This is a genomic window from Micromonospora citrea (assembly GCF_049629545.1).
In the GTDB taxonomy this organism is placed as follows: Bacteria; Actinomycetota; Actinomycetes; order Mycobacteriales; family Micromonosporaceae; genus Micromonospora; species Micromonospora citrea_A.
Map to the genome: position 1 here is coordinate 1 of NZ_JBNADX010000038.1, position 42,469 is coordinate 42,469.

Below are 42,469 nucleotides of genomic sequence, written 5' to 3' on the forward strand. Positions count from 1 at the left end.
GGCGGGGGCGGGGGGGGTGGTCAGGCGGCGGGGGCCTTGCCGAGGGCGACCTCGGCCTGCTCCTCCGGCGTGGCGTCCGGTGGGGCGTCGTTCGTCGAGCGCAGCGGGATCTCCCGGATGAACCAGGCCAGCACCGGCACCGCGACGGTGAAGAACACCGCCCAACCGAAGACGTGCGAGACGGCGTCGGCAAGGCCGCCCAGCACCGTCTCCCGTAGCTGTGGCGGCAACTGCCGCAGCTTCTCCAGGTCCATGCTCTGACCCTCGCCCGTGCCGCCCCCGCCGAACGCGCTGCCGGCCGGGGAGTCGGCGAGCCGGTTGGCGAAGATCGCGCCGAAGAGCGAGACGCCGAACGAGCCGCCGATGGAGCGGAAGAACGTGGCCGCGCCGCTGGCCGCGCCGAGGTCCTTCTGCGCGACGCTGTTCTGCGCGATCAACATCGTGGTCTGCATGAGGAAGCCCATGCCGACGCCGAGCACGACCATGTAGAGCGAGGACTCGGTCTTGCTGGTGTCCAGGTCGAGCCGGGTCAGCAGCGCCATGCCGGCGGCCATCACCACGCCGCCGACGATCGGGTACGCCCGGTACCGGCCGGTCCTCGTGATCGCCCGGCCGACGACCAGCGAGACCACCAGCATGCCGAACATCAGCGGGAGCAGCAGCAGGCCGCTGTTGGTGGCCGATGCCCCCTGCACGGTCTGCTGGTAGAGCGGCAGGAAGTTCATCGCGCCGAACATGGCGAACCCGAGCAGGAAGCCGATCACCGAGATCAGCGCGAAGTTGCGGTTGGCGAAGAGGCCGAGCGGCAGGATCGGCTCGGGGGCGCGCCGCTCGACGAGACCGAACGCGGCCAGCGCGACGACGGCCAGCACGGCCAGGCCGAGGATCTGCGGCGAGGTCCAGTCGTAGGAGTTGCCGCCCCAGGTGGTGACCAGCACGATCGCGGTGATGCCGACGGAGAGCAGGGCGGCGCCCAGCCAGTCGATCCGGTGCTCGGTGCGGTACCTCGGCAGGTGCATGGTGGTGGCCAGCACCAGCAGCGCGACCCCGCCGAGCGGCAGGTTGACGTAGAAGGCCCAGCGCCAGGAGAGGTTGTCGGTGATGAAGCCGCCGACCAGCGGCCCGGCCACCATGGCGATGGCCATGATGCCGGCGATCATGCCCTGGTAGCGGCCCCGCTCCCGGGGCGGCACGAGGTCGCCGATGATCGCCATGACGCCGACCATCAGGCCACCGGCGCCGAGGCCCTGCACCGCGCGGAACCCGATCAGCTGGATCATGCCGTTGTCGGCCCCGCCGAGCAGGTCCGAGCCGGACATGCCGCAGAGCGCGGAGCCGATCAGGAAGAGGACCACCGAGGTCAGGAAGACCGCCTTGCGGCCGTACAGGTCGCCGAGCTTGCCCCAGATCGGGGTGGAGACGGTGGTGCCGAGGATGTACGCGGTGACGATCCAGGTGAAGTGGTCCGCCCCGCCGAACTCCAGCGCGATCCGCGGCAGCGCGGTGCTGACGATCATGTTGTCGAGCATCGCGAGCATCATCGCGATCATCAGACCGAACAGCACGACCCGGACGTTCGGCCGCACCGCCGCCTGGCTTTCCTGACCCATCGGTAAGCTCCCCCGCGAGACGTGACCCGCTTACTTGCCGGCCGGCTAGTCACCTTACTAGCCGCACGGTAAGTTGGGTACCGAGTAACGGTCAACGAGACAGGTGGTCCGGGTGAGGGAGAGCACAGGCGGCACGCGCCAGCGCATCCAGGCCGTCGCGCTGGAGCTCTTCACCGAGCAGGGGTACGAGAAGACCTCGCTGCGCGAGATCGCCGAGCGGCTGGGCGTGACCAAGGCCGCGCTCTACTACCACTTCAAGAGCAAGGACGAGATCGTCAACAGCTTCGTCGAGGACCGGCTGCGCCGGATGGACGAGCTGATCGCCTGGGCGCGGGCGCAGCCCACCTCCCGGGACACCCGGCACACGCTGATCGCCCGGTACGCCGAGACGATGTTCGCCACCGAGCAGCCCTCGGTGATGCGCTTCTTCGAGCAGAACCAGACCGTGCTGAAGAGCCTGACCGCCGGCCAGCAGATGCGGGAGCGGATGTTCCAGCTCGCCAACGAGCTGTGCCGGGGCGACGACTCCCCCGCCGCCCAACTGCGCGCGACGCTGTCGCTCTTCGCCGTGCACAGCAGCTGGTTCGCGGTACGCGCGCCGAACATCACCGACGACGAACGCAAGAGGATCGCCCTCGACGTCGCCGACGAACTGCTCGCCGGGATCGGCGACCGCCCCGGCGGCGGCGCGACTCAGGGCTGAGCGGGCAGCGCCAGGCGCAGGCCCAGCAACTGGACCCCGGGCACCGGCGACCAGTCCTTCTCCGGTGTCCGGACGAAGCCCATCCGCCGGTAGAGCCGGTGCGCGGCCACGGCGAAGCCGTCCCGGACGCAGATCACCACCGCCGTGCAGCCCAGGGCGCCGGCCCGGTCGACGCACGCCCGGACCAGGGCCGCACCGGTGCCGAGGCCCTGGGCGGCCGGGTCCACGGCCAGCATCCGGAACTCGGCCTCGCCGGGGCCGGACAGCTCGGCGTACGGGGTGCCGGACAGCACGAAGGTCACCGATCCGAGTACCGCCCCGCTCGCCCGGTCCACGGCCACCAGCACCTCGCCGGCGACCGCCCGGGCGGACACGTCGGCGAGCACCTCGGCGTACCCGTGTTCCCCCTTGAGCTGCCCGTCCGCCTCGTACGCGGCGACCGTCAGCCGGGCGACCGCGGCGAAATCAGCCGGAGTCGCCGGGCGGACCGTCGGGCCGGTCAATCGATCACGGCGATCAGGTCGCCGTCCTGCACGACGTCGCCCTCGTTGACGGCGAGCTGCTTGACCACGCCGTCGGACTCGGCGACGACCGGGATCTCCATCTTCATCGACTCGAGGATCACCAGCGTGTCCCCCTCGGACACGGTGTCGCCCGCCGACGCGACGACCTTCCAGACGTTGGCCACCATCTCGGCGCGGATCTCCTCGGCCATGTTCCGGCCCTCCCTCTCGCGAATACCTGCCGACGTATCCAATCATGCGGGCGCACCGCGCGGGTGGGGAGCGGCATCCGTGCGCTCTCGCGTCGGACGGCTCGGGCGGCCGCCGAGCGCGGGGGCGGCCACCGGGCGCTGGGGCGGCCACCGGGCGCTCGAGTCGGTGCCAGGGCGAGAAGCGGGCAGAGCTGCGGTCCCTGCGGGCGCGGGCGGATTCGGCGGAAGGGCGGTCCCGACGCGCCGCCCCGGCGGACGATGGCGGGGCCCGGCCGCACTAGCATCAGCGGGTCGGACCCGGGCGCCGGGACGACCGGTGCGTGCGCCGGCGTCGGGGTCGCCGCGGCAGGGATCCGACCATCACGAGGAGGTCAGCATGGCGAAGAAGGCCCGCAAGAAGAAGGCCCGGAAGAAGAGCGGCGCGAACCACGGCAAGCGCCCCAACTCCTGACACCGCCCGGCGGGACCGCCCGCCGGCGCAGGATCGGACGCCAGTGGCCCGGGTCGGATCGACCCGGGCCACTGGTGTGTCCGTGTTCAGTCGGCGAGTTCGCGCGACTCGCTGGCCTCGAAGACGACCAGTTCGGTGAGGCGTACCCGCAGCCGCTCGCGCAGCTGGTCGGGGGCGGTCTCGTTGCCGCAGCAGCGGGCCACGAGCGCCTTCACCTCCTGCTCGATGCCGTACTCGCGCAGGCAGGGCCCGCACTCGTCGAGGTGGTGGCGGATCAGGTCCCGCCGCTCCTCGGCGCACTCCAGGTCGAGGTAGAGGTAGACCTCCGCCAGCACCTCGCGGCAGTCCGTCTCGTGCGGCTCTCCACAGCTCACGTCACACCTCCCGGCCGGCGGCGGCGGTCGAACCCTTCGACGACGGCGCGGAGGTGAAGCCCCGCTCCGCGGCGTACCGTTCGAGCAGCTTGCGCAGATTACGTCGACCGCGGTGCAGCCGCGACATCACCGTGCCGATCGGCGTGCCCATGATGTCGGCGACCTCCTTGTAGGAGAAGCCCTCGACGTCGGTCAGGTAGACCGCCAGCCGGAACTCCTCCGGCAACTGCTGGAGGGCCTCCTTGACGTCGCTGTCCGGCAGCCGGTCCAGCGCCTCGGTCTCGGCCGAGCGCAGACCGCTGGAGGTGTGCGACTCGGCCTCGGCGAGCTGCCAGTCGGTGATCTCCTCGGTGGGCGCCTGGATGGGCTGGCGCTGCCGCTTGCGGTAGGAGTTGATGTAGGTGTTGGTCAGGATCCGGTACAGCCAGGCCTTCAGGTTCGTGCCCTGCTCGAACTGGTGGAAGGCCGCGTACGCCTTCAGGTACGTCTCCTGGACCAGGTCCTCGGCATCCGCCGGGTTGCGGGTCATCCGCAGCCCGGCAGCGTAGAGCTGATCGACGAAGGGCATCGCGTCCCGCTCGAAGCGGGCCCTGCGCTCGTCCGTCTTCTCGGTGGTCAACCGCACATCCCCTCGCGTCGGATGCTTTCCCGCCGAGGATACGCGTACGGACCTGCCCGCAGATTCAGTTCCGGCGGGTGTGCCCGTGCTCACCGCTGCCGCGCCGCCCACCGTCGCGGGCCATGCCGGGGCGTCGAGCAGCTGCCTGAGCTGCCGCGCCTCCCGTTCGTCCCGTTCCCGGCTCCGTGTCTCGGTCGGCACCGGTCACCCCTCTCACCAGATGTCGTCTCCGGTGGTGGTAACGCCCGGTCCGGGGCCGGACATTCCGCCGGTCACCCCCGTTCCTGGTCCCGGCCTCGGCGGAGACCGACGCTGGACGCCTCGGCGGAGGCCGACGCTGGGACCAGGAAGGGCCTGGGAGGGACGGTGTGGTCGCCCGAACCGGGCGGCCGACACCATCCGATGCAACGACGATTCACCGCAACCGGAAACGGTCCCGGCCATGGTCAAGATCACACCGGTGGGCACCGCCGGTCGCCGCACGCCGGCCCGCGCCGCCGCCTCCGGAGCAGGCGACCCGGTAGCGGCCTCGGACGGCGACGGCCGTCAGGCCGTGGCCCAGCCACGACCGCGCAGCCAGCCGAGCACCGCGTCGGCCACGCCGGCCGGATCGCCGCGCAGGTCGTGGCGCTCACCGGGGCGGACCGCCACCTCCACCGGGCCCTGGGCGGCGGGCAGGCCGAACGGGTCCCGGTCGCCGTTGACCACGAGGGTGGGCAGTCCGGTGGTCAGCTCCGCCGCCCGTGACCGCTCGGGCCGGCCGGGCGGGTGCAGCGGGAAGGCCAGGGCCACCACCCCGGCGGCACCCACCGCCCTCGCGCCGCGGCAGGCCACCCGCGCGCCGCTGGACCGCCCACCCACCAGCAGGGGTACGCCGGGGAACCGCTCGCGTAGCACGGTCAGCACCGCCGCCCACGCCTCGTCGAGGTGCCCCGCCGGAGCCGGCGCGCGCCGGCCGGCCACCCGGTACGGCTGGGTCACCCGCGCGACCGCCACCCCCGCCCCGACCACGGCGTCGCGGACGGCGACCAGGTCCGGGGCGTCGACGTCGCCGCCCGCGCCGTGCCCGAGCACCAGCAGGGCGACCGGTGGACCGGCCGGCAGGTCGGTCCGCACCCGTGCGGGTCCGCGTGGGGTGTCGAGCTCCTCGTGCTGCGGCATCCGACCATTCTGCGGCCCTCGGCCGCCGCACCCCGGCCGGAACCCGCACCGGCCCACGTCACCCGACGTCCCGGGCGGCCCGGGCGGGCGGTCAGCTCAGCGGGACCAGGGTGAGCAGGCGATCGCGCACCGGCGGGCCGGCGTCGTCGGCCGCGTCCGGATCCGGCTGGACCTCGCTGCGCCAGGCGACGAGCATGGCGCGCCGCTCGCGCGGCGTGGTGCCGCCCCACACCCCGTGGCAGTCACCCACCTCCAACGCCCAGGCCAGGCAGGAACCCTGCACGTCGCAACTGCGGCAGAGCGCGACGGCGGCGTCGGCCGGTTCGTTGGGCGCCGGAAAGAAGGTCTCCGGGTCCACGCTCTGGCAGGTTCCTCTGGTCCGCCAGGCTTCGTCCTGTCGCCGTTCCCGCAGTGCCCGCAGCAGTCGCGGATCTCGTCGTGCGGCGGCCACCTCGTGCGGTCGGGGCATACGCGCCCGGGTCATCACACCCACCTCCCCCGTGGGACCGGCAAGATCGACGGGCGTCGTTCGCACCGCGCGAGGACGCTCCCAGTGCCGGCGCTCGGTTGTATCGCACCCGTGGAGGCGGGGACAAGGGGCTGTACACAAAGATGGCTGAAGATCCGACCGACGTTTCGCCCGGAACTCTGGCAATTGGTACGCGACAATGTCGCGTGAACGACAATCAGAACAGCGTGATTTCCTCCCCGGCCCGCTCGTCATCGGGCAGCGACACCCGTTCGATCAGTCCGGGCCCGTCGTTGCGGACGTCGCCCACCGCCCGCCCGACCGGTCGGATCTCCAACCCACCGAGCCACTGCGCCGGGGGTGGGACGAGCAGCACCGCCGGGTCGTCGGCCGGGGCGAGCCAGTCGTCCCAGCGCTCCCGGGGCAGCAGCAACGGCATCCGGTCGTGCACCTCGGCCAGCTCACCCACGGCGGCGGTGGTCAGCACGCTGAAGGTCAGCAGCGACTCCCAGCGCGACCAGATGCCGGCGAAGGCCAGCACCGAGCCGTCCCGCGGGGTCATGTAGTAGGGCTGCTTGCCACCGTCGGGGCGGCGGACCCACTCGTACCAGCCGTCGGCGGGGACGAGACAGCGTCGGCGGGCGAACGGGGCGGCGTACGCCCGGCTGGTGGCCACCGTCTCGACCCGCGCGTTGATCATGCGGGCGGCGCCGGCCGCCGAGCGGGACCAGTGCGGCACCAGCCCCCACCGACCCACCGACAGCACCCGGCCGGCGTCGGCGTCCACCCGGACCAGGGGCACCGGATCGGTCGGGGCGACGTTGTGGTCCGGCCCCAGCCCGCCGCCGGTGTCGTCGTACGACTCGAACAGCGCGCTCAGGTCGCCCGCGCTCCGGGTCGTCGCGTACCTCCCGCACATGGCGCACACGCTAACGCCCCACGCGCCGGCCGGCTGTCCCGCCAACCGGGAGCAGCGCCGCCGCCCGGGTCCCACGGGCCGACGGACTTGGCAGAATGTGACCGTGGGGAATCTGACCGCGACCCGGCCGCCGCAGCCGTGGACCGCACCGACCGCCAGCGACCCGGTGTCGGCGACGCTGCGCCTGCCCGGGTCCAAGTCGATGACCGCCCGGGCGCTGGTGCTCAGCGCGCTGGCCACCGGCCCGTCGACCCTGCACGGGCCGCTGCGCGCGCGGGACACCGAACTCATGGCGGGCGGGCTGCGCGCCATGGGCGCCCACGTGTCGGTCTCCGACGACGAACGCTGGCTGCTCCGACCGCACCCGCTCGTCGGCCCGGCCCACGTCGACGTCGGGCTGGCCGGCACGGTGATGCGCTTCGGGCCGCCGGTCGCGGGCCTGGCCGAGGGGCGGGTCACCTTCGACGGCGACCCGCAGGCCCGGGTGCGTCCGCTGGGCCCGCTGATCGGCGCGCTGCGCACCCTCGGCGTCCGCGTCGACGCCCCCGCTACCGGCAGCCTGCCGTTGGTGGTGCAGGGCACCGGCCGGGTCACCGGCGGCGAGGTGGTGATCGACGCCTCGGCCTCCAGCCAGCTCGTCTCCGGGCTGCTGCTCGCCGGAGCCCGGTTCGACCGGGGCGTGGTGGTCCGCCACGAGGGTCCGCCGGTCCCCTCCGCCCCGCACCTGCGGATGACCGTGCAGATGCTGCGCGCGGCCGGGGCGGCGGTCGACGACGGCACGCCGGACGTCTGGGTGGTCGAGCCCGGCCCGCTGACCGGCCGTGGCTGGGAGATCGAACCGGACCTCTCCGGCGCGGTGCCGTTCTTCGCCGCCGCGCTGGTCACCGGCGGCGAGGTGACCCTGCAGGGTTGGCCGCGCAGCAGCGCCCAGCCGGTCGAGCAGCTCCGCTCGCTGCTCCAGCGGATGGGGGGCGAGGTCACCCTGGGCACCGCCGGGCTGACCGTGCGGGGCACCGGCACGGTGCACGGCCTGGTGGCCGACCTCTCCGACGTCAGCGAGCTGACCCCGGCGCTGACCGCGCTGGCCATGCTGGCCGACTCCCCCTCCCGGTTCACCGGCATCGCGCACATCCGCGGTCACGAGACCGACCGGATCGCCGCGCTGGCCCGCGAGTTCGCCGCGCTCGGCGCGGACCTCACCGAGAGCGACGACGGGCTGGAGATCCGGCCCCGCCCGCTGCGCGGCGGGACCTTCCGCACGTACGCCGACCACCGGATGGCGCACGCCGCGGCGGTGGCCGGGCTCGCCGTCCCCGGCATCGAGGTGGACGACGTGACGTGCACCTCGAAGACCATGCCCGAGTTTCCGGCACTATGGTCGGCGATGGTGACCGGCAAGAGCTGAGGCGGAGACAGGAGGCGGTCCTGGCGACCAGACGGCGGGAGTACGACGAGGACGACGTACGGGTCCGGCCCGGGAAGTCCTCGCGTCCACGCACCCGGACCCGGCCCCGGCACGCCGACGCGGTCGACGGCTTCGTCATCGCCGTCGACCGGGGCCGCTACACCTGCGTGCTGTCCGAGGCGGCCCCCGACGCCCCCGTCGTCACCGCCATGCGGGCGCGGGAGCTGGGCCGCAAGTCGGTGGTGGTGGGCGACCGGGTGGGCCTGGTCGGGGACACCTCCGGGGCGGCCGGCGCGCTGGCCCGGATCGTCCGGATCGCCGAGCGCCGCTCGGTGCTGCGGCGCACCGCCGACGACGACGAGACCACCGCCGAGGGGCGGCTGGAACGGGTCGTGGTCGCCAACGCCGACCAGTTGGTGATCGTCAGCGCGCTGGCCGACCCGCCGCCGCGCACCGGGTTCATCGACCGCTGCCTGGTGGCCGCGTACGACGCCGGCATCGAGCCGCTGCTCTGCCTGACCAAGGCGGATCTGGCCGGGCCGGACCAGGTCGTCGGCTACTACGCCGAGCTGGAGCTGCCGTACGTGCTGATCCGGCCGGACTCCGACCTCGACGCGCTGCGGTCGCTGCTCGCCGGCCGGGTCTCGGTCATGGTGGGCCACTCCGGGGTGGGCAAGTCGACGCTGGTCAACCGGCTGGTGCCGGACGCGGCGCGGGCGGTCGGCACGGTCAGCGCGATCGGCCGGGGCCGGCACACCTCCACCAGCGCGGTGGCCCTGCCGCTGCCGGCTGCCCCGGGGGTCGCGCCGGGTGCGGTCGCGGGCTGGATCGTCGACACCCCGGGGGTGCGCAGCTTCGGCCTGGCCCACGTCTCGGCGGAGAGCCTGCTGCACGGCTTCCCCGATCTGGTCGAGGCGACGGTGGACTGCCCGCCGAACTGCCCGCACACGCCCGACGAGGCCGACTGCGCGCTGGACGCCTGGGTGGCCGCCGGGAAGGCGGACCCGCGCCGGCTGGCGTCGTACCGCCGGCTGCTGGCCTCCCGGTCCGGCGAGGGCGACGCGCGGGAGCCGGAGCGCAACCCGGGCGATCCGCTCGCCGGGTCGTGACCGGGCCCGCGCGACCCGGCCGGCGGGTCCGGCCCGGGCCGCCGCTACCGTTCCTCCCATGACCGGGTACGCCGACGACATCGCCCTCGCCCACCGGCTCGCCGACGCCGCCGACGCCATCTCGGCGGCCCGGTTCCGGGCGCTCGACCTGCGGGTGGAGGCCAAGCCGGACCTGACCCCCGTCTCGGACGCGGACACCGCGGTCGAGCGGGCGATCCGCGCGCTGCTGGCCGAGCACCGTCCCGGCGACGGCCTGCTCGGCGAGGAGTACGGCGAGCAGCCCGCCACCGGGCCGGACGGGCGGCGCTGGGTGGTCGACCCGATCGACGGGACCAAGAACTTCGTCCGGGGCGTACCGGTCTGGGCGACCCTGATCGCGCTGTTGGAGGGCGACCGGCCGGTGGTCGGCCTGGTCTCCGCCCCGGCGCTGGGCCGGCGCTGGTGGGGCGTGGCCGGCGAGGGCGCGTACGCCGGCCCGGACGCCGCCTCCGGCACGCCGATCCGGGTCTCCGCCGTGCGGGACCTCGCCGACGCCAGCTTCTGCTACTCGTCGCTGACCGGCTGGGAGGAGGCGGGCCGGCTGGACGCCGTGCTCCAGCTCATGCGCGACACCTGGCGCAGCCGGGCGTACGGCGACTTCTACGGTTACATGCTGCTCGCCGAGGGCGCACTGGACGTCATGGTGGAACCGGAGCTGTCACTCTGGGACGTCGCCGCGCTGGTCCCGATCGTCACCGGGGCCGGGGGCGCCATGACCACCCTCGACGGCCGTCCCTCCCCTGGTGGGAGCAGCTCCGACGAGGTCAGCGCGATCGCCACGAACGGTCACCTGCACCCGGACGTCCTCGCCCGGCTGGCTCGGCCGACCGCGCGCTGACCCCGGGGCACCCTCTATCCTCGCCAGGTGGTGTCCTCCGGTTGGTGCTTCCTCGCGGCCATGATCGTCGCGTACGGCTTCGCCAACATGCTGCAGTCGGTGGCCGCGGCGCGCACGACGGTGCACCACACCTTCGATCCGGGGCTGCTGCTGCGGCTGGCCGGGCACCGCACCTACCTGATCGGGCTGCTCTGCCAGGTGACCGGTTTCGTGCTGGCCTTCCTGGCCCGCCGGGACCTGCCGCTGTTCCTGGTGCAGGCGAGCGTCGCCGCCGGTCTCGGGGTCACCGCCGTGCTGGGGGTGGTGGTGCTGAAGTGGCGGCTGCCGGCCGCCGAGGTGGCGCTGCTGGTGCTCCTCTTCGGCGGGATCACCGCGCTGGTGCTCTCCGCCCAGCCGGCCCCGTCCAAGGGGCTCGGCACCGCCGGTCTGATCGCCCTGGCGGCCGCGCTCGGCGGCATCGCCGTGCTCGGCTTCTTCGCGGTACGCCTGCACGGCTCACCGGGTTCGGTGGCGCTCGGTTCGCTGGCCGGGCTGGCCTTCTCCGCCGCGGCGGTCGCCGCCCGGCCGCTGGCGTCGGCCTCCTCGCCCGAGGCGTTCGTCCGCGACCCGCTGCTCTACCTGCTGATCGCGCACTCGCTCGTGGGGCAGCTGCTGCTCGGGCTGGCCATGCAGCGCGGCTCCACCACCGCCGCCGTCGCCGCGATGGACGCCGCCGGCGCGGTGCCGGCCGCGATCATCGGCCTGCTGCTGCTCAACGACAAGATCTGGCCGGGCCGGGAGTGGCTGGCCGCCGTCGGCTTCCTGGTCACCCTCGCCGCCGTGATCGGCCTGACCCGGTACGCCGAGCCGCAGCACCATCACGCCGTGGCGGGCGAGCGGGAACGGGCGTTGGTCGGGGCCGCCCGGGGCCGGACGGTCCCCCCGAGCTGAGCGCCGCTCAGGCCTCGACCGGCTTGCGCTTGCCCACCACCCGCTCGTAGAGGCGTTCCAGGGCGCTCGCGGTGCGTTCCCAGGTGTAGCTGCACCGGACCCGGTCGACCGCCGCGTGCCCGTACGCGAACCGCCCCGCGTTGTCGGCGAGCAGCCGGCGCAGCGTCACCCCGAGGGTCCGGACGTCGCCCGGCGGGACCAGCCGACCGGTCACCTCGTCGACCACCGCGTCGGCGATGCCGCCCATCGCGTAGCCGACCACCGGCACGCCGCAGGCCATCGCCTCCAGCGACACCCGACCGGCGGACGAGTAGTGCGCGGTGCAGGCCACCACGTCGGCGGAGCGGTACCAGGTCGGCATCTGCTCGTGCGGGACCGCGCCGACCAGCGTGACCTGGTCGCCCACCCCGGTCCGCTCGGCCAGCTCGCGCAGCCGGCGGGCCTCGGTGTGGGTGGCGAGCTGCTCGGGCGGCGGCCCGCCCGCGATGACCAGCTCGGCGTCGCCGACCAGCCGCATCGCCCGGATCAGGTCCTCCTGGCCGTGCCCGGGGGTCAGCCCGCCGACGGAGAGGATCCGGGCCCGCTGGTCGCGCGGGGCGGCTTCGCCGTCGGGGTGGAACCGCGTGATGTCCACGCCGGCCGGCACCATCGCCACCGAGGTGCGTTGCAGACCCATCCGGGTCAGCTCGTCGACCTCGTCGTTGCACTGGGCGACCGCGATGTCCACGGCCCGGGTCAGCGCCCGCTCCAGCGGGATCCGCGCACCGGGGCCGTCGTAGCCCTGGCCGAGGTGGCGCAGTTGTTCGACGCCGAGGGAGTGGAAGGTCTGCACGACCGGGATGTCGGTCTCGCGTACGGCGTGGGCGGCGGCCAGGCCGCCGATCCAGTAGTGCCCGTGCACCACGTCCGGGGTCCACTCCCCGGCCCAGCGGTCGGCCAGCCAGCGGCCGAACTCCGCCACGTACGCGACGAGCTCGGCGGTGGGGGTAGGTCGGGGCGGCCCCACGGGCACCCGCTCGACGCGGTAGCCGTCCAGCTCGACGCTCTCCGGCAGGGCCGGGTCGGCGCGGCGCTCGTAGACCCGTACGTCGTGGCCGCGCCCGGCCAGCTCGGCGGCGACCCGCGCGATGTGCTCGTGGGTGCCGACGGCAGAGCCGTCCGCATGCCGGGTGGGGCCGGCGTGCGCGAAGACGAGGCCGACGCGCATGGTGCACCTCCATGCGTACTGCGAGGGATGGGTCCTCCGGTCAGAGGGTCCCATTAACCCGGGCCCGACGAGCCGAAACCTGGCAGATCGGGACCAGCCAACGTGAGTTGGACGAGCCGGGCCGGCCACCGGTCGGGGCGTCCGGCCGCCGACGGTGATGCCGTTGCCGCACCGGGCCTGCCACCCACCGACCGGACCCGCCCGGCACCCCGCTCCCCCTGATCCCTTTCCGCCACTCAGGATCGGCGGGGTGTGGGCCGCATGACCCGGCCCGGTCGGGGGTACCGACGAAGAATGCCGCTGACCTGCACTCTCGCCGACGCCACCGTGGTGATCACCGGCGCCTCCAGCGGAATCGGCACCGCCACGGCCTACGCGCTCGCCCGCCGGGGCGCCGACGTCGTGCTCGCCGCCCGTACCGAGCCCGCCCTCGAGGAGGTCGCCCGCCGCTGCCGGGAACTGGGCGGCCGGGCGCTGGTCGTACCCACGGACGTCACGGACCCGGTGGCGGTGGAGGAGCTCGCCGTCCGGGCGGCGTCCGAGTTCGGCCGGATCGACGCCTGGATCAACAACGCGGCGGTCAGCGCGGTCGGGCTCTTCGACGAGATCCCGGTGGCGGAGTTCCGCCGGGTGGTCGAGGTCAACCTGCTCGGGACCACGTACGGCATCCGGGCCGCGCTGCCGTGGCTGAGCGCGTCCGGCGGCGGGGTGCTGGTCAACAACGCCTCGGTGCTGGCCGAGGTGGCGATGCCCTACCAGTCGGCGTACAACGCCACCAAGCACGGCATCCGAGGTCTGGCCGACACCGTCCGGCAGGAGCTGCGGGTGACCGGGCGGGGCAACATCTCGATCTGCACGGTGCTGCCGGCGACCATCGACACGCCGTTCTTCCGGCACGCCGGCAACCACACCGGCCGGGAGCTGGTCCCGCCGCCGCCGGTCTACCCGCCGGAGGTCGTGGCGGAGACGATCGTCCGGCTGCTGCGCCGGCCCCGGCGCGAGGCGTACGCGGGCGGCGCGGCGCGGCTGGTCGGACTCCAGTGGCGGCTCGCGCCGGCGCTGGCCGAGCGGGTGCTGGGCTGGTACGTCCACCGTACCCAGTTCGGCCCCGCGCGGGCCGTGGAGAGCAGCGGGAACGTCTTCCGCCCGGACGCGGAGGCGGTCCGCGACGGCGGCTGGGAGGGCCGGCGCCGGCAGCTGGTCCGGATGACCACGGCGTTCGGTCTGGCCGCCGCCGGCACCGCCGTCGGCACGGTGGCCGCGATGGCCCGGCGATCCCGGTCGGGCCGGCGGTGAGCCGCCGGGACCGGCCGGGTGCGCGTCCGGCCGTCGGCGTGCACAATGGGACGATCATGCCGACGGACGCGCGTTGCCTGGTGGAGTCGGACGAGTCGTCCGCAGTCGTGCGGTTGAGTGGCCTGCTGGAGCCGACCGCCGCCGACCGGGTGCGTGACGCCCTCCTGGCCCGGCTGAGCGCCCGGCCCGGCCCGATCGTCGTGGACGTGGCCCGGCTCCGTTCGACGGGCGACACGGCCGTCCGGTTGCTCGCCGAGGTACGCCGTACGGTCACCGACTGGCCGGCCGCCGACCTGCTCGTGCTCGACCCGAGCGGGGCTGCCACCGAGAACTCCGGCGACCTGCCGGTCTGCGCCAGCCTCGACGAGGCCACCGCCGCGTTGGCCCGTACCCCGATGGCGGCCCTGCTCACCGTGGACCTCTCCCCCGTCGTGGGGGCGGCCCGGCGGGCCCGGGAGCTGGTGGCCGACGGTTGCGCCCGGTGGGGTGTTCCCGAGCTGACCGAACCGGCGGCCATCGCGGTGACCGAGATGGTCAACAACGTGGTGGCGCACGCGGGCACCCCGATGACGGTCCTGGTCGCGCCACGGGACAGCGCCCTGCACGTCGCGGTCCGCGACCACTCGCGGCGGCAGCCCGCGTACGCCGGGTTGGCGCCGATCACCTCGACCGGGGGACGCGGTCTGCTGCTGATCGACACGGTGGCCCGGCGGTGGGGCAGCACCGCGGTGCCGGACGGCAAGGTCGTCTGGTGCGTCCTGTACGCGGAGGACGAGGCCGGGCACCGGGGCTGACTTCTCCCCTTTCGTCCCGATTGCGGGTCCCGGGGCCGGTTACCCGGGGGGTGGCAGTGGGTACGGATCAGCCATGCGCGACGACGAGTACCCGACCCCCGTGTCCGACCCCGAGGCGCAGGGCCTGCCCGACACCGCCGACGACGACTCGACCGCCAACGACGACGTCCTCACCGGCCGGGAGGCGGACGGCCCCGAGCCGGCCCAGCTGCCCGGTGACCGGACGCCGGTCGCGGTGGACCAGTTCGGCACCACCGCCGACGAGCAGCTCGACGGCGAGTCACTGGACTACAAGCTCCACCGGGAGCAGTACGAGCGCGCCCCCGACGACCCGCTGGCCGCCCCGGTCGACCCGGACATCGCCGCCGAGGCGGACAGCGACGAGGCCGCCGCCCAGGCCCAGCTCGACGCCGACGTGATCGACCCGGGTCCCACCTCCGACCCGCACTCCCCGGTCTCCGTCTACGACCACGGCCAGCTCGGCACCGTCGCCGACCACCAGGTCGGCCGGCTGGTCGAGCCGGACGAGGGGGCGCACACCGACCAGGAGACCGACAACATCGCCTACGACGCGGGCGCGGCCGGTGGCGGCGCGAGCGCGGAGGAGCTGGCGATCCACGAGACCCGGCCGCCCGAGTCGCGCTGACCCGTCAGCCGTCCAGGCCGCGCTCGATCGCGTAGCGGGTCAGCTCCACCCGGTTGTGCAGCTGGAGCTTGCCCAGCGTGTTCTGGACGTGGTTCTGCACCGTGCGGTGCGACAGGCCCAGCCGCTCGGCGATCTGCTTGTACGACAGCCCCTTGGCCACCAGACGCAGCACCTCGGTCTCCCGATCGGTGAGCCGGGGTGCCGCGTCGTGCCGGCCGTCCGCCACCGACTGCGCGGGCGTGGCGGCGAGCCGGCGGTACTCGCCGAGGACCAGTCCCGCCAGGCCGGGCGTGAAGACCGGCTCCCCCGCGGCGGTGCGGCGCACCGCGTCGAGGAACTCCGCCGGGGCGGCGGACTTCAGCAGGTAGCCGGTGGCGCCGGCCTTCACCGCGTCCAGCACGCTCTGCTGCTCGCCGCTGGCGGAGAGCATCAGCACCCGCACCTCGGGCAGCGCCGCGCGCAGCCCGTGGATGACCTCCACCCCGGAGATGTCGGGCAGCTGGAGGTCGAGCACCACCACGTCCGGCCGGGCGGCCGCCGCCACCCGGACCGCCTGCCGTCCCTCGCCGCTGGTGGCGACCACCTGGTGGCCGGCCTCGGTGAGGTCCCGGGCCACCCCCTCCCGCCACATCGGGTGGTCGTCGACGACCATCACCCGGACCATGCTCATCCGCCCTTCCTGGGTACGACCATCTCGATCTCGGTGCCCTCACCGGGGGCGGAGACGATCCGCACCGTACCGCCGAGGTCGGTGATCCGGCCCCGGACGGACTGGGCCAGTCCGAGGCGACCCTGCCGGGCGGCCTCGACGATCCGACCTTCGGGAATGCCCGGGCCGGCGTCGCGCACCGAGACGGTCACCGTCGCCCCCTCGTCCTCCACCAGCACCCAGGCGCGGCCGTCGGCGTGCCGCTCGACGTTGTCCAGCGCCGCCGCGGTCGCCGCCGCCACCTCCCGGGCCACCGGGGCGGGCAGCGGGACCGGGGTCGCCGGGACGGAGACCGAGACGGCCGCCGAGGCGTACCCGCCGAGCAGGGCGCACAGGTCCACCGTGCCGACCTGCGGGTCGGCGGCGGGCGCGGGGGCCGCCCCGGCGATCAACGCGCGCAGCGCCGCCTCCTGCTCGCCGGCGAGCCGCGCCAGCTCGCCGGCCTCCCCGTCGAGGTGCGCGCCGCGCCGCTGCACCAGCGCCAGCACCTGGAGCACCGAGTCGTGGATGCCACGGGCCAGCCGCTCCCGCTCCCGGGTCGCCGCCTCCAGCTCCACCGCGCGCTGCAACCGTTCCTCGGCGGTCACCGCCAGCCGGGCCACGTGCCCGACGATCACCCCGGCGAGCAGCAGCAGGATCAGTCCGGTGATCGAGGGGGTGCCGAACCCTCGGGCGGCCAGGTCCGCCACGCCGAGCAGCAGCGCGGCCACCGCGCCGCGCCGCCGGCCACCGGAGATGGCCCAGGCCAGCACCGGCCCGCCCTCCCAGACCACGGCCAGGGTCGGGGTGCCGGTGGCCAGCGCCGCCCGGCCGACCACCCACGGGGTCACCGCGAGCACGGCCAGCGCCACCGTCAGGTCGGCCAGGAGCAGCGGCCAGCCCCGGTTCGCCGGGCGCGCGTAGCCGACCGTGGCCGCCACGGACCAGGCCAGCATGGCCAGCAGGACGGCGCCGGCGGCCACCGGGTGCGCGAACCGGTCGGCGTCGCGGAGCACCAGCACGCAGACGTACGCCAGGGAGGCGAAACGGAAGACGGCGAGGGACCGCCAGAGCGGATCCGCGAATCCACCCGGCGGCGTCGACATGGGCGACACGATGCCACAGTCGTCCCCGCCCCCGGCGGGCCGTCCGTCACGCGGGGCAGAAGCCTGACGTACGGTGGAAATGTCGCGAAAATCTCCGAGACCCGCGGTCGGGACAGGGCCATGACGAACGCAGATCCGCCCACACCGCGTACGGTTGTGCCCATCGAATCTTCCCTCCTCGTCGTCGAGGCCTTCGACCAGGCGCAGGTGACCGAGCTACGACACTCGGTCACCTCCTGTGCGCACGCCGCGGGGCTCGACGGGCAGCACCTCGACGACTTCGTGCTGGCGGTCAACGAGTTGATCACCAACGCGGTCCGGCACGGCGGCGGCCAGGGCTCGCTGCGGCTGTGGTGGCGCTCCGACGAGCTGGTCTGCGAGGTCGCCGACCACGGGCGCGGCATCAGCGCGCAGCGCCTCGGCGACCGGTCCCGGCCGGCGGCGGACACCGCGGGTGGGTGGGGCCTCTGGCTGGCCCGCGAACTGAGCGACACGATGGAGGTCGAGACCGGCGCGGCCGGCACCACGGTACGGATCAGCACCGCCGTGACGGCCGACCGGCGGGCCAGGGCGGAGTGACCGCCCCGGCACCCCGGCGCGTCAGCCGAAGAGCGCGCTGACCGACTCCCCGTTGTGGATCCGGCGCATCGCCTCGGCCAGCGCGGGCGCCACCGAGAGGACCTCCAGCTTCGGCACCCGCTTCTGCGCCGGGATCGGCACCGTGTTGGTGCAGACGATCTCCAGCACGCCGTCCTGCTCGCTGAGTCGTTCCAGCGCCCCGCTGGAGAACAGGCCGTGGGTGCAGGCGAGCCGGATCGAGCGCACCTTGCGTTCCCGCAGGTGGGCCATCAGCTCGATCACCGTGCTGCCCTTGGCGATCTCGTCGTCCAGGACGATCACGTCCCGTTCGGCGACGTCGCCGATCACCGTGCTGATCTTGACCCGGTCGTCGCTGAACCGCTGCTTCGCCCCGGCCGCGACCGGGGTGCCGAGCATCCGGGCGAAGGCCGCCGCCTCCTTGGCGTTGCCCAGGTCCGGCGAGACCACGACGGCGTTGCTCAGGTCGTAGCGGCGGAAGTGCGCGGCCAGTTCCCCCAGCGCGTGCAGGTGGTCGACCGGGACGCTGAAGAAGCCGTGCACCTGCGGCGAGTGCAGGGTCAGCGCGAGCACCCGGTGCGCGCCGGCGGAGGTGAGCAGGTCGGCGACGAGCCGGCCGCCGATGGAGATGCGCGGGGCGTCCTTCTTGTCCGACCGGGCGTACGCGTAGTGCGGCAGCACCACGGTGATCCGGCCGGCCGACGCGCCCCGGGCAGCGTCGATCATGAGCAGCAGCTCGACCAGGTTCTCCTGCACCGGCGGCACCAGGGGCTGGATCAGGAAGACGTCCCGCTCCCGGCAGTTCGCCTGCAACTGCACTTCCAGGCAGTCGTTGGCGAACCGGGAGACCCGCACGGGGTGCAACGGGACGTCGAGGTGGGCACAGATCTCGGCGGCGAGTTCCGGATGGGCGGTTCCACTGAACACGGCGATGTCACGCACGTCTCGACATCGTACGGCCGGCACAGCGGTTCTCCCGCGCGACCTTCGGCGGTACGGTGCCCCGATGACCGGAGAGTACGTCGCCGCCATCGATCAGGGCACCACCTCGTCACGGTGCATCGTCTTCGGCTCCGCGGGGGAGATCGTCTCCGTCGCCCAGCGGGAGCACCGGCAGATCTTCCCCCGGCCGGGCTGGGTGGAGCACGACGCCGAGGAGATCTGGACCAACGTCGAGCAGGTGGTGCGGGACGCGCTGGAGGACGCCGGGACCGGCCCGGAGGGGCTGGCCGCCGTGGGCATCACCAACCAGCGGGAGACCACCGTCGTCTGGGACCGGGCCACCGGCCGCCCGGTGGCCAACGCGATCGTCTGGCAGGACACCCGCACCGGCCCGCTGCTGCGCGAGCTGGCCCACTCGTACGGGGAGCAGCGGCTGCGCGAGCGGACCGGGCTGACCCTGGCCACCTATTTCGCCGGCCCGAAGCTGCGCTGGCTGCTCGACAACGTCGACGGGCTGCGCGAGCGCGCCGAGCGGGGTGAGGTGCTCTTCGGCACCATGGACAGCTGGCTGATCTGGAAGCTGACCGGGCGGCACGTCACCGACGTGACCAACGCCAGCCGGACCATGCTGATGGACCTGGAGACCCTGGACTGGGATCCGGAGCTGCTGGAGGCGATGCGGGTGCCGGCGGCGATGCTGCCGGAGATCCGCTCCTCGGCCGAGGTGTACGGCACCGCCGACGGGCTGCTGCCCGGGGTGCCGGTGGCCAGCGCCCTCGGCGACCAGCAGGCCGCCCTGTTCGGCCAGACCTGCTTCCAGCCGGGCGAGGCGAAGTGCACCTACGGCACCGGCAGCTTCCTGCTGCTCAACACCGGGGCCAGCCCGGTCCCCTCCTCGCACGGCCTGCTCACCACGGTCGCCTACCGGATCGACGGGCACCCGGCCGCGTACGCCCTGGAGGGGGCGATCGCGGTGACCGGGTCGCTGGTGCAGTGGCTGCGCGACAACCTGGGGGTGATCTCCTCCGCCCCGGAGGTGGAGGAGTTGGCCCGTACGGTCGACGACAACGGCGGCTGCTACGTCGTGCCGGCCTTCTCCGGGCTCTTCGCGCCGCACTGGCGCAGCGACGCCCGGGGCGTGATCGCCGGGCTGACCGGCTACATCACCAAGGGGCACCTGGCCCGGGCGGTGCTGGAGGCGTCGGCCTGGCAGACCCGCGAGGTGGTCGACGCGATGAACGCCGACTCGGACGTGGCGCTGCGCCGGCTGCGGGTGGACGGCGGGATGACCGCCAACGGCCTGCTGATGCAGTTCCTCGCCGACGTTCTCGACGTGCCGGTGGTCCGCTCCCGGATCACCGAGACCACCTGCCTCGGCGCGGCGTACGCGGCCGGGCTGGCGGTCGGGTTCTGGCCGGACCTGGCCACGCTGCGCGCCCAGTGGCGCTCCGACGCCCAGTGGGAGTCGACCATGGCGCCGGAGCACCGGGAGCGGGAGCTGCGCCAGTGGCGCAAGGCCGTGCAGCGCACCCTCGACTGGGTGGACTGATCAGGCCCAGCGGTTGCCGGTGAGCTTCTCGTAGACGTCGACGTAGCGGGCCCGGGTCGCCTCGACCACCTCGGCGGGGACCTCGGGCGCCGGGCCCTGCTTGTCCCAGCCGCTGCCGGTGGCCCAGTCCCGCACGTACTGCTTGTCGTAGGAGAACTGGGCGCGGCCCGGCTGGTACGACTCGGCCGGCCAGAACCGGGACGAGTCGGAGGTGAGCAGCTCGTCGCCGATCGTCAGGGTCCCGTCGGCCGCCCAACCAAATTCGATCTTGGTGTCGGCGACCAGGATGCCCCGGTCGGCGGCGAGTTCCGCGCCACGGCGGTAGACGTCGATGGTGATCTGCCGCAGCCGCTCGGCGGTCTCCCCGCCGACCTTGTCCACCACCTCGGCGAAGGTGATCGGCTCGTCGTGCTCCCCCACCGGCGCCTTGGTCGACGGGGTGAAGATCGGCTCGGGCAGGATGGACGCCTCGACCAGGCCGCGCGGCAGCTCGACCCCGGAGACCGTGCCGGTGGCCTGGTACTCCTTGAGGCCACCGCCGGTCAGGTAGCCGCGCGCCACGCACTCCACCGGCACCATGTCCAGCCGGCGGCAGCGGATCGCCCGGCCGGCGAACTCGGCGGGCACGTCGGTGGCCGAGACGACGTGGTTCGGCACCAGGTCGGCCAGCTGCGTGAACCACCAGAGCGACAGGGCGGTGAGCAGCTTCCCCTTGTCCGGGATGGGCGTCGGCAGCACCACGTCGTAGATCGAGATGCGGTCGGAGGCGACCAGGATCAGGTCGTCGCCGTCGGCGTAGACGTCCCGGACCTTGCCCGAGTGCAGAAGTTCCACGCGCCCTAGTACACCACGCGGCCCGGGGACGCCTGGTGCGGCCACCGGGCGTCCCGCCGTGCGGCGCGCGGGGCGGCTGCGGGCGCCGAGGTCGCCCTCCGGGCCGGGCGACGTTGACACCCGGGCGCGGAGCCTGCGTGAATGGTCCGACCTCGTCCACCCCGCCCAGGAGCGCACCGTGTCCGCTGTCCGCCCATCGCTGTCCCGGCCCGGCGCCGACCCGGCCCGGCGGCGGCTGCTCGGCGCGCTGCTCGCGGTGCCGGCGCTCGCCACCGGCGGGCTCACCGGCTGCCGCGCCGAGGTGGTCGACGCGGTGGACGACGGCCCGATCGAGCTGTCGGTCTTCTGGTACGGCACGGCCCGGCGGGCCCAGGCCACCGAGCGGGCGCTGCGGCTCTACTCGGACCGCAACCCCCGGGTCACCTTCCGGGTGACCTGGCAGGGCGCGGCCGGCTACTACGACCGGATCGCCACCCAGGCCGCCGGCGGCAACGTGCCGGACCTGTTCCAGCTCGACGACACCATGCTGACCGAGTACGCGCAACGCGGCATCGCCCTCGACCTCGGCCCGTACGTCGCCGACGGTCGGCTCGACCTGCGTGGCCTGCCGCCCGGGCTGACCGCCTCCGGCACGGTGGACGGTCGAACCGTCGGCGTCCCGGCCGCGCAGACCCACCCCGCCGTGGTCTACAACCGGGATCTGCTGCGCCGGCTCGGGATGCCCGTTCCGACGATCATGCCCTGGGCCGAGTACCTCGACTGGGCCGCCCGGGTGACCCGGGCCAGTGGCGGCCGGGTCGCCGGCACCATGGACCCCTCCGGCGACCAACGTGCCCTCTGGCTGTGGCTACGCGGACAGGGTGGCAAGTTCTACCAGGGTCGGCAGCTCGGCTTCGACCCGACGGCACTGGTGGACTGGTTCGAGCTCTGGCAGCGCGCCCGGCTGGACCGGGCCACCCCGGCCGCCGTCCTGGTCGACCGCGCCGACTCCGGCGACCCGGCGCGGCAGCTCGTGGTGACCGGGCACACGGCCGCCTCGTTCGCCTGGTCCCACCAGCTCCCCGAGTTGCAGCGCCACACCGACGACGAGCTGGGGCTGGCCGGCTTCCCCGGCCCGGCGGCCGCCCAGTGGGACCAGGCCTCGATGTACTGGGCCGCCTTCCAGGGCACCCGGCACCCGGCCGTGGTGGCGGACGTCCTCAACTTCCTCACCACCAACGTCGAGGTCGGCCGGATCCTCGGCATCGAACGAGGGCTCCCGGCCGGCATCGCCGTACGGGAGGCCGTCACCGGGGCCCTCGACGACCCGGCCGCCAAACGCGTCGCCGCCCTCGGCGCGACGCTGCGCGACCTGGTCGGCCCCGCCCCGGCGCCACCCCCCAAGGGGCACGGCCGGGTGCGTACGCTGCTCGCCGCCTCGGCCCGGACCATCCGGTCCGGCGACGCCGGGGTACGCGCGACCACGTCGAAGTTCATGGCACAGGCGCAGGCGGCGCTGGCCGCTTGAGGTCGGCCGGCGCCGCCTGCGCCGAGGGGTCGTGCCGCGGACCGCCCGGTCAGCGCGGCGGGCCGTTGCGGCGGCCCCGCATCATCTTCAGCACCAGCAGGACGATCACCACGACCACCGCGAGGCAGCAGAGCAGGCCGAGGAAGCCGAAGCCACCACCCCGGGACCTCCGCCGCGCGGCCTCCACCACCAGCTCGCCGGTGCCCGTGGAGGCCCAGGCCGCAACCGGTACGAAGACCGAGAGCACGACCGCACCGAGGACCGCGCTCAGCCGGCCCCACCACCTGTTCAGAGAAGACATGCCCTCATCTTGACCGAGGTGGGCAACCGGGGCACGCCGGACGGGCGGGGACGTAACCGACCGGGCCGGTGGAGGACGCCACGCGAAAGGCCCCGGAGCAGGGCTCCGGGGCCTTTCGTCACGAGTAGCGGGGACAGGATTTGAACCTGCGACCTCTGGGTTATGAGCCCAGCGAGCTACCGAGCTGCTCCACCCCGCGTCGGCTCCATAAGCTTAGCGCACCTCCGGCACGGAGATCAGCCGGGTCCCCGGATCACTCCGGCACCCCCTCCGCCCAGCCACGACGCCCCTTCCCGGACGCCGCCCCCGCCCGCCGCCCTTTGCGGCGTGTCGCGATTTCCCGGCCGGACGACACCGCGACACGCCGCAAAGGGTGGCGGCAGGGCGGACAAAGCGAACGGCCCGAGGATCAGATCCTCGGGCCGTTCGTCGTGGTAGCGGGGACAGGATTTGAACCTGCGACCTCTGGGTTATGAGCCCAGCGAGCTACCGAGCTGCTCCACCCCGCGTCGGCCCGCTAACCGTAGCCTACGGACCCCCGGGCCCGCAAAACGGGCCCGGGCCCGCTCAGTCCAACCAGGTCCGGATCGCCTTCACCGCCCGGCTACTGTCCCCGTCCACCTGCGACCTCGGGCTGGAACTGCCCTCCCAACCCTGCTCCCAGAGCACCGTCACCACGTCGCCGATCCGGATCGCGCGGATCAGTCGTACCTCCTCGTCACCGGTCGGCTCGTCGTTGGCGTCCAGGAAGGGCTTGCGCATCTCGAACAACACCGACTCGTCGCCGTACCCACCGTCGGGGAGCAGCTTCTGCCGGGACGTCACCGAGCCGATCTTCTGCTCGGGGCAGTTCCGCACGGCGGCGCGCACCTCGCGCAGCGCGTCGTCGGCGCGGCCGGACCGGTAGATGGTGATGCTGTGCCGGTAGAGCCCGTCCGGGACGTAGCCCTCCGGGGTGGTGGCGAGTTTGAACGGCACCGACCGCACCCGCTGCCGGACGATGCCGGAGTCGCCCGGCCCCGCCCCGCAGAGCCCCGGCAGCACCGGCCCGTCGCTGAACCCGGCGCCCGCGCCGGTGTCGTTCGCCGCCGCCAGGCCGAAGAAGGCCGAGTCCGGGATCGAGGTCGGCGTCCGGGCGGACGACCCGCCGCCGATCGACGGCGCCGTCGACGGGGTCGTGCGCGACGGCAGGGCGCTCGGGGTGGGCGACACCGACGCGGCGGGCGTCGGGTCGGCCGACGTCGGCGACACCGACGGCGGGACCGGAGGGCCGGCGGGCGGGCCGATCGGGGTGCCGGGGCCGGCGGTGAGGACCAGCCGGGTGCCCACCGCCGTCCCGCCGACCAGCGCCGCCAGAGCCAGTACGCCCACGGCCGCCCGGGTCCGCGCCCGACGGTCGGCGTGCCGGCGGACGACGTCCGGCGAGGCGAGGCCACGCGGATCGGTGTCCTCGGCGAGGGAACGGTAGAAACCCGTCAGTTCACGCGACATCGTTGACCTCCAGCTCCTCGGAGGTGACGCCGGGCAGCAGCTCGGCCAACCTCGACCTGCCCCGGGACAGCCAGGACTTCACGGTGCCGGTGGGCACCCGCGTCTCACGGGCGATCTCCTCCACCGGCATGTCGAACAGGTAGTGCAGGGCCAGCGCCTGGCGCTGGTTGGCCGGCAGCTGCCGCAGCGCGCCGACCAGCAGGACGGTGTCCTCCCCGGGTGGTCGTACGTCCTGGGGTGGCCCGGTGCGGCTCATCGCCGTACGCCAGCCCTTCAGGCGCCGGAACCGGTCGGCGGCCAGCCGGCTGACCACCAGCCGCAGCCACGCCTCGGGCGCCGGATGGCCGGCCAGCTTCCCCCACTGCCGCCAGGCCCGGGCGTACGCCTCCTGCACGAGGTCCTGGGCCTCGCCGTGGTCGCCCGCCACCGCGTGGCCGTACCGGAGCGTCCGTGGGGACGTGCTCCGGTAGAACTCGTCGAAACTCTGTGCGTCCCTCATGCCGACACCACGCCTCCCCGTTACGGTCCCCCCTGCTGAGGAGACGGCGCACGGGGTCCCCAGGTTGCGGGCGTCCGGTCACAAAGACGACAAGCCCGCGACCTGTCGACCGGGGACGGTCGTCAGGTCGCGGGCTGTGCCGGTCCGCGGGCGGGCCCGCCGGGTGTCAGCCGCCCGGTGCGGGCGAGGGCGAGCCGGACGGGCTGCCGCTCGGCGTCGGGCTCGCGCCGCCGGTCGGGGCGGCGGCCTGCTGGGCCTGCTGGAACGCGGTCATCGCCTCGTCCAGGGCCTTGAGCGCCCGGCCGTACCGCTCGAAGTCACCGGACGTCTGCGCGGCCTTGACCTCGGCGATCGCCGACTGCACCCGCTGCGCCGCCGCGGCCAGCTCACCCGTCAGCGGCGGCGCGGAGGGCTGACCGGAGGGCGGCGGCGGGGTGCCGCCGCTCGGCGGCGGGGTGCCACCCGGGACGGCCCGCTTGCCCTGGTCGACCAGCTGCTTGATGCCGTCGGTGATGTTGTCGGCCAGCACGACGTACGAACCGCCGTCGCCGTACGAGAGCAGCACCTTCTGCAGCAGCGGGTACGCGTCCTGCTGGTTGCTCTTGACGTAGACCGGCTCGACGTACAGCATCCCGTCGCCGAACGGCAGGGACAGCAGGTTGCCGTACTGCACCTGCGCCTGGTTGGACGAGAGCAGGTTGAGCTGCTGCCGGATGTTGGCGTTGTTGGTCATCTGCTGGTGCACCTGCACCGGCCCGGAGATCCGGGTCTGGTCCGGCAGCTCCAGCACCTCCAGCTTGGGCTGACCGTCGACGTACGACCCGGAGATCAGCGCGGCGAGGTTCTGCCGGCCGTTCGGGGTGACCGCGGCGGTGAGCTGGAACCGGGGCGCCTCCTGCCCGGGGAACTGGGTGAACAGGTAGTACGGCGGCTGCTTCTGCCCGCTGTCCGGAGCGTCCGGCACGTTCGGCACCTGCCAGAAGTCCTGGCCGGAGTAGAAGTCGCCGGGGTCGGTGACGTGGAACTTGGTGAGCAGGTTGCGCTGCACCTTGAACATGTCGGCCGGGTAGCGGAAGTGCTCGGCCAGCTCGGCCGGGATGGCGCTCTTGGGCAGCACGAGGTCACCGCCGAAGGCCTTGTTCCACGCCTTGAGCACCGGGTCGCCGTCGTCGAACTCGTAGAGCCGCACCGTGCCGTCGTACGCGTCGACGGTGGCCTTCACCGAGTTGCGCATGTAGTTGACGTTCTCCCGGGCCAGCTGGAACGTGCCCCGGTTGGTCAGCTCGTCGGTAGTCTCGGTCTGCAGGTTGACCCGCTCGGCGTACGGGTAGGTCGCCGCCGTGGTGTAGCCGTCGATGATCCACTGGACCCGGCCGCCCACCACCGCCGGGTACGGGTCCCCGTCGAGGGTCAGGAAGGGCGCGACCTTCTCCACCCGGTCGCGCGGGTTGCGCACGTAGAGCAGCCGGGAGTTGTCGTTGACCGCCTCGGAGAGCAGGAAGTTCGCCTCCTGCTCCTTGATCGAGTAGAGCAGCCGGCGGGAGAACGAGCCGATCTCGACGCCGCCCTCACCGGTGTAGGTGTAGTACTGCTCGCCGCCGGCCTCCGTGGTGGGCCGGTCGAACTCGGCGTTGCGGCCCTCCCCGGCCTGCCCGACGATGGCGTAGTCGTCCGCCCCCATCCGCTCGCCGTAGTAGATCCGCGGCTGCGTGGCCGGGATCTGCTCGGCCTGCGAGGAGCACGCCTCCTGGGCCTTCTCGCCGAGGAAGCCGGAGACGAAGTACGGCTGACCACCGCAGACCACCTGGTTGGCCGGGGCCGCGACGAGCCCGTACCCGTGGGTGTAGACGGTGTGCTTGTTGATCCAGTTGCTCTGCTGGTCGGTCAGCTCGTTGTAGTTGATCTCACGGACACCGACCACGTAGTCGGAGGTCTTGTTCGCCACCGAGTACCGGTCGATGTCGAGCTTCGGGCCGAAGTCGTAGAAGCCACGGACCTGCTGGAGCTGGGTGTACGTCTCGGAGACGAGCTGCGGGTCGAGCAGCCGGACGTTCGGCACCACCGCGGTGTCGGAGGCCAGCGTCGCCGGTGGGACGAGGTTGCTCGCCGCGTACCCGGTGGTCTTCGTGTCGACCAGGCCGAACGCGTCCCGGGTGGCCGTGATGCTGCGCTCGATGTACGGCGCCTCCTTGTCCCGGGCGCTCGGCTTGACCTCGAAGGTCTGCACCGCCCACGGGTAGATGCCGCCGATGGCGACGGCGGAGACGCCGAGCAGGGCCAGCGAGATGCCCGGCCAGACCAGGTTCCGCATCACCGCGTTGGAGAACACGATGATCGCGATCGCGACCACCACCGAGATGTACGCCAGGATCTCCTTGGCCGGCAGCAGCGCGTTGACGTCGGCGTAGCCGGCGCCGTAGAGCTTGGCCCCCTCGTTGTACTCCAGCAGCATCGCCCGCCGGTCCAGCACGTACGCGACGGCCTTGAGCAGGACGAAGACGGCGACGAGCGTGCTGAGGTGGGCCCGCGCGGCGTTGGTCATCCGGTCGCCGACGCCCTGCAGCCGCACCCCGCCGAAGACGTAGTGCACGGCGAGCGCGCCCAGCAGCGCGAGCACCACCGCGGTGAAGCCGACCCCGAGCAGGTAGCGCCAGAAGGGCAGCTGGAAGACGTAGAAACCGACGTCGACGCCGAACTCCGGGTCCTTGACGCCGAAGTCGCCGCCGTTGCGGAAGAGCAGCCACTGGTTCCACCGGCTCTGCGCCGACAGGCCGGCGAAGAGACCGAGCACGGCCGCCGTCAGGCTGATCCAGGTGCCGATCCGGGGGCTGATCAGCATCCGGTACCGCTCCAGGGTGGCCTGCTCCAGCGAGTGCGGCCGCAGCTGCGGGCGCAGGCGGTACGCCAACCAGAGGTTGCCGCCGACGAAGAGCGCCATCGCCACGCCGATGCTGAGGAAGAGCAGCAGGCGGGTGACCAGCACGCCGGTGAAGACCTGGGTGTACCGGACCTCCTCGAACCAGAGCCAGTCCGTCCACGCCTGGACACCCCAGCCGAGCAGGGTGAAGAGCACGAAAACCCCGACCAGGACACCGATGGTGACGCGTCCGCGCCGACTCATTCTCGGCAGGGGGCTGCTACGCATGACCACTGTTGGCTCCGCACGCTCGATGTGATCGGCTCCGGACAGGCACCCAGAGTACGGGGTGTTCCTGAACGTGTCGGGTCACCCTCATGCCGGGCGGCACAGCGTCGGCTGCCCACCCGCGCGCAGGGTCTCCAGCGCCGTCAGCGCCTCGTCCAGCGAACCGACCCTGATCAGGGGCAGGTCGGGCTGCGGATTGCGGACCGCCTCGGCGCAGTTGTCGGCCGGCACGAGGAAGACGTCCGCCTTGGCCTTCTTCGCCCCGACCAGCTTCTGCGCGATGCCACCGATCGGTCCGACCCGACCCTCGTCGTCGATGGTGCCGGTGCCGGCGACGACCTTGCCGCCGGTGAGGTCGGCCGGTTCCAGCTTGTCGACGATGCCGAGCGCGAACATCAGCCCGGCGCTCGGCCCGCCGATGTTGTTGAGGTCGATCTTGAGGTTGAACGGGTGCGGCTGACGCTGGTCGGGCACCAGGCCGATGCGCGGCCGGCCGTCCTGCTCCCGACTGGTCACGGTGGCCGTGCCGGCCACCCCGTCCCGGGTGTAGCCGATCCGCAACGCGGTGCCGGCCGGCTTGCCCCGGACCAGCTCCACCAGCTTGGTCGCGCTGGTGACCTTCACCCCGTCGACCGTGGTCACCACGTCACCGGCCTTGAGCACGCCCTGCGCCGGACCGTCCGCGGCGACCTCCTTGACCACCACCTCGACCGGGTAGCCGAGTTCGACCAGCGCGGCGGTCTCGGCGCTGCTCTGCGAGTTCTGGAAGTCCTCTGCGTTGCGCTTCTCCACCTCCTCCTGGCTCTCCCCCGGCGGGTAGACCAGCTCACGGGGCACCACCGCCTCGTCGTCGGAGAGCCAGCCGGCGATCGCCGCGCGCAGCTTGACCGTGGGCTGCACACCGACCGTGGTCATCCGCAGCTGGCCGGCGGAGGTGGAGGTCGCCCGCCCGGTCACCTGGATGACCTCCTTGCCGTCGGAGGTGCCGAGGGTGTCGACGGTCGGCCCCGGGCCGAGCACGACGTACGGGATCGGGGCGCCGAGCACGCCGATGCTGAGCAGAGTGGTGAGCAGAGCACCGAGCAGGACGGTCACGCCGCGACGTCTCATGCGGCAGAGCGTACCGAGCGGGGCGGGTGGGGCCGGGTGGCCGACGCGGACTTCGCCCTCAGCGCAACGCCAGCGGCGGCGACCTGGGGCGCGGCCCGCGTACCGTAGACGTCGTGCCTGATATTCCGTTCGGTTTCGCGCTCCCGGGTGGGCAACCACCAGACCCCAACGACCCCGCGCAGATGCAGCAGTTCATGTCGCAGTTGCAGCACCTGCTCTCCGCGTCGGGCAGCGGGCCGGTCAACTGGGACCTGGCCCGGCAGGTGGCGGCGAGCCAACTCGCGGCCACGGGCGACCCCATGCCGTCGCCGTACGAGCGGCACGCGGTGGAGGAGGCGCTGCGTCTCGCCGACCTCTGGCTGGAACCCGCCTCCGACCTGCCCTCGGGCATCCGTACCTCGGTGGCCTGGAACCGCAACGAGTGGATCTACAAGACCCTCGACGTGTGGCGCAAGCTCTGCGACCCGGTCGCCAGCCGGATGGTCGGCGCGATGGGCGACCTGGTGCCGCCGGAGGCCCGGGCCCAGCTCGGCCCGATGCAGTCGATGGTGGCCACCCTCGGTGGCGCGCTCTTCGGCGGGCAGCTCGGCCAGGCGCTCGGCTCGCTCGCCGGCGAGGTGCTCTCGGCCGGCGACATCGGCCTGCCGCTCGGCCCGGCCGGCACGGCCGCGCTCGTCCCGGCCAACATCAAGGCGTACGGCGAGGGCCTGGAGCTGCCCGAGGACGAGGTACGCCTCTACGTCGCCCTGCGCGAGGCGGCCCACCAGCGGCTCTTCGAGCACGTCCCGTGGCTGCGCGGGCACGTGCTGACCGCGGTGGAGAACTACGCCTCCGGCATCCGGGTCAACCGGGAGGCGATCGAGGAGGCGATGGGTCGGGTCGACCCGACCGATCCGGAGTCGATGCAGGCGATCGCCCTGGAGGGCATCTTCACCCCCGAGGACACGCCGGCGCAGAAGGCGTCGCTGGCCCGGCTGGAGACGGTGCTCGCCCTGGTCGAGGGGTGGGTCTGCCACGTGGTGGACAACGCCGCCGGTGAGCGCCTGCCCAACGTGGTCCGCCTCGGCGAGGCGTTCCGTCGCCGCCGGGCCGCCGGCGGGCCGGCCGAGCAGACCTTCGCGGCGCTGGTCGGGCTGGAGTTGCGACCGCGCCGGCTGCGCGAGGCGTCGGCGCTCTGGGCGGCGCTCACCACGCACCGCGGCATCGCCGGGCGGGACGCGGTCTGGGGTCACCCCGACCTGCTCCCCTCGGACGACGACTTCGCCGACCCGGTGGCCTTCGCCACCCGGTCGACCGACCTCGACGACGAGCTGGCGAACTTCGACTTCACCGCCCCCGGCGCCCCGGAGGAGAAGTCCCCCGGCCCCGAGACCGACCCCGACGACGACCGCCCCTGACCCCCGCCCCTGACCCACCGGCCGGTTGCCCACCGGGCCAGTTGTCGATCATGAAGTTATCGCCACGACACGCCGAGGCGGGTGGCGACAACTTCATGATCAGCGCTGGTGGGGCGGGCCGGAGCCGGTGAGGAGGGCGCGGGTGGTCTCCCAGCCCTCCACGGCGGGGTCGAGGGCGGCCAGGTCGGCCGGGCCGCGCAGCCGCCGCCAGGCGGGGGTTACCGCCACGTCGCCCGGGGCGGGGGCCGCCCGGCGTACGTCCGCCGGGACGGCGGCGTCCAGGTCCAGCGCCGGGAACCAGTCCGGTACGGGCAGCCGCGCCGCCACCCCGAGCAGCCCGCGGCCGCCGCCCTCCACCGGGGCGACCGCGACGGGCCGGCTGCTCAACGGCCGGAGCAGCTTGCCCAGGGTCAGGCCCGGCAGGTCGGGGGCGTCGGCGGCGAGCACGGCCGCCTGGTCGTACCCGGTCAGCGCCGCGAGGACGGCGTTCACGGTGGGCTCGGGCACCTCGTGGATCGCCGTGCCGGGCCAGACCACCGCCTCGGCCAGCCACCGATCGGCCGGCGTCACGGCGACCGCGGTTTCCACCTCGGTCAACGTGGCGAGCAGATCCACCACGTCCTCGGCCAGGGCGGCGCGCCAGCCCGCCGGGTCGATCCCGGGAGGCGACCAGGCCACCGGGGCGAGCAACGCCACCACCACACGTCGGACCACGTCCCGACCCTAGCCCGCCCCGCCTCGGCCCGTCGCCACGGATCGCGCCGACCGGTCCACGACGAGCCGACCGATCCACGACGACCGGACGGCGACCCGCAGCGATGATCGACTGAGCTGGCGCTGGTCGCGGCGGTGAGGGCGCGGGGGTGGGGGCGGACGGAGGCGAGGCGCGCCTCAGCCGGGCAGCGGTACGGCGGAGGCGGCGGCGACGCCCTCCAGGTAACCGCGGGCCCGCTCGGTCTTGGCGTACCGACCGACGAGTTCCCAGAAGCGGGCGTTGTGGCTCGGCACGATCAGGTGCGCCAACTCGTGCAGCAGCACGTAGTCGAGGACCCAGTCGGGCATCTCCTGGAGCCGGTGCGAGATGCGGATGCTCCGGTCGGCCGGGGTGCAGGACCCCCAGCGGCCGTTCTGGTTGGTGACCCAGCGGACGCTGGCCGGCAACGCGTCGGCGCCCTGGTCGGCCAGGTAGAGGTTGATCAGCCGCAACGCCCGGTCGAGCAGTTCGGTGTCGGAGCGGGCCAGCCGCCCCTCACGGGCGGCGAGGCGGGCCAGCATCCGGTCGACCCACTCGCTCTCCTCGGCCCGGGAGAACTGGTCGGGGATGAGCACCACGACCCGCTCCCCGTCGCGGTACGCGGACACCGTCCGTCGCCGACGCTGACTGCGCCGTACCTCGACGACAGGCTTCCGCGCCCCAGCCATCAGCGGGCCGCGCAGCCGTGGTTTGCTGCCACGATGGAAAGCTAATGCGTACTGACCAGGGGTCCGCAAGGGTCAACACGGCGACACGCGCCCGGAAAATGGTGGTTGGACGCCGAGAGTCCCGAAAAAATCTGCGGATGACCATGTCGGGACAACCCGGTCACCCCCGATGGCGGCCGGGGCCGGCTCCGAGGCCCTGTCCTCCACCGTAGGAGATCACGCTGCGTCGCGCCGCTCCGGCCCCCACGGCCCCCACTCGGGTCGTTTCCCGCGGCTTCGCCCGGCGTGTCCCCGGCAAACTGACTGATCCCACCTATTTCGGCATGCACACTCTCGACGTCGACTTCCTCACAGTGTCGATGCACAGCTGACATGGAACTGCCCAGACCTGGGTAGGGTCCGCCAACCAGCGGTCACGTCGGTGGCCGCGAGAACGACCCGACGCCGCGGCCCGCGTGGCCCGCCGTCGGGAAACCCGCCGGGCCGGCTCGCCCGACGGACGAGACGAGGAGGACTACCGTGGCCGACCAGGCCCAGACCTACAACGGTTACTGCGTCAAGTGCAAGGAGAAGCGGGACTTCGAGGGACACGTCGAGGTGTCGAAGACCGGGATGAACATGGCCAAGGGCAAGTGTCCGGTGTGCGGCACAACAGTGAACCGCATCCTGGGCAAGGCCAAGGTCTGACCCGACCGGCGCACGGGGGAGGGGGCGACCGTCGGTCGCCCCCTCCCCCGTACCGTCCGCGGGCCCGGCCGGACACCCCTTCCCGCCGGCACGACCAGCACGGACGGCACTGTCGGTTGCCCGACAGGAACTACCGGCGGGTTGTGGACAACGTGCGATTTCCTGTGGAAAACCCTGGGTAGGGCCCGGCCCACCTGTGGACAACGATCGACGGACAGCTCCGACACGGTCACGATTCGTCGTCATGAGCACGTCCCCCGTCGCACTGCCCCGCCCGATGCTGCTGCCCGGCCTGACCCGGCTCTGGCGGGACCGGCACACCCTGCAACTGGGCCTGGATCCGGGCCGCGCCGTCCTGCTGGAGGTGGCCGACCCACGCGCCGCCCGGCTGCTCGACCTGCTCGACGGCAGCCGCAGCGAACGCGCCGTCCTGACCGACGCGTCCGTGCGGGTCGGCCCCGACGCGGCCCGTGCCCTGCTCGACGCGCTGCGGGCCGCCGGTCTGGTCGTACCCGCGCACACGCTGCTCCCCCGCGAACTCGCCGGCCCGGCGCGGACCCGGCTCACGGCGGAGGCCACGGCCCTGGCGCTGGCCTCGCCCGCGTTGCCCGGCACCCCGGCCCAGGTGCTCCGCCGCCGGCGGGCCGCCCGGGTCGTGGTGACCGGCGTCGGTCGGCTCGGCGGGCCGGTCGCCGTCGCGCTGGCCCAGGCCGGGGTCGGACACGTGGCACCGGAGCTCAAGGGGCCGGTACGCCCCGGCGACCTGGTCGGGACCGGGCTCGGCGGGGCGGACGTCGGCCGCCCGCTCGCCGCAGCGCTGCGCGCGGCGATCACCCGGGTCGCCCCTGGCACGGTGACCGGATCACCCGGTCGTGGGCGGGTCGAGCTGGTGGTCCACCTCGGCGCGGACCGCCCGGCCGCGCTGCTCGCCGCCGGGTACGCCCGGCGACGCCAACCGCACCTGCTGCTCGGCCTGCGCGAGGGCGTGCCGGTGATCGGGCCGCTGGTCCGCCCACCGGTCGGCCCCTGCCTGCGCTGCCTGGACCTGCACCGCGTCGACCGGGACCCGGGCTGGCCGGCGCTCGCCGCCCAGCTCGCCACCGACCCGGCCGACCAGGCGTGCGGTACCGCCACCCTGCTCTGCGCCGTCGGGTACGCCGTCGCCGAGGCACTCGCCCAGCTCGACGGCGGCACCCCGGAGACGCTGGGCTGCGCCGTCGAGACAAGTGCGGCCGGCCGGTTCCGGCGGCGCGTCTGGCCGCCGCACCCCGCCTGCGACTGCTCCGGAGGGCGGCGCTGACGGGGGACGACGGGGGCCAGCCCGGCTCTGGAGCAGCCGCGGACCCCCGAAGTCGGTAACAATGGCCGGGTGACCGACATCCCGCGCCGGGCCGTGTCCCGCACCGCCAAGCTCGCCGCTCTGCCGCTCGGCTTCGCCGGCCGGACCGTCCTCGGCATGGGTAAGCGGGTCACCGGGCTCGCCTCGGACGTCATCTCCGCCGAGATCCAGCAGCGCACGGCCGAGCAGCTGTTCAGCGTCCTCGGGCAGCTCAAGGGCGGTGCGATGAAGTTCGGCCAGGCGCTGTCGGTCTTCGAGGCGGCCCTGCCGGACGAGATCGCCGCGCCCTACCGGCAGGCGTTGACCAAGCTCCAGGAGGCCGCGCCGCCGCTGCCGGTGGCCAGCGTGCACAAGGTGCTCACCGAGCAGCTCGGGCCGGACTGGCGGGACCGGTTCGTCGAGTTCGACGACACCCCGGCCGCGGCGGCGAGCATCGGGCAGGTGCACCGGGCGCGCTGGCACGACCCGGAGACCGGCGAGGCGCGGGCCGCCGCCGTCAAGATCCAGTACCCGGGTGCGGGTGAGGCGCTGCTGGCCGACCTCAAGCAGCTCTCCCGACTCGCCGGGATGTTCCGCGCCATCCAGCCCGGGCTGGACGTCAAGCCGCTCCTGGTCGAGCTGCGGGAGCGGATCACCGAGGAACTCGACTACGAGTTGGAGGCCGAGTCGCAGCGCGCCTTCGCCGCCGCGTACGCCGACGACCCGGAGATCTTCATCCCGGCGGTGTTCCACTCCGCCCCCCGGGTGCTGGTCACCGAGTGGATCGAGGGCACGCCGCTGGCCGACATCATCCGCGAGGGCACCGAGCAGCAGCGCGACGAGGCCGGCCGGCTGATGGCGATCCTGCACCTGTCCGCCCCGCCCCGGGCCGGGCTGCTGCACGCCGACCCGCACCCGGGCAACTTCCGGCTCCTGCCCGACGGGCGGCTCGGCGTGATCGACTTCGGCGCGGTGGCCCGGATGCCGGAGGGCACCCCGGAGCCGATCGGCCGGATCGCCGGGCTGGCGCTGCGCGGCGACGCGGACGGAGTGGTGAACGGCCTGCGGAAGGAGGGCTTCGTCAACTCGACGGAGCCGATCGACGCCCACGCGGTGCTCGACTTCCTGCGGCCGATGCTGGAACCGATCGCCGCCGAGGAGTTCCGGTTCACCCGGGCCTGGCTGCGCTCCGAGGCGGCCCGCCTGGCCAGCCCGAAGTCGCCCACCTACCAGCTGAGCCGGCAGCTCAACCTGCCGCCGTCGTACCTGCTCATCCACCGGGTGACGCTGGGCTCCATCGGGGTGCTCTGCCAACTGGAGGCCAAGGCCCCGTACCGGGGGATCCTCGAACGGTGGCTGCCCGGCTTCGCGCCGGTGGCCTGACCACGACGAACGCCGCGGGGGCGGTGACCGGAACTCCGGTCACCGCCCCCGCGTACTGGTAGGGATCTAGAGAACGCCCAGGTCACGCGCCGACTGGCTACGGCTGCGCATCGCGACGGTACGGGCGGGACGGGCTGCCTCAGTGCTCGTGGTGGTACGACCGGCCTGAGGCCGTCGCATTCGGGCACGGGACAACGCTTCGTGGAGTAGTTGCATCTCGGTTCCGTTCGGCAGGTGCAGCATCATCGGTTTCTCTCTTCGGGGGCCGGTGTGGGGCACCGGCGGGACGTGTGGATCGGGAAGTTGTCAGGCAGCCAGCCGGACCGCGTCGCGCTTGGGGGCCACACCACTGGCCGCCAGGCGCGCCTCGGCCTCGACCCGGAGGGCGGCGTCGCGGGCGAGGTCCTCCTTGCGCGGACGGCCACGGGGCCGCTTGCGCGGGACGACCGCGCCACGCTCGAAGATCTCGCCGCCCCAGACGCCCCAGGGCTCGGCCCGCTCGACCGCACCGGCGAGGCACTCGACGCGCAGCGGGCAGTCCCCGCAGAGCGACTTGGCCAGCTCCAGCTCGGCCGGCTGGTCGGAGAACCACAGGTCGGGGTCGAACTTCCGGCAGGGCAGGTTCGCCTCCACCTCGACACTCACGTCGAGCGGGGCCAACGCCAGACTCATCACCCGGTCACCTCTCTCTCACATCGATCTCGTGGATCGCTCTTCCGACGTACGGCGGTACAAAAAGACTGAGGCCGCGGATCCCGGTGTACGGGTTCCGCGGCCTCGAGGTGAGCCGGTGGTCTGTGGTTCAGACCGGTCTACCTCGAGGTGGAACACCGCGGACATCCGTGCGCTTCTTGGCGACACCGATGCCCATGCCCGTGAAGCCACTGGTGCCATCGATTCCGTTGACCGGCGCGACGGTCAGGGTCAGCTCGGCCTGGACCCGAACCTGGTGCACCTGCGGAACCGACGGTCGCGTGGCGGCAAGGGCCACCCGGACAGCCGACAGCGGAGCGCAGGCAGCTGGCATCGCCGCCGGACGCTCATAGGTGAAGATCTCCATTGGTGCCACCTCCCTGTCTTTCCTCGTGCCGACTCGGTCTCCACCCCGTGAGCAGCCGGAATGGCGCCGCTCGCGAGGTGTGTCCTGAGGCTATTCCTCGCCCCGGGGCGAGGGCAAACGAATTTACGACGAGATTTCGAAAGTTTTCTCCGGGGCGATGTCGTCCACCGCCGCGCCCCCCACCAGCGCCAGCACCGCGTCGCCGTAGAGGCCCAGCTTGCGGGGGCCGATACCGGCGATCGCGACCAGCTCCTCGGTCCGCCCCGGACGCCGCTCGGCCAGCGCGGTCAGCGTCGCGTCGGTGAAGACCACGTACGCCGGGACCTTCTGCGCGCCGGCCACCCGAGCCCGCCAGTCGTGCAGCCGCTCGTACAGCTCCCCGTCGATGTCGGACGGACAGGTGGGGCAGCGCCCCAGCTTGCGGTCCGGGCCGGCGAGCAGGGTCGCGCCGCAGATCCGGCAGGAGACCACCTGGTTACGCCGTCGCTCCGCACCGGCCCGGCGGGCCGCCACGCCGCCACCGGCCCGCTCACCGCCGCCGGAGCGGTCCAGCTGCGGCAGGAACCGGCACGGCCGCCGGGCCCGCCCGCCCGGCGAGCGCGCCGAGGCGTACGACAACCAGAGCCACTGGCGGGCCCGGGTGATCCCGACGTAGAGCAGCCGGCGCTCCTCCTCGACCTGTTCCGGCGTACGCGCGTACGTGGTGGGCAGGGTGCCCTCGGAGAGCCCGACCAGGAAGACCGCGTCCCACTCCAGACCCTTGGCCGAGTGCAGCGAGGCCAGGGTCACCCCGTCCACCGTGGGCACGTGCTGCTGGGCTGCCCGGCGGGCCAGCTCCTCGTTGAAGTCCGACAGGGTCACCGGGCGCTCCACCGCGGCGGCCTCGCCGATCGGCAGCACCTCGGGCGTGGCCGCGTACTCGTCGGCGAGCCGGACCAGCGCGGCCAGTGCCTCCCAGCGCTCCCGCGCCGCGCCGCCGGCCGGGGCGGCGTCGGGGGCCCAGCCGACCGCCGCGAGCGCCTCGCGCACCGCGACCGGCAGCGGGGTCTCCCCCGGGATCGACCGGGTGGCCGCCCGCAGCGCCACCATCGCCTGACGCACCTCGACCCGTTCGAAGAAGCGCTCCGCACCCTGCACCACGTACGGCACACCGGCCTCGGTGAGCGCCTTCTCGTACGCCTCGGACTGCGCGTTGGTCCGGAACAGCACGGCGATCTCCTTCGCCGGGGTGCCCCCCTCGACCAGGACCCGGCAGCGGGCCGCCACGGCGGTCGCCTCGGTCGGCTCGTCGGTGAAGATCCGCAGCTCCGGCTCGGGGCCGGGCGGGCGCTGTCCGTGCAGTTCCAGGCGCAGCCGCGCCTCGGCCCCCCGGGCCTGGCCGATCACCGCGTTGGCCAGCCCGACCACCTGCGGGGTGGAGCGGTAGTCCCGGACCAGCCGGACCACCGTCGCGTCGCGGTGCCGGCGCGGGAAGTCGACCAGGTACGACGAGGTGGCCCCGGTGAACGAGTAGATGGTCTGGCTGGCGTCGCCGACCACGGTGAGGTCGTCCCGGCCGCCGAGCCACGCCTCCAGCAGCCGCTGCTGCAACGGGTTGACGTCCTGGTACTCGTCGACCACGAAGTGCCGGTACTGGCCGCGCACCTGCTCGGCGACGTCCCGGTGCTCCTCGATCCCCCAGACCGCCGCGCGCAGCATGTCCTCGAAGTCGATCACCCCGTTGGCGCGTTTGAGCCGCTCGTACGCGGTGAAGACGTCGGCCACCTTCGCCGGCTCGTACGGCGTCTCGCGCAGCGCCTTGGCCGCGGCGACGACGTACTCCCCCGGCTCCACCAGCGACGACTTGGCCCACTCGATCTCGCCGGCCAGGTCGCGGGCGGCCGCCCGGTCGGCGCGCAGCCCGACCTTGGCCGCGGCCAGGGTGACCACCCGCACCTTGCTGTCCAACAGTTCGGGCATGGCCCGGCCGTCGAGCAGCCGGGGGGCGAAGTAGCGGACCTGGCGCAGCGCCGCCGCGTGGAAGGTCCGCGCCTGCACACCCTGCACCCCGAGCACGGTGAGACGGGCTCGCATCTCGGCGGCGGCGCGGGCGGTGAAGGTGACCGCCAGGACGTGCCGGGCGGAGATCTCCCCGGTCAGGGCGCGGTGCGCGATCCGAGAGGTCACCGCGCGGGTCTTGCCGGTGCCGGCGCCGGCCAGGATGCAGACCGGGCCGGCCGGGGCGGTCACCGCCGACCGCTGCTCCGGATCCAGTCCGGCGAGCACGAGTTCGGCCGCTGAGTGAACCACCACAACGAGGAATCATCTCAGCTCGCGGTGATGTTGCAGCGATTAGCCCGGCCTGATCGGTGCCGGGCGGATCGACCCTGGGAGGACCTGACCATGCTGACGATGTATTCCACCTCGTGGTGCGGCTACTGCCACCGGCTCAAGTCGCAGCTCGACCGGGAGGGCATCGGGTACGAGGTCGTCGACATCGAGAAGGACCCGAAGTCGGCCGAGTTCGTGATGAGCGTCAACGGCGGCAACCAGACCGTCCCGACCCTGCGCTTCGCCGACGGCAGCGCCCTGACCAACCCCTCGATCACCCAGGTCAAGCAACACCTAGCCACCATCACCAGCTGACCCACCGCCCCCACCCCCGCCCCCACCCCCGCCCCCACCCCGCCCGTCGATCATGAAGTTATTGCCAGCTCTCCCGGCGTGTCGCGGCAATAACTTCATGATCGACGAGCGACTCCGGTGAGCGGCGGGGGGACGGGAGCAGGGGGGGCGCGGGGGGTGGGGTGGGTGGCAGTGGGGCGGGCGGGGAGAGACGGCGGCCGCGCCAGAGCCAGGCCCCGGCGGCGGTGGTGATCACCCCGACGACGACGAAGAGCAGCCGGTAGTCGAACGCGCCGACGAGCAGCGCGCCGGCCCCGATCGAGAGCGCCTGCGGGCCGCTGACCAGCGCCTCCGCAGCCGCGGTCACCCGACCCAGCAGCCCCGGCGGGGTACGCCGCTGCACGAGCGTGCTCAGCCCGACCATGGTCAGCGGCAGCGACACCCCGGCCAGCAGCAGCGCGAGCACCCCCAGCCGCAGGTCCGGCCAGGCCAGCGCCAGCGCGGCGGGGCCGAAGAAGGTCACCCCGGCGGCGAGCGCCCCCACCTCGCCGACCCGGCGTACCACGGCCGGTGAGAGCAGGCCGCCGACCAGACCGCCGATCCCCTGCACGGTGACCAGCACCCCCACGAACGCGGCGTCGCGGCCCAGCCCCTGATCGACGTACGCGAAGATCAGCGACTCGCTGAAGCCCATCACCAGCGAGCCCAGCCCGTAGCCGAGCAGGGCCCGGCGCAGCGCGGGCTCGCCCGCCAGGTGGCGCAGCCCCACGCCCAGCTCGGCCGGCCAGCGGAGGGTGGCCGCGGCCGGCTCGACCTCGTGCGTGCGCAGCAGCCCCACCACGGCGGCGGCGCTGACGAACCCGACCATCGCCAGCGTGGCCAGCAGCCAGCCGCCGACCGCCGCGTACAGGGCCGCGCCGGCGAGCGGGCCGCCCAACCGCAGCCCCTGCCGGACGGTCTGCAACGCCCCGTTCGCCTCGGCGAGCAGTTCGCTGGGCACCAGTTGCCGGATCAGGCCGCTGAGGGTCGCGCTGAGCGTCAGGTACGACAGCCCGTACAGGCCGGCCACCACGTAGATGATCCACACGTCGGCCCGGTCCCGGACGGCGAAGAGCGGGGTGAGCAGCATGGCGGTGCCGAGGTTCGCGGCCACGAAGAAGGGGCGGCGGCGGTACCGGTCGACGACCCAGCCGACCAGCGGCGCCAGCGTCATCGGCGCGATGATCGCGAAGATGGTCGCGCCGGCCAGGCCGTCCGAGCCGGTCAGGTCCTTGACCCAGATGGCGAGCGCGAGCAGCAGGATGGACTCGGCGGCCATGCTGGCCAGCAGCGCGCCGAAGAGCAGTCGGAAGTCGGGACGGCGCAGGACGGTGCGCATGGGGGTTCCCTCCGCGGGGGTGGCGCCCGGTGGGCGCGGTCTGGAGGAGGTGTGGCCGGTCCGGTCATCGTCGTCCGGGCCGCTGCACTTTCCACAGTCCTCTTTTTGTCTCGTGACACGCCCTCGTCGGGGGCCCCCGACGGCGGTCGCGCGTCCATACTGACCGTGGGGGGCGAATTTCATACAGTTACCGTCGCGTCCGCGGCGGTCTACGGAATCGAGGACACCCGTGCCTCCTGCCGTACCGAGCCCGATCCTGCGCCGACGCAGGCTCGGCACCGAACTGCGCCGCCTGCGCGAGGCGGCGGGACTCACCGGCGACCAGGTGATCGATCGGATCGGCTGGGCGTCGGCGTCCAAGCTGTCCCGACTGGAGAACGGGCGCAGCCGGCCCGACCCGGACGACGTGGCCGTCCTGCTGGAGCTCTACGGGGCGGACCAGGACCAGCGCGCGGAGCTGATCACCATCGCCCACGAGGCCGGCGACGTGCGCGGCTGGCGCAAGTCGTACCCGGTGATGACCCAGCAGCAGCTCGGCTGGGCGGAGATCGAGGCCGGCTGCGCGGAGATCCGCGAGTACAACCCGGTGCTGGTGCCGGGGCTGCTCCAGACGGCGGGCTACGCCCGGCTGCGGATCGTCTCGGCCGACCTGGCCGCCGCCACGGCCGGCGATCCGGAGGCCGGCGAGGACCCGGAGACCGAGGTACGCGCCCGGCTGGCTCGGCAGTCGCTGCTGGACCGCTCCGACGGTCCCCGCTACACGGCCGTGCTGGAGGAGGCGGCGCTGGGTGAGCGGGCCGGTCCGGCCGAGGTACGCCGGGAGCAGCTCGCCAAGCTCTGCGAGCTGGCGATGCTGCCCAACGTCACCCTGCACCTGCTGCAACGGACGACGGTGATCGGCGAGTTCTACCTGCCGCCGACCGCCTTCTCGCTCTACCGCTTCGCCGACCCGCAGGACCCGGAGACGCTGGCGATCGAAGGTGGCTTCATCGACGTCATGTCGCATGAGGCAAATACTGTAAATCGCTATAAAGTGGCCTTCGAGTGGCTATGCTCGGCGGCGCTCTCCGCATCGGACACCCTCTCCTGGCTCTTCGAGGCGACGGGACGGCTGACCGACACGGCAGCCCCGTCCACGGCGGCCCACGGGGCGGCAGCAGCGCCGGCCCAGCGCCGCCGACCTACCGGGCGCCTGACGGAGCGGTGATCCACACCGGACCTCCGGCGGGGTCGGGCGGGCGCCACTCGTCCCCATCGGAGCAGTCCAGGATCAGGAGCAGAACCATGAACGAGATCCGCAACACCGTCGTCGCCCGGCAGCTCGCCGACGCACCCTGGCGCAAGAGCACCCGGAGCCAGACCTCGAACTGCGTCGAGGTCGCCCCGCTGGGCGCGGCGGTCGTCGCGCTGCGGGACAGCAAGGACCCGAGCGGGCCGGTGCTGCTGTTCAACCGGGCCGGCTGGCTCGGCTTCATCAGCGGCGCGAAGAACGGACAGTTCGATCTGAACTGATCCGGTGATCGGGTGAGGGGCCGTCGGCGTGACGCCGGCGGCCCCTCGTCGTCCGCGTGCCCACAACCGCCCTGACCAGGCATCGGATGATCGGACGACGCGCCGGACCGATAGTCGCGTTTCACTTGCTGGGATCGCCGACAGGCGTAACATGACGTTTCAGTGACGTGGAAGTTCCACTGGGTACCCGTCCGTCGCGGTCCACCCGGAGACAGCCATGCGTTTCCTGATCGTTCGAACCGACATCCGCACCGCCGCCGACACCGACATCGCCGCCGCCTGGGCCGGCGGCGGCGTGCTCCGCGACGAGACGACCGCACCCGAACCCCGCCGCCAGATCGTGCACGCCGAGGACCGGGAGGCCGCCCTGCTGCTGGCGCGGGCGCTCGCCACGGTCGGCGCGGTCCGCTCCGGACGGCAGCGGGTCAAGGTGCTGCCGCTCGACGAGCCCGCCCCCACCCGCCAGGAGTGCTGGGAGGCCACCGGCAGCTGACCTGCGCACCGACGTCCGTCGTGGTCGGACCGGCTCCCCCGCCGTGTTCCTTCGCCCCATCCGCCACGACGGCCCGTGTCCCGGCCCGTGACCGTCGCGGCAACGGCGGTCACAGGACGGAAACACCCCCCGCCTCCTCCCTCCTCCCCACCACCGTTTGC

The 42,469-nt window shown here is 73.4% G+C and carries 44 protein-coding genes and 2 tRNA genes; 20 read left to right on the plus strand and 26 right to left on the minus strand.

Annotated elements, in window-relative coordinates:
- Positions 1 to 20: 20 nt before the first annotated feature.
- Positions 21 to 1,610, minus strand: coding sequence for an MDR family MFS transporter (locus ACPFP2_RS27795; RefSeq protein WP_424092896.1), 1,590 nt, complete (start codon positions 1,608 to 1,610; stop codon positions 21 to 23).
- Between the two features lie 112 nt (positions 1,611 to 1,722).
- Here ACPFP2_RS27795 and ACPFP2_RS27800 point away from each other — a divergent pair, with 112 nt between their 5' ends.
- Positions 1,723 to 2,313, plus strand: coding sequence for a TetR/AcrR family transcriptional regulator (locus tag ACPFP2_RS27800; RefSeq protein ID WP_424092898.1), 591 nt, complete (start codon positions 1,723 to 1,725; stop codon positions 2,311 to 2,313).
- Here the strand turns inward: ACPFP2_RS27800 and ACPFP2_RS27805 are convergent.
- Entirely contained in the window at positions 2,304 to 2,816 is a 513-nt protein-coding gene (locus ACPFP2_RS27805) for a GNAT family N-acetyltransferase (RefSeq protein WP_424092900.1), read from the minus strand. The genes ACPFP2_RS27800 and ACPFP2_RS27805 overlap by 10 nt on opposite strands.
- On the minus strand, positions 2,813 to 3,028 hold the full coding sequence (locus ACPFP2_RS27810; RefSeq protein ID WP_088973021.1) for a biotin/lipoyl-binding carrier protein: 216 nt from the start codon (positions 3,026 to 3,028) through the stop codon (positions 2,813 to 2,815). The genes ACPFP2_RS27805 and ACPFP2_RS27810 overlap by 4 nt, the downstream gene beginning before the upstream one ends.
- 376 nt (positions 3,029 to 3,404) lie before the next feature.
- Here ACPFP2_RS27810 and ACPFP2_RS27815 point away from each other — a divergent pair, with 376 nt between their 5' ends.
- Complete coding sequence (locus ACPFP2_RS27815) at positions 3,405 to 3,479, plus strand: 50S ribosomal protein bL37 (protein ID WP_369700219.1); 75 nt, start codon at positions 3,405 to 3,407, stop codon at positions 3,477 to 3,479.
- 86 nt (positions 3,480 to 3,565) lie between these two features.
- Here the strand turns inward: ACPFP2_RS27815 and rsrA are convergent, their stop codons facing one another.
- The 5 genes from rsrA to ACPFP2_RS27840 all read right to left on the minus strand — a co-directional run bounded on the left by rsrA (position 3,566) and on the right by ACPFP2_RS27840 (position 7,021).
- Complete coding sequence (gene rsrA / locus ACPFP2_RS27820) at positions 3,566 to 3,853, minus strand: mycothiol system anti-sigma-R factor (protein ID WP_088975890.1); 288 nt, start codon at positions 3,851 to 3,853, stop codon at positions 3,566 to 3,568.
- A gap of 1 nt (position 3,854) precedes the next feature.
- The gene (locus ACPFP2_RS27825) at positions 3,855 to 4,673 is read right to left on the minus strand and encodes a sigma-70 family RNA polymerase sigma factor (protein WP_088975891.1); all 819 of its coding nucleotides are present in this window, start codon (positions 4,671 to 4,673) and stop codon (positions 3,855 to 3,857) included.
- Positions 4,674 to 5,018: 345 nt separating this feature from the next.
- The gene (locus ACPFP2_RS27830; RefSeq protein ID WP_424092903.1) at positions 5,019 to 5,633 is read right to left on the minus strand and encodes an alpha/beta family hydrolase; all 615 of its coding nucleotides are present in this window, start codon (positions 5,631 to 5,633) and stop codon (positions 5,019 to 5,021) included.
- A gap of 91 nt (positions 5,634 to 5,724) precedes the next feature.
- A complete protein-coding gene (locus ACPFP2_RS27835; RefSeq protein ID WP_088979381.1) occupies positions 5,725 to 6,117 on the minus strand; it encodes a WhiB family transcriptional regulator in 393 nt (130 codons plus the stop codon).
- Between the two features lie 202 nt (positions 6,118 to 6,319).
- On the minus strand, positions 6,320 to 7,021 hold the full coding sequence (locus ACPFP2_RS27840) for an SOS response-associated peptidase (protein WP_424092906.1): 702 nt from the start codon (positions 7,019 to 7,021) through the stop codon (positions 6,320 to 6,322).
- Positions 7,022 to 7,124: 103 nt separating this feature from the next.
- Between ACPFP2_RS27840 and aroA the strand changes: the two genes are divergently transcribed.
- Genes aroA through ACPFP2_RS27860 form a run of 4 tightly spaced genes read left to right on the plus strand, consistent with a single transcriptional unit; the run spans position 7,125 to position 11,342 of the window.
- A complete protein-coding gene (gene aroA, locus ACPFP2_RS27845) occupies positions 7,125 to 8,426 on the plus strand; it encodes a 3-phosphoshikimate 1-carboxyvinyltransferase (protein WP_424092908.1) in 1,302 nt (433 codons plus the stop codon).
- Positions 8,396 to 9,535, plus strand: coding sequence for a ribosome small subunit-dependent GTPase A (gene rsgA, locus ACPFP2_RS27850; RefSeq protein ID WP_424092910.1), 1,140 nt, complete (start codon positions 8,396 to 8,398; stop codon positions 9,533 to 9,535). The genes aroA and rsgA overlap by 31 nt, the downstream gene beginning before the upstream one ends.
- Before the next feature lie 58 nt (positions 9,536 to 9,593).
- Entirely contained in the window at positions 9,594 to 10,412 is an 819-nt protein-coding gene (gene hisN / locus ACPFP2_RS27855; RefSeq protein ID WP_424092912.1) for a histidinol-phosphatase, read from the plus strand.
- Positions 10,413 to 10,439: 27 nt separating this feature from the next.
- Positions 10,440 to 11,342: a hypothetical protein gene (locus ACPFP2_RS27860; protein WP_424092914.1), complete on the plus strand. Its 903-nt coding sequence runs from the start codon at positions 10,440 to 10,442 to the stop codon at positions 11,340 to 11,342.
- 7 nt (positions 11,343 to 11,349) lie between these two features.
- Here the strand turns inward: ACPFP2_RS27860 and ACPFP2_RS27865 are convergent, their stop codons facing one another.
- Positions 11,350 to 12,549 carry a glycosyltransferase gene (locus ACPFP2_RS27865; RefSeq protein WP_424092916.1) on the minus strand — a complete coding sequence of 400 codons (1,200 nt, stop codon included), beginning with the start codon at positions 12,547 to 12,549 and terminating at the stop codon, positions 11,350 to 11,352.
- Between the two features lie 294 nt (positions 12,550 to 12,843).
- On the opposite strand from ACPFP2_RS27865, the gene ACPFP2_RS27870 reads away from it, so the two are divergent.
- From ACPFP2_RS27870 to ACPFP2_RS27880, 3 genes are all read left to right on the plus strand, one after another.
- Positions 12,844 to 13,845: an SDR family oxidoreductase gene (locus ACPFP2_RS27870; protein WP_424092918.1), complete on the plus strand. Its 1,002-nt coding sequence runs from the start codon at positions 12,844 to 12,846 to the stop codon at positions 13,843 to 13,845.
- A gap of 56 nt (positions 13,846 to 13,901) precedes the next feature.
- Positions 13,902 to 14,639 carry an ATP-binding protein gene (locus ACPFP2_RS27875; protein ID WP_424092920.1) on the plus strand — a complete coding sequence of 246 codons (738 nt, stop codon included), beginning with the start codon at positions 13,902 to 13,904 and terminating at the stop codon, positions 14,637 to 14,639.
- 73 nt (positions 14,640 to 14,712) lie between these two features.
- Positions 14,713 to 15,285, plus strand: a complete 573-nt coding sequence (locus ACPFP2_RS27880; protein WP_424092922.1) for a DUF5709 domain-containing protein — start codon at positions 14,713 to 14,715, stop codon at positions 15,283 to 15,285.
- 4 nt (positions 15,286 to 15,289) lie between these two features.
- On the opposite strand, the gene ACPFP2_RS27885 is transcribed toward ACPFP2_RS27880, so the two are convergent.
- Positions 15,290 to 15,955, minus strand: coding sequence for a response regulator (locus ACPFP2_RS27885; RefSeq protein WP_424092924.1), 666 nt, complete (start codon positions 15,953 to 15,955; stop codon positions 15,290 to 15,292).
- Complete coding sequence (gene macS, locus ACPFP2_RS27890; protein ID WP_424092926.1) at positions 15,952 to 17,079, minus strand: MacS family sensor histidine kinase; 1,128 nt, start codon at positions 17,077 to 17,079, stop codon at positions 15,952 to 15,954. The genes ACPFP2_RS27885 and macS overlap by 4 nt, the downstream gene beginning before the upstream one ends.
- A gap of 120 nt (positions 17,080 to 17,199) precedes the next feature.
- On the opposite strand from macS, the gene ACPFP2_RS27895 reads away from it, so the two are divergent.
- A complete protein-coding gene (locus ACPFP2_RS27895; RefSeq protein WP_424092928.1) occupies positions 17,200 to 17,658 on the plus strand; it encodes an ATP-binding protein in 459 nt (152 codons plus the stop codon).
- Positions 17,659 to 17,679: 21 nt separating this feature from the next.
- On the opposite strand, the gene ACPFP2_RS27900 is transcribed toward ACPFP2_RS27895, so the two are convergent.
- Positions 17,680 to 18,618: a ribose-phosphate diphosphokinase gene (locus ACPFP2_RS27900; RefSeq protein WP_424092930.1), complete on the minus strand. Its 939-nt coding sequence runs from the start codon at positions 18,616 to 18,618 to the stop codon at positions 17,680 to 17,682.
- Positions 18,619 to 18,682: 64 nt separating this feature from the next.
- Between ACPFP2_RS27900 and glpK the strand changes: the two genes are divergently transcribed.
- Entirely contained in the window at positions 18,683 to 20,167 is a 1,485-nt protein-coding gene (glpK, locus tag ACPFP2_RS27905; RefSeq protein WP_424092931.1) for a glycerol kinase GlpK, read from the plus strand.
- Here glpK and ACPFP2_RS27910 read toward each other — a convergent pair whose 3' ends face one another.
- On the minus strand, positions 20,168 to 21,001 hold the full coding sequence (locus tag ACPFP2_RS27910; protein WP_424092932.1) for a phosphoribosylaminoimidazolesuccinocarboxamide synthase: 834 nt from the start codon (positions 20,999 to 21,001) through the stop codon (positions 20,168 to 20,170).
- 178 nt (positions 21,002 to 21,179) lie between these two features.
- On the opposite strand from ACPFP2_RS27910, the gene ACPFP2_RS27915 reads away from it, so the two are divergent.
- The gene (locus ACPFP2_RS27915; RefSeq protein WP_424092934.1) at positions 21,180 to 22,508 is read left to right on the plus strand and encodes an ABC transporter substrate-binding protein; all 1,329 of its coding nucleotides are present in this window, start codon (positions 21,180 to 21,182) and stop codon (positions 22,506 to 22,508) included.
- A 49-nt stretch (positions 22,509 to 22,557) separates the two neighbouring features.
- On the opposite strand, the gene ACPFP2_RS27920 is transcribed toward ACPFP2_RS27915, so the two are convergent.
- The 7 genes from ACPFP2_RS27920 to ACPFP2_RS27950 all read right to left on the minus strand — a co-directional run bounded on the left by ACPFP2_RS27920 (position 22,558) and on the right by ACPFP2_RS27950 (position 29,054).
- A complete protein-coding gene (locus ACPFP2_RS27920) occupies positions 22,558 to 22,809 on the minus strand; it encodes a hypothetical protein (protein WP_424092936.1) in 252 nt (83 codons plus the stop codon).
- A gap of 125 nt (positions 22,810 to 22,934) precedes the next feature.
- Positions 22,935 to 23,008, minus strand: a tRNA-Met gene (locus ACPFP2_RS27925).
- A 233-nt stretch (positions 23,009 to 23,241) separates the two neighbouring features.
- Positions 23,242 to 23,318, minus strand: a tRNA-Met gene (locus ACPFP2_RS27930).
- A gap of 58 nt (positions 23,319 to 23,376) precedes the next feature.
- The gene (locus ACPFP2_RS27935) at positions 23,377 to 24,300 is read right to left on the minus strand and encodes a hypothetical protein (protein ID WP_424092938.1); all 924 of its coding nucleotides are present in this window, start codon (positions 24,298 to 24,300) and stop codon (positions 23,377 to 23,379) included.
- Positions 24,290 to 24,799: a SigE family RNA polymerase sigma factor gene (locus ACPFP2_RS27940; RefSeq protein ID WP_424092940.1), complete on the minus strand. Its 510-nt coding sequence runs from the start codon at positions 24,797 to 24,799 to the stop codon at positions 24,290 to 24,292. Before ACPFP2_RS27940 ends, ACPFP2_RS27935 begins: the two co-directional genes overlap by 11 nt.
- Positions 24,800 to 24,965: 166 nt before the next feature.
- Positions 24,966 to 27,944 (minus strand): UPF0182 family protein, encoded by a 2,979-nt coding sequence (locus ACPFP2_RS27945; RefSeq protein WP_424092943.1) that lies wholly within the window; start codon positions 27,942 to 27,944, stop codon positions 24,966 to 24,968.
- A gap of 87 nt (positions 27,945 to 28,031) precedes the next feature.
- Entirely contained in the window at positions 28,032 to 29,054 is a 1,023-nt protein-coding gene (locus ACPFP2_RS27950; protein WP_424092945.1) for a YlbL family protein, read from the minus strand.
- A gap of 182 nt (positions 29,055 to 29,236) precedes the next feature.
- Between ACPFP2_RS27950 and ACPFP2_RS27955 the strand changes: the two genes are divergently transcribed.
- Entirely contained in the window at positions 29,237 to 30,451 is a 1,215-nt protein-coding gene (locus tag ACPFP2_RS27955) for a zinc-dependent metalloprotease (RefSeq protein ID WP_424092947.1), read from the plus strand.
- A 99-nt stretch (positions 30,452 to 30,550) separates the two neighbouring features.
- Here ACPFP2_RS27955 and ACPFP2_RS27960 read toward each other — a convergent pair whose 3' ends face one another.
- Entirely contained in the window at positions 30,551 to 31,165 is a 615-nt protein-coding gene (locus ACPFP2_RS27960; RefSeq protein ID WP_424092949.1) for a hypothetical protein, read from the minus strand.
- Between the two features lie 177 nt (positions 31,166 to 31,342).
- Entirely contained in the window at positions 31,343 to 31,873 is a 531-nt protein-coding gene (locus tag ACPFP2_RS27965; protein ID WP_088975913.1) for a M48 family metallopeptidase, read from the minus strand.
- Positions 31,874 to 32,392: 519 nt separating this feature from the next.
- On the opposite strand from ACPFP2_RS27965, the gene ACPFP2_RS27970 reads away from it, so the two are divergent.
- The 3 genes from ACPFP2_RS27970 (at position 32,393) to ACPFP2_RS27980 (ending at position 35,261) form a co-directional block, all read left to right on the plus strand.
- The gene (locus ACPFP2_RS27970; RefSeq protein ID WP_007464795.1) at positions 32,393 to 32,560 is read left to right on the plus strand and encodes a DUF5679 domain-containing protein; all 168 of its coding nucleotides are present in this window, start codon (positions 32,393 to 32,395) and stop codon (positions 32,558 to 32,560) included.
- Positions 32,561 to 32,804: 244 nt separating this feature from the next.
- Positions 32,805 to 33,860, plus strand: coding sequence for a hypothetical protein (locus ACPFP2_RS27975; RefSeq protein WP_424092951.1), 1,056 nt, complete (start codon positions 32,805 to 32,807; stop codon positions 33,858 to 33,860).
- 69 nt (positions 33,861 to 33,929) lie between these two features.
- A complete protein-coding gene (locus ACPFP2_RS27980) occupies positions 33,930 to 35,261 on the plus strand; it encodes an ABC1 kinase family protein (RefSeq protein WP_424092953.1) in 1,332 nt (443 codons plus the stop codon).
- 306 nt (positions 35,262 to 35,567) lie between these two features.
- Here ACPFP2_RS27980 and ACPFP2_RS27985 read toward each other — a convergent pair whose 3' ends face one another.
- From ACPFP2_RS27985 to ACPFP2_RS27995, 3 genes are all read right to left on the minus strand, one after another.
- Positions 35,568 to 35,933, minus strand: a complete 366-nt coding sequence (locus ACPFP2_RS27985; protein WP_424092955.1) for a WhiB family transcriptional regulator — start codon at positions 35,931 to 35,933, stop codon at positions 35,568 to 35,570.
- Between the two features lie 130 nt (positions 35,934 to 36,063).
- Positions 36,064 to 36,321, minus strand: coding sequence for a hypothetical protein (locus ACPFP2_RS27990; RefSeq protein WP_424092957.1), 258 nt, complete (start codon positions 36,319 to 36,321; stop codon positions 36,064 to 36,066).
- Between the two features lie 123 nt (positions 36,322 to 36,444).
- Positions 36,445 to 38,613 carry an ATP-dependent DNA helicase UvrD2 gene (locus tag ACPFP2_RS27995; RefSeq protein ID WP_424092959.1) on the minus strand — a complete coding sequence of 723 codons (2,169 nt, stop codon included), beginning with the start codon at positions 38,611 to 38,613 and terminating at the stop codon, positions 36,445 to 36,447.
- Positions 38,614 to 38,703: 90 nt separating this feature from the next.
- Here ACPFP2_RS27995 and ACPFP2_RS28000 point away from each other — a divergent pair, with 90 nt between their 5' ends.
- Positions 38,704 to 38,946 carry a mycoredoxin gene (locus ACPFP2_RS28000; protein ID WP_424092961.1) on the plus strand — a complete coding sequence of 81 codons (243 nt, stop codon included), beginning with the start codon at positions 38,704 to 38,706 and terminating at the stop codon, positions 38,944 to 38,946.
- Between the two features lie 58 nt (positions 38,947 to 39,004).
- On the opposite strand, the gene ACPFP2_RS28005 is transcribed toward ACPFP2_RS28000, so the two are convergent.
- Positions 39,005 to 40,303, minus strand: coding sequence for an MFS transporter (locus ACPFP2_RS28005; RefSeq protein WP_424091865.1), 1,299 nt, complete (start codon positions 40,301 to 40,303; stop codon positions 39,005 to 39,007).
- A gap of 229 nt (positions 40,304 to 40,532) precedes the next feature.
- Between ACPFP2_RS28005 and ACPFP2_RS28010 the strand changes: the two genes are divergently transcribed.
- The 3 genes from ACPFP2_RS28010 (at position 40,533) to ACPFP2_RS28020 (ending at position 42,308) form a co-directional block, all read left to right on the plus strand.
- Positions 40,533 to 41,510 (plus strand): helix-turn-helix domain-containing protein, encoded by a 978-nt coding sequence (locus ACPFP2_RS28010; RefSeq protein ID WP_424091863.1) that lies wholly within the window; start codon positions 40,533 to 40,535, stop codon positions 41,508 to 41,510.
- A 77-nt stretch (positions 41,511 to 41,587) separates the two neighbouring features.
- Complete coding sequence (locus ACPFP2_RS28015) at positions 41,588 to 41,815, plus strand: DUF397 domain-containing protein (RefSeq protein WP_424091861.1); 228 nt, start codon at positions 41,588 to 41,590, stop codon at positions 41,813 to 41,815.
- A gap of 217 nt (positions 41,816 to 42,032) precedes the next feature.
- The gene (locus ACPFP2_RS28020; protein WP_091289996.1) at positions 42,033 to 42,308 is read left to right on the plus strand and encodes a hypothetical protein; all 276 of its coding nucleotides are present in this window, start codon (positions 42,033 to 42,035) and stop codon (positions 42,306 to 42,308) included.
- Positions 42,309 to 42,469 lie beyond the last annotated feature (161 nt).

Bases quoted from the DNA above. Each gene is read 5' to 3' on its own strand.
- ACPFP2_RS27795 (WP_424092896.1), bottom strand. From the start codon at position 1,610: ATGGGTCAGGAAAGCCAGGCGGCGGTGCGGCCGAACGTCCGGGTCGTG.
- ACPFP2_RS27810 (WP_088973021.1), bottom strand. From the start codon at position 3,028: ATGGCCGAGGAGATCCGCGCCGAGATGGTGGCCAACGTCTGGAAGGTC.
- ACPFP2_RS27830 (WP_424092903.1), bottom strand. From the start codon at position 5,633: ATGCCGCAGCACGAGGAGCTCGACACCCCACGCGGACCCGCACGGGTG.
- ACPFP2_RS27835 (WP_088979381.1), bottom strand. From the start codon at position 6,117: ATGACCCGGGCGCGTATGCCCCGACCGCACGAGGTGGCCGCCGCACGA.
- ACPFP2_RS27840 (WP_424092906.1), bottom strand. From the start codon at position 7,021: ATGTGCGGGAGGTACGCGACGACCCGGAGCGCGGGCGACCTGAGCGCG.
- rsgA (WP_424092910.1), top strand. From the start codon at position 8,396: ATGGTCGGCGATGGTGACCGGCAAGAGCTGAGGCGGAGACAGGAGGCG.
- hisN (WP_424092912.1), top strand. From the start codon at position 9,594: ATGACCGGGTACGCCGACGACATCGCCCTCGCCCACCGGCTCGCCGAC.
- ACPFP2_RS27865 (WP_424092916.1), bottom strand. From the start codon at position 12,549: ATGCGCGTCGGCCTCGTCTTCGCGCACGCCGGCCCCACCCGGCATGCG.
- ACPFP2_RS27870 (WP_424092918.1), top strand. From the start codon at position 12,844: ATGCCGCTGACCTGCACTCTCGCCGACGCCACCGTGGTGATCACCGGC.
- ACPFP2_RS27875 (WP_424092920.1), top strand. From the start codon at position 13,902: ATGCCGACGGACGCGCGTTGCCTGGTGGAGTCGGACGAGTCGTCCGCA.
- ACPFP2_RS27880 (WP_424092922.1), top strand. From the start codon at position 14,713: ATGCGCGACGACGAGTACCCGACCCCCGTGTCCGACCCCGAGGCGCAG.
- ACPFP2_RS27885 (WP_424092924.1), bottom strand. From the start codon at position 15,955: ATGAGCATGGTCCGGGTGATGGTCGTCGACGACCACCCGATGTGGCGG.
- macS (WP_424092926.1), bottom strand. From the start codon at position 17,079: ATGTCGACGCCGCCGGGTGGATTCGCGGATCCGCTCTGGCGGTCCCTC.
- ACPFP2_RS27895 (WP_424092928.1), top strand. From the start codon at position 17,200: ATGACGAACGCAGATCCGCCCACACCGCGTACGGTTGTGCCCATCGAA.
- glpK (WP_424092931.1), top strand. From the start codon at position 18,683: ATGACCGGAGAGTACGTCGCCGCCATCGATCAGGGCACCACCTCGTCA.
- ACPFP2_RS27920 (WP_424092936.1), bottom strand. From the start codon at position 22,809: ATGTCTTCTCTGAACAGGTGGTGGGGCCGGCTGAGCGCGGTCCTCGGT.
- ACPFP2_RS27935 (WP_424092938.1), bottom strand. From the start codon at position 24,300: ATGTCGCGTGAACTGACGGGTTTCTACCGTTCCCTCGCCGAGGACACC.
- ACPFP2_RS27940 (WP_424092940.1), bottom strand. From the start codon at position 24,799: ATGAGGGACGCACAGAGTTTCGACGAGTTCTACCGGAGCACGTCCCCA.
- ACPFP2_RS27945 (WP_424092943.1), bottom strand. From the start codon at position 27,944: ATGCGTAGCAGCCCCCTGCCGAGAATGAGTCGGCGCGGACGCGTCACC.
- ACPFP2_RS27950 (WP_424092945.1), bottom strand. From the start codon at position 29,054: ATGAGACGTCGCGGCGTGACCGTCCTGCTCGGTGCTCTGCTCACCACT.
- ACPFP2_RS27955 (WP_424092947.1), top strand. From the start codon at position 29,237: ATGCAGCAGTTCATGTCGCAGTTGCAGCACCTGCTCTCCGCGTCGGGC.
- ACPFP2_RS27965 (WP_088975913.1), bottom strand. From the start codon at position 31,873: ATGGCTGGGGCGCGGAAGCCTGTCGTCGAGGTACGGCGCAGTCAGCGT.
- ACPFP2_RS27975 (WP_424092951.1), top strand. From the start codon at position 32,805: ATGAGCACGTCCCCCGTCGCACTGCCCCGCCCGATGCTGCTGCCCGGC.
- ACPFP2_RS27985 (WP_424092955.1), bottom strand. From the start codon at position 35,933: ATGAGTCTGGCGTTGGCCCCGCTCGACGTGAGTGTCGAGGTGGAGGCG.
- ACPFP2_RS27990 (WP_424092957.1), bottom strand. From the start codon at position 36,321: ATGGAGATCTTCACCTATGAGCGTCCGGCGGCGATGCCAGCTGCCTGC.
- ACPFP2_RS28000 (WP_424092961.1), top strand. From the start codon at position 38,704: ATGCTGACGATGTATTCCACCTCGTGGTGCGGCTACTGCCACCGGCTC.
- ACPFP2_RS28005 (WP_424091865.1), bottom strand. From the start codon at position 40,303: ATGCGCACCGTCCTGCGCCGTCCCGACTTCCGACTGCTCTTCGGCGCG.
- ACPFP2_RS28015 (WP_424091861.1), top strand. From the start codon at position 41,588: ATGAACGAGATCCGCAACACCGTCGTCGCCCGGCAGCTCGCCGACGCA.
- ACPFP2_RS28020 (WP_091289996.1), top strand. From the start codon at position 42,033: ATGCGTTTCCTGATCGTTCGAACCGACATCCGCACCGCCGCCGACACC.